This is a genomic window from Levilinea saccharolytica (assembly GCF_001306035.1).
Taxonomy (GTDB): domain Bacteria; phylum Chloroflexota; class Anaerolineae; order Anaerolineales; family Anaerolineaceae; genus Levilinea; species Levilinea saccharolytica.
Genome location: NZ_LGCM01000048.1, coordinates 1 through 45,079, shown reverse-complemented (window position 1 = coordinate 45,079; position 45,079 = coordinate 1). Strand labels below are relative to the sequence as shown.

At 55.2% G+C, this 45,079-nt stretch carries 32 protein-coding genes, 2 tRNA genes and 1 pseudogene; 25 read left to right on the top strand and 10 right to left on the bottom strand.

Annotation, left to right across the window (positions count from 1 at the left end; genetic code table 11):
- The first annotated feature begins 251 nt into the window (after positions 1-251).
- The 4 genes from ADN01_RS14600 (at position 252) to ADN01_RS14585 (ending at position 4,713) form a co-directional block, all read left to right on the top strand.
- Positions 252-327, top strand: a tRNA-Asp gene (locus ADN01_RS14600).
- A 370-nt stretch (positions 328-697) separates the two neighbouring features.
- Entirely contained in the window at positions 698-1,318 is a 621-nt protein-coding gene (locus ADN01_RS14595) for a PadR family transcriptional regulator (protein WP_062418404.1), read from the top strand.
- 89 nt (positions 1,319-1,407) lie between these two features.
- Positions 1,408-2,151, top strand: coding sequence for an ABC transporter ATP-binding protein (locus tag ADN01_RS14590; RefSeq protein WP_062418403.1), 744 nt, complete (start codon positions 1,408-1,410; stop codon positions 2,149-2,151).
- Positions 2,152-2,160: 9 nt separating this feature from the next.
- Positions 2,161-4,713, top strand: a complete 2,553-nt coding sequence (locus ADN01_RS14585) for an FtsX-like permease family protein (RefSeq protein WP_062418402.1) — start codon at positions 2,161-2,163, stop codon at positions 4,711-4,713.
- Positions 4,714-5,009: 296 nt separating this feature from the next.
- Here the strand turns inward: ADN01_RS14585 and ADN01_RS14580 are convergent, their stop codons facing one another.
- The 6 genes and pseudogenes from ADN01_RS14580 to ADN01_RS14555 form a co-directional block, all read right to left on the bottom strand.
- Positions 5,010-5,486: a DoxX family protein gene (locus tag ADN01_RS14580; protein ID WP_062418401.1), complete on the bottom strand. Its 477-nt coding sequence runs from the start codon at positions 5,484-5,486 to the stop codon at positions 5,010-5,012.
- 108 nt (positions 5,487-5,594) lie between these two features.
- On the bottom strand, positions 5,595-6,071 hold the full coding sequence (locus ADN01_RS14575) for a MarR family winged helix-turn-helix transcriptional regulator (protein ID WP_201778689.1): 477 nt from the start codon (positions 6,069-6,071) through the stop codon (positions 5,595-5,597).
- Positions 6,072-6,101: 30 nt separating this feature from the next.
- Positions 6,102-6,440: pseudogene (locus tag ADN01_RS14570) on the bottom strand (peroxiredoxin family protein); the annotation flags it as partial.
- A 12-nt stretch (positions 6,441-6,452) separates the two neighbouring features.
- Positions 6,453-6,584, bottom strand: a complete 132-nt coding sequence (locus ADN01_RS20265) for a redoxin domain-containing protein (protein ID WP_113918861.1) — start codon at positions 6,582-6,584, stop codon at positions 6,453-6,455.
- Between the two features lie 171 nt (positions 6,585-6,755).
- Positions 6,756-8,018 (bottom strand): diaminopropionate ammonia-lyase, encoded by a 1,263-nt coding sequence (locus tag ADN01_RS14560; protein WP_075071227.1) that lies wholly within the window; start codon positions 8,016-8,018, stop codon positions 6,756-6,758.
- Positions 8,019-8,127: 109 nt separating this feature from the next.
- A complete protein-coding gene (locus ADN01_RS14555) occupies positions 8,128-8,691 on the bottom strand; it encodes a DNA-3-methyladenine glycosylase I (RefSeq protein WP_062418400.1) in 564 nt (187 codons plus the stop codon).
- Positions 8,692-8,805: 114 nt separating this feature from the next.
- Here ADN01_RS14555 and abc-f point away from each other — a divergent pair, with 114 nt between their 5' ends.
- Positions 8,806-10,473, top strand: coding sequence for a ribosomal protection-like ABC-F family protein (gene abc-f, locus ADN01_RS14550; protein ID WP_062418399.1), 1,668 nt, complete (start codon positions 8,806-8,808; stop codon positions 10,471-10,473).
- Positions 10,474-10,546: 73 nt separating this feature from the next.
- Here abc-f and ADN01_RS14545 read toward each other — a convergent pair whose 3' ends face one another.
- Positions 10,547-21,289 (bottom strand): isopeptide-forming domain-containing fimbrial protein, encoded by a 10,743-nt coding sequence (locus ADN01_RS14545; protein ID WP_062418398.1) that lies wholly within the window; start codon positions 21,287-21,289, stop codon positions 10,547-10,549.
- A 404-nt stretch (positions 21,290-21,693) separates the two neighbouring features.
- Between ADN01_RS14545 and ADN01_RS19705 the strand changes: the two genes are divergently transcribed.
- From ADN01_RS19705 to ADN01_RS14460, 18 genes are all read left to right on the top strand, one after another.
- Complete coding sequence (locus tag ADN01_RS19705) at positions 21,694-21,855, top strand: hypothetical protein (RefSeq protein ID WP_160318437.1); 162 nt, start codon at positions 21,694-21,696, stop codon at positions 21,853-21,855.
- Positions 21,856-22,053: 198 nt separating this feature from the next.
- Positions 22,054-22,815 carry a sugar transferase gene (locus ADN01_RS14540; protein WP_062418397.1) on the top strand — a complete coding sequence of 254 codons (762 nt, stop codon included), beginning with the start codon at positions 22,054-22,056 and terminating at the stop codon, positions 22,813-22,815.
- Between the two features lie 14 nt (positions 22,816-22,829).
- Positions 22,830-23,846 carry a Gfo/Idh/MocA family protein gene (locus tag ADN01_RS14535; RefSeq protein WP_062418396.1) on the top strand — a complete coding sequence of 339 codons (1,017 nt, stop codon included), beginning with the start codon at positions 22,830-22,832 and terminating at the stop codon, positions 23,844-23,846.
- Positions 23,840-24,346, top strand: a complete 507-nt coding sequence (locus ADN01_RS20240; protein WP_062418395.1) for an acyltransferase — start codon at positions 23,840-23,842, stop codon at positions 24,344-24,346. Before ADN01_RS14535 ends, ADN01_RS20240 begins: the two co-directional genes overlap by 7 nt.
- A 17-nt stretch (positions 24,347-24,363) precedes the next feature.
- A complete protein-coding gene (locus tag ADN01_RS14525) occupies positions 24,364-26,238 on the top strand; it encodes a polysaccharide biosynthesis tyrosine autokinase (protein WP_062418394.1) in 1,875 nt (624 codons plus the stop codon).
- Positions 26,235-27,356 (top strand): DegT/DnrJ/EryC1/StrS family aminotransferase, encoded by a 1,122-nt coding sequence (locus ADN01_RS14520; RefSeq protein WP_062418393.1) that lies wholly within the window; start codon positions 26,235-26,237, stop codon positions 27,354-27,356. The genes ADN01_RS14525 and ADN01_RS14520 overlap by 4 nt, the downstream gene beginning before the upstream one ends.
- A gap of 13 nt (positions 27,357-27,369) precedes the next feature.
- A complete protein-coding gene (gene murJ, locus ADN01_RS14515; protein ID WP_062418392.1) occupies positions 27,370-28,968 on the top strand; it encodes a murein biosynthesis integral membrane protein MurJ in 1,599 nt (532 codons plus the stop codon).
- 141 nt (positions 28,969-29,109) lie between these two features.
- Positions 29,110-30,231 carry a glycosyltransferase family 4 protein gene (locus ADN01_RS14510; protein WP_160318436.1) on the top strand — a complete coding sequence of 374 codons (1,122 nt, stop codon included), beginning with the start codon at positions 29,110-29,112 and terminating at the stop codon, positions 30,229-30,231.
- 12 nt (positions 30,232-30,243) lie between these two features.
- On the top strand, positions 30,244-31,755 hold the full coding sequence (locus ADN01_RS14505; protein WP_062418390.1) for an O-antigen ligase family protein: 1,512 nt from the start codon (positions 30,244-30,246) through the stop codon (positions 31,753-31,755).
- An 11-nt stretch (positions 31,756-31,766) separates the two neighbouring features.
- Positions 31,767-32,768: a glycosyltransferase gene (locus ADN01_RS14500; RefSeq protein ID WP_161542521.1), complete on the top strand. Its 1,002-nt coding sequence runs from the start codon at positions 31,767-31,769 to the stop codon at positions 32,766-32,768.
- A 1-nt stretch (position 32,769) separates the two neighbouring features.
- Positions 32,770-33,942: a glycosyltransferase gene (locus ADN01_RS14495; RefSeq protein WP_062418388.1), complete on the top strand. Its 1,173-nt coding sequence runs from the start codon at positions 32,770-32,772 to the stop codon at positions 33,940-33,942.
- Positions 33,943-33,962: 20 nt separating this feature from the next.
- Positions 33,963-35,150 (top strand): glycosyltransferase family 4 protein, encoded by a 1,188-nt coding sequence (locus tag ADN01_RS14490; RefSeq protein WP_161542520.1) that lies wholly within the window; start codon positions 33,963-33,965, stop codon positions 35,148-35,150.
- A gap of 66 nt (positions 35,151-35,216) precedes the next feature.
- Positions 35,217-36,008, top strand: coding sequence for a class I SAM-dependent methyltransferase (locus ADN01_RS14485; RefSeq protein ID WP_062418386.1), 792 nt, complete (start codon positions 35,217-35,219; stop codon positions 36,006-36,008).
- Positions 36,009-36,029: 21 nt separating this feature from the next.
- A complete protein-coding gene (locus tag ADN01_RS14480) occupies positions 36,030-36,935 on the top strand; it encodes a methyltransferase domain-containing protein (protein WP_062418385.1) in 906 nt (301 codons plus the stop codon).
- An 11-nt stretch (positions 36,936-36,946) separates the two neighbouring features.
- Positions 36,947-38,050, top strand: coding sequence for a lipid II:glycine glycyltransferase FemX (locus ADN01_RS14475; RefSeq protein WP_062418384.1), 1,104 nt, complete (start codon positions 36,947-36,949; stop codon positions 38,048-38,050).
- Positions 38,047-39,285 carry a carboxylate--amine ligase gene (locus ADN01_RS14470; RefSeq protein WP_062418383.1) on the top strand — a complete coding sequence of 413 codons (1,239 nt, stop codon included), beginning with the start codon at positions 38,047-38,049 and terminating at the stop codon, positions 39,283-39,285. Before ADN01_RS14475 ends, ADN01_RS14470 begins: the two co-directional genes overlap by 4 nt.
- 16 nt (positions 39,286-39,301) lie before the next feature.
- Complete coding sequence (locus ADN01_RS14465) at positions 39,302-40,594, top strand: polysaccharide deacetylase family protein (protein ID WP_062418382.1); 1,293 nt, start codon at positions 39,302-39,304, stop codon at positions 40,592-40,594.
- A 239-nt stretch (positions 40,595-40,833) separates the two neighbouring features.
- On the top strand, positions 40,834-41,532 hold the full coding sequence (locus tag ADN01_RS14460; RefSeq protein ID WP_062418381.1) for a lysophospholipid acyltransferase family protein: 699 nt from the start codon (positions 40,834-40,836) through the stop codon (positions 41,530-41,532).
- 51 nt (positions 41,533-41,583) lie between these two features.
- On the opposite strand, the gene ADN01_RS14455 is transcribed toward ADN01_RS14460, so the two are convergent.
- The 3 genes from ADN01_RS14455 to ADN01_RS14445 form a co-directional block, all read right to left on the bottom strand.
- Positions 41,584-42,081: a hypothetical protein gene (locus tag ADN01_RS14455; protein ID WP_075071226.1), complete on the bottom strand. Its 498-nt coding sequence runs from the start codon at positions 42,079-42,081 to the stop codon at positions 41,584-41,586.
- A gap of 121 nt (positions 42,082-42,202) precedes the next feature.
- Positions 42,203-42,273 (bottom strand) — tRNA-Gln (locus tag ADN01_RS14450).
- Positions 42,274-42,394: 121 nt separating this feature from the next.
- Positions 42,395-42,583 carry a ferredoxin gene (locus ADN01_RS14445; RefSeq protein WP_062418379.1) on the bottom strand — a complete coding sequence of 63 codons (189 nt, stop codon included), beginning with the start codon at positions 42,581-42,583 and terminating at the stop codon, positions 42,395-42,397.
- A gap of 178 nt (positions 42,584-42,761) precedes the next feature.
- Here ADN01_RS14445 and yqeC point away from each other — a divergent pair, with 178 nt between their 5' ends.
- Positions 42,762-44,117: a selenium cofactor biosynthesis protein YqeC gene (yqeC, locus tag ADN01_RS18855; protein ID WP_062418378.1), complete on the top strand. Its 1,356-nt coding sequence runs from the start codon at positions 42,762-42,764 to the stop codon at positions 44,115-44,117.
- A gap of 171 nt (positions 44,118-44,288) precedes the next feature.
- Entirely contained in the window at positions 44,289-44,930 is a 642-nt protein-coding gene (locus tag ADN01_RS14430) for a 50S ribosomal protein L25 (RefSeq protein WP_160318434.1), read from the top strand.
- Positions 44,931-45,079: the final 149 nt, after the last annotated feature.

Below are 45,079 nucleotides of genomic sequence, written 5' to 3'. Positions count from 1 at the left end.
GGATCGTCGTGATCTGAGTATCTTTCAAATTGGATTGCGTTATATTGATCGTCAACTTCTCAACTCGCTTCCATTTCGGATTTTGCTATGTTCTTACTGTTGATTTTTCAAACTGTCAGGTGGCTAGCAAATAGATCAAGTTACAAAATACTTAAAAATTCCGGAGGTAATTAAACCTGATATAAATTCACCCGGAGGACTTTAAAATATCTTGACGAATGCAGGCTCTCATGATAAACTATCATTCGTTCGGGGGCGTGGTGTAGTGGCTAACATGCGGCCCTGTCAAGGCCGAGACCGCGGGTTCGAACCCCGTCGCTCCCGCCACTCAATCAAGAAGTCGTGCAAACGGCTTCTTTTTTGTTTAATCCCCTTCGAGACCGGGGTCCCCCCAGGAGGGGATGCATTCGCACCCCATCACTCCCGCCACTCAATCAAGAAGTCGTGAAAACGGCTTCTTTTTTGTTTAATCCCTTTCGAGACCGGGGTCCCCCCAGCAGGGGATGCATTCGGACCCCATCACTCCCGCCACTCAATCAAGAAGTCGTGAAAACGGCTTCTGGGTTGTTTAATCACAATCGAGACCTGGGTTCTCGAGGTAGGAAATGCACCAATTTTCGAGTTAACACTTGCTTAAAAATAGAAATTCGTTTAGTATTATTATTAAGTAACTCGTAGACTATTTTTAGGACGACAGATGACCGTTCGCTTTGCAATTCTTGGGTTGATCGCACAAAAACCGCGTCACGGGTATGAAGCCCGCGCCGCTTTCGAAGCTTTGGTTGGGGGCGATAAGAACTGGGAGGTCAAGCCCGCTCAAATTTACACCACCCTGGAGCGTCTTGAAGAGGCCGGCATGATTCAGCGCACCTCCGATTTGGGTGAAGGAGAAGAACCCTCCCGCCGCGTGTATCGAATCACACCGCACGGTGAAGAAACTTTGCAAGAATGGTTTTCAACCCCCACCCCATCGGACCATCAGCGGGATGATTTCTTTATCAAATTGATGATCGGCATTGCCTGCAAACAAGGCAATCCACAGCGTCTGATCCAAAAGCAGCGAGCGCTTCTTTTTCAAGAAATGCACAACATAACTGACCAGCGTGAGGCATGCGACGGTACGGCCGAGGTGGCACAAATTTTATTGCTGGATAAAGTGACCATGCACCTGGAGGCAGATTTACGGTGGTTGGACATGATCGAAAGCCGCCTCCCTTCAATTCTGGAACAGCCTTTGCCCACGCCAGTGCTCAATCGTCGAGGCCGCCCGCGAAAGGGCGAAAAAGGATCAACCTACCCACCTCCATCGCGAGATTAGCTGATCCCCTATAAGGCAATCGATATCATCCTTGCTGGCGATACATACGCTTGCACGCGTTAAGTGATTCATATTCACAGGAGTGTACCATGTCAATCATTTCAACTCAAAACCTAACAAAAATCTTCGGTTCTGGTCCAACAGCAGTTACTGCATTGGATCATGTAAACCTTACAGTTAATGCTGGTGAATTCGTTAGCATCATGGGACCAAGCGGCTGCGGCAAATCTACCCTGCTGCACTTGATCGGAGGACTAGACCGCCCAACCAGCGGTTCTATCACCTTAGATGGAATTTCCATAGCCAACATGAATGACGACCGCCTCACAGAACTACGCCGCCGCAAAATTGGGTTTGTTTTTCAATTCTTTAATCTAATCCCAGTTCTTACCGCTGTCGAAAATGCCGCCCTGCCTATCACCCTGGACGGTGTAAAGCCGCTTTCGGCACAAAAGCAAGCATCCCAATGGCTGGCCCGCTTTGGACTGGCAGACCGTTCATCCAGCCGCCCCGACCAGCTTTCCGGCGGGCAGCAGCAGCGCGTTGCCATTGCCCGTGCATTGGCAGCAGAGCCTACCTTGATATTGGCAGATGAACCCACTGGAAATTTGGACACACGCTCTGGTGAGGAAATTGCTCGCCTCATGCGTGAAGTGGCCAAAAAGTACGGCCGCACAGTCGTAATGGTCACCCATGACCCGCGGATCGCCGCCTACTCAGATCGAATTGTATTCCTCAAAGACGGCAAAATTGTCGATGAAACCACACTTTCTCGGCCAAACAGCGAAAATGCTGCGGCAGTTGCACAAAAAATTCACTCGATCGGGGACTAAGGAGTTCCCATGAACCTCCAATTTACTCTAGCTTCACGATACCTGTTAGGGCGAAAATTACGCTCATTATTGACAACCCTGGCAGTTATTTTTGGGGTCATGATCATTTTTGGGATGAATACCATCCTGCCAACCATGATCTCCGCCCTGCAGGCGAATGTCCAGGGCGCAGAAGGAGAAACCGATTTCACCATCGTCAGCAAAACGGGTTCCTCTTTCCCCAAGGATACAGCTAAGTCGCTTATAGAAATCAAAGGTGTCCGAGCTGTCGCTTCTTCCTTGGAACGTACGATCAATCTGCCGGCGGATTTTGTGGACCAGGATCCATCCAGGCCCGATCAAATCATCGCGGTCAACCTGGTTGGATTGAATCCCGAAGAAGCCCGCACAGTGCGCGCTTTCCCAACCGTAGAAGGCCGCTATCTCAAGGATACGGATACATCCTCTGCCGTCATCTCACAAACGCTTGCAGACGCATTTTCGGTAAGAGTCGGCAGTCTCATTCATTTGCCGTCGGTTTCCGGCCTAACCGAATTGACTGTGGTAGGTCTCTTGCCCGCAGCGATTGGCACAGAGAACGAGCAGATTTTCGTACCCCTGACTCAAGCTCAAAAAATGACTGGAGAAGTAGGCAAAGTCAACACAATCAAGGTGAATATCGAAGCCTTTGCCAGTAAGGAACGCCGTGCCGAAATTCAAACCAACATCACATCAGCGATTGGCGCAAATTATAAAGTCGGCGCAATGATCGCGGATGACGAGATGTTTGCCACCATGGAAATGGCCAAAATTGCTCTAAACGCGTTTGGTGCACTGGCTCTTTTTATGGGTGGATTCATCATATTCAATACCTTTCGCACAATCGTCGCAGAACGCCGCCGCGATATCGGCATGCTTCGCACATTGGGTGCCACCCGACGCATGATCATTGGAGCAATCCTTGTCGAAGGCTTTCTGTTGGGCCTGTTAGGTTCACTTATCGGCCTTGTGGTTGGGTATCTCATGGCCGTGGCGGTGCTTGCTGTTGCTCAGGGGCCTCTCAGTGCGTTCATCAATATAAAACTGGGGTGGCCGATTATTCAAATTCCTCTGGCCGTTGGCTCAGTGATGATCGGCGTTAGTGTCACCATGCTGGCCGGTTTGATTCCTGCCTGGAACGCCAGCCGTGTCACGCCGCTCGAAGCTCTGCGCCCAACCGCAGCCGAAGTTGAGTTCAAAAACCAAACCGGCCGCGGTTTCTGGGTAGGCGTGGCTACGATTACACTCTCGCTGCTTGCCCTTCTTTCAGGACAATCCGCATTCATCCTGCCAGGGGGGGTCATCTTTCTGGTTGGATTGATGCTGGTTGCTCCAGCCCTGGTACGCCCCTTTGCCGCCTTTTTTGGCCGGATCATAGCACGCCTTACCGTCCGACAAGGTATTGGCGGATTGGCAGAAAAGAACCTCACCCGACAGCCTTCACGTATAGCTGTGACATCCTCAACCAGTCTGTTGGCCCTGGCAACGATCGTAGCCGCAGGCGGCATTGTCTTTAGCATGAAAGGCACTTTGTTAACCATGGTGGATAACAGCCTCGGCAGCGATTTCATCTTTCTGCCGCCGTCCGTTGGCTTGTGGGGCAGCAACCTGGGTGCCTCCCCACTCCTCGCCGAAACGCTTCGAAAGGTGGATGGCGTGGACACAGTCAGCACTTTCCGTTTCGCCTCCAGCCAGGCCAAAGGGCAAGTTGTGTCCGTCCTGGGCATTCAGCCTCAGGATTTCCAAAAGGTGAGTGGGTTGAACTTCACCGAAGGAAGTTCGGCAGCGTACCAGGAACTAACCACAGAACGAACCTTGATCGCGAACAGCATTTTCATGGTCAGCACCGGTCTGGGTGTGAATGACTCAGTGGAACTCACCACCCCCAATGGACCAATACAGTACCGCATAGCCGCCGTTGCGTCCGACTTGCTCAACGCGAAAATCAGTACAATCTATATCTCCCAGGCCAACCTGCAGAAGGATTTCGCCAGCGATCAAGATGTATTTATTCAGCTGGATCTGCGGCCCGATGCAGACCAAGAAGTCATTGGTGCTCAGATAAAGGCCATCGGCAAGGACTACCCTCAATTCAAGGTTATCTCTGGGAAAGATTATTTCAACACCATCGAATCTCAGTTCGAAGCCGCATTCAGCGCTGTCTACATTTTGTTTGCTGTCTTAGCCTTTCCCTCTTTGATCGCCATGCTCAACACTATGACTATTAGTGTCATGGAGCGCACGCGAGAAATTGGAATGGTTCGAGCCGTAGGCGGAACTCGCTGGCAAATCCGCAGCATGGTTGTGACCGAAGCCCTCCTGTTGGCGGCCATCGGCGCGGTCTTTGGCATCCTGGGTGGCGTTTACCTCGGGTACATGCTGGTGACCGCCATTGAAGTCGTTTTTCCGATGGGATATTCCTTCCCATTCCTGGGGATCGTGGCCGCTGTCGTAATCGCCTTACTCTTTGGGGGGGCGGCAGCAATCATCCCTGCCCGCAAGGCTGCCCGCATGGATATCATCCAGGCCTTACGCTACGAGTGATCGAAGGGCAGTCCAGAAACTAAAGTGGCTGCCTCTTTGGATGGAGCAGCCACTTGTCTTTTATTGAATGGATTGTGGTGAATTATGCTAACCGATCTCAGCGCTGCATTTACAATTGTTGCTCTTCTTGATCAACAAGTACCGCTGTGTTTTCCGGAATTTCCCTCAAAATACACGCGGAATAAATCAACGCTGTCCGTTCGTCGTCTTGTTCCAACAGCTTGATGTGAAAAGTGAATTCCGCTGCACGATTGCTCAGCACGCAGAACCGCACCACCATCTAGATAGAGTATCCCCTAGAGTCTAAATGCGGCAGCCAAAAATGCCCGGACATCAAATTTCGCAGCACGCAGGGCGCGCCAAGCACCGGTAGCCCATAAAGCCCAAATCACCAACAGCGGCTGAAAAAACAACCGAATGAAACGGGCCTGGTCCGTATTTAACCCAAAAGCGTCAATGCGGTTGACATATTGTGAGATATTGCCAGGGAAGATGAGAATAAAAAACAGCGCCGCGGCCAAACCCATCAATGCGCGCTGCCGGCTCAGAAACATCAGCCCCAGTCCCAAGGCGATTTCGATAACACCAGAGATAACCACCACCAGGTCTCCGTCCAGCGGAACCCATGACGGCACCTGCGCCAGGAATTCCACCCGCGCCACGGTCAGGTGATTCACCCCAGCAAAGGTTAAGAATACCCCCAGCAAGATTCGGAAAGTGGTTTGGATGATGCTGGATTTTTGAAGCTGATAGTTGTCTGGGTCTGCTTTCATTAGCGTATCCTTGCAGGTATGGATTTACAGTTAAAAGAATGGTTTGCCTGAAGAAGGCCGCCACTGATCGGGCGGCCTCTGGATGGCCACACAACGCATTAATTTCGTTCAGGTTCTTTCGTCTCCAGGTTCCCCGCCGCCTTTCTCCGTGAGAAAGTGGATCATCGCATACAGCTGTTCTTTCAAGCGGTGCAGGTCTTCCAATTTCATATCATCCGTTAGCAACCCTTCCACCAGTCGCTCCGGAATTTTCACTGCCTCTTCCCGGAGATGATCCCCCTTTGCTGTCAACGAAATGATCACCCGCCGCTCATCCTCATTAGATCGCTTCCGCTCAATGAACCCCAGGGCTTCCATACGCTTTAAGATCGGCGTGACCGTATTGGTGTTCAGGATCAGCGCCTGCGCAATCTCGTTCACCGTTCTGCCGTCCGTCTCCCAGAGCAGCATCAGCACCAAATATTGCGGGTATGTGATTCCCAGCTTTTCCAAATGCGGCTGATATTCACGAATGATCAGCCGTGAGGCGGCGTATACAGGGAAGCACAACTGGTTTTCAAGTTTTAACTGCTCGTAGGTCATCATACACCTTCCGGCTCTTTTGCCCTGAAAAGATCAGGCAGGGCTTACTTCAGTATTCAAGAGTTCCGCCAGAGTCAGGATCTCGTCGTTGCTGGGAATATCGCTCATGCTGTGACCGTAATGCACAAAGCGCGCCACGCCAGCCCGGTCAATCAACACCTGCGCCGGCATCCGTCCCAGTTTGAACAGGTTCACTTCCTGGCCGTACAGTTTTAAGACACTGGCTTTAGGGTCAGGCAAGCCAATAAAAGGCAGATTTTCCTTCTCCCAGTATTTAGCAAATCCGGCAGCATCTTCCGGCCCCACCACCACCACCTCCACCTGTCGATCCACAAATTTACTGTAGTCTTGGCGCAACTGCGCCATATGCTTTTGGCAAAACGGTCAGGTAAAGGTGCGGTTGAAAACCAAAAGTACGTTCTTCTCGCCGCGCAGCGCGGACAAAGTAAAGGTTTTGCCTTTGAAATCCGCCAATTGGAAATCAGGGGCGGTTTGTTGGATGGAAACGCGTGCCATATCGGCTCCTTTTCTTAATATCATTTTTATTCACTCACGATTATATCGCCTGCGATATATTATAGCACAGATCGGAACAATTTCAAGTAATCATTTCTGATCAGGTCAGGAACAGAAAAACTGCCCGGCGTATGACTGCTGCCGGGCAGTTCTCAGAATTGAGTATTCGGTTTAACCGCGCTGGAATGGGTTGCCGTATTTCCGGTATTCCCCAGGAACCGCGTGTCCCCCCTCCCAAACCACCTGCCTGAATTCATCCGGATCTGTGTTGCGTTCCGAGTTCACCAACAGGATATACGAGTTTTCGTTGATCCCCAATCGCTCCCGCAAAGGCGCATATTCATTCTGTTCCATCAAGAAGGTTAAAGCGCCCAGCGTCACAGCTCCCGACTCACCTGAAACCACCATGGGGTCGCCGCTTAACGGTACGCCGTACACCCGCATGCCCTTGGCCGCCACGTAATCTGGGCAGGAGAAGAAGGCATCGGCGCAATCTGCCAACACTTCCCAGGCGATCGGGTTCGGGTCACCGCACGCCAGCCCAGCCATAATCGTATCCAAATTTCCAGGGAAACCGTGCGGCTTGCCGTCCCCAATTTCCATCGAACGGAACAAACACGCAGCCCGGTCCGGCTCCACCACCACCATCTTCGGGCGGTCAGCTCCAAAAAGCCCCGCATAAAAACCAAACGCAGAAGCCGCCAAAGAGCCTACCCCTGCCTGCATAAAGATGTGGGTGGGTTTAATCGCCCCCTGCGCCGCTAATTGCTGCTGCGTTTCTGCGTACAGGGTAGTATAGCCCTGCATCACCCACGTCGGGATTTCAGTGTACCCTTCCCAGGCCGTATCGGAGATAACCTGCCAGCCGTTCTTCTGTGCATCCTCATTGATCAGCCGCACCGCATCATCATACGTGCCGTCTACCACCACTACCTTGGCGCCGTTGCGCTGAATCGCCGCAATCCGGGCTTCGGAAGTTAACTTATGAACATAAATGACCGATTCAAATCCCAAAGTCTTCGCTGCCCAGGCCACACCCCGGCCGTGATTGCCGTCGGTCGCTGCCGCAAAGACGATGTTCCCCAGTTTTGTTCGGATCTCCGGATTCATCAAATCATCAAAGCGCAGCGGCTCATGGGTTCCCAAGCGGGATTGAATGTACCTGTAAATGGCAAAAGAGCCGCCCAACACCTTAAAAGACCCCAGGTTCAAACGCTCCGCCTCATCTTTCACCCAAATGCCGCCCACCCCCAAGAATTTGGCCAGACGGCTCAAATTCTTCAAAGGGGTCATGCGAAAAGCTGGAATTTGCCGGTGAAACTCCATCGCCTCCCGTGCGGTTCCCTGCGGGAAGTAGCGCTCTACCGCTTTACTATGCGCAATTCCAGCAGCTTTTGGGTTTTCAATCCAGGATATCGGTTTTCCGTGTTTCATGTTGCCTCCAATTTTATGATAAAGAATGCCATGATGATCATCGTTTAATTGTCTGACAAATACAAGTGCCCTTCCTAACACCTTCAGGATGATGAACGTCGCACCCTATCTAGATCTTCGTCCCCTCCATGCCGCTGCCCTCAACCAAAGTCCAGGGTGGGTTCAATGCCATAATCTGGGCGTACACCGGGCAGATCTCCTCGTGCGCCCCCGGCAGATACCCTGTGCTCATCAAAAACTCCCCCACAATTTCTCCCCCCACGAACACGAACTGTGCCTTAAACAACTGCACCCACGCCGCTTTGCTGCGCGGGTGATGCACATCCAGCCAGGCCTTGAAGCTTCCAAATTCCTGACGCAATTGTAAAATTTTCTGCGCGTTGGTGATAGCTGCGTTCACTTTTAACCGGTTCCGGATAATACCAGCATCGCTCAATAGTCGGGCTCGATCTGCTTCGTCAAAATGGGCCACCTTGTGGATATCAAACCCAGCATAAGCCTCGCGAAAAGCCTCTTGCTTGCGCAAAATCGTAGACCATGAAAGCCCCGCCTGATTGATTTCCAGCACAAAGCGTTCAAACAGCCGATTGTCATCCGTTATTGGAAAACCGTATTCTTCGTCATGGTAACGCCGGTGCCAGGGATCCTTTTGTGATTCAATGCAATACCCCATACTTCTCCTCCTGATTCTTGGTGGTCGCTTCGTTCCCTCTTGCTCATCTCAGCATGAGAGATTAATCCAGTATAATACGCTCTCATTCATTTCACATCCACAGGGCCGCTGCTCATGGTTTTCCTCAGCCTCAATAACATCACCCTCATGCTGGGCGCCAAACAAATTCTAAACGCCATCTCGCTGGAAATCCAGGATGGTCAGCGCATCGGCCTCATTGGCCCTAACGGTGCGGGCAAATCTTCTTTATTCCGCCTCATCATGGGTGAATACCAACCCGAAAGCGGCGGAACCATCACCCGCCTCAAAAACACCTCTATCGGTTATTTGCCCCAACACCCTGAGCTTGACCCTCACCTCACTTCCCTGCAAGCGGCCCTGGGCGGCAACCAACGCATCCTTGAGATATCCTCGCAACTGGCGCGTATCGAAGATAGTCTCGGGGATCCCAAGGTGTACACCAATGAAAACCGCCTGGCATCTGCACTGGAAAAGCAGGCGGCCTTACTTGAGGAATTTCAACAACTGGGCGGGGATCAATTCCCTGAAAGGGTGAAAGCCACTTTGTTGGGTTTAGGCTTATCCCCTCACGAGTTGGAGCTCCAAATCAAATATCTATCCGGCGGCAAGAAAAAGCTAGTCGCTCTCACTCGCACCCTTCTGGCCAACCCCAATGTCCTGCTGCTGGATGAACCTGATAACCACCTGGATCTGGCCGGTAAGGCTTATCTGGAACAGCTCATCCGCGTCTACCCGGGTGCGGTCGTCCTCATCTCCCATGACCGCTACCTGCTGGACGCCGTGGTCACTCACATCGCCGATCTGGAAGACGGACGCATCTCCTTGTTCAACACAGATTACTCCACCTATTACATGGAGAAACAAGAGCGCCTCGCCCGCCAAGATGAGCTGTACAACATTCAACAGCGCGAGATCTCCCGTATCGAAAAAGCTATCCAACGTTATGCCATTTGGGCCAAGACCTACGACAGCGAAAAATTCGCCAAGCGCGCCCATGCCATTCAAAACCGTCTGGATAAAATGGATCGCATCGAGCGCCCCATCCTGGAGCGCCGCCGCATGGACCTCCGCCTGAACGGTTGGCGCGGCTCATCCAAAGTGCTTGAGCTTCAACACGTCTCCATGGCTTTCGATTCGCAGCCGGTGTTCAACGACCTGAACTTGCTCCTCTACCATGGTCAGCGCCTGGGAATCGTCGGCGAAAACGGCGCAGGGAAGTCTGTTTTGCTCCAACTTATCCTTGGCAACCTCCAGCCTTCGCGCGGTGAGGTTCTCATCGGTCCCAGCGTTAAAATCGGTTACTACGCCCAGGAACACGAAACCCTCGACTTCAATCAAACCGTTCTGGATTCCATCCGTCTCACTGGAAATATGAGCGAATCCTCTGCGGTCGCTTTTCTCAACCATCACCTGTTTCCCTACCGTCAGGTACATCAAAAAATCAGCCAGCTTTCTGGCGGCGAACGCAGCCGTCTTCAGCTCGCGCAGATTGTGTTAACTGGCTGTAATTTCCTTATCCTAGATGAGCCTACCAATAATTTAGATATCCCCTCAGCGGAGGTACTCGAAACCGCCCTCAACGATTTTGAAGGCACGGTGCTCATCGTCTCACACGACCGCTATTTCCTGGATCAAACCGTCGATCAGCTCCTGGTGCTATCCAAACAAGGGCGGCTGGAATTCCCAGGGGCATTCTCCGATTTCCTCGCCTCTCCTCTTAGCCAGCCGTACACCTTTTTGAATTCCTCTTCATCTCGGTAGCAAAAAGACGGCCGAAAAAAAAGCCTTGCTCCGCAGCATCACAGAGCAAGGCTTCTGGTTCAAATTTCAATGGCTATTCTGGCTCAACCCTCACCAGCACTGCCCGCACCGCCACGCGCCAGATATACTCGTTGATCGTCTCATCGTACCCCTGGCAGGTGATCAGCGTTACCCAATCCATCGATTCTGTCCGCAGCGGCGAAAGATCGCCTTCCCAGGTCTTCACGTTCTCCCGCACCTCATACACATACCGCTGACCGTAACCGTGTAAGATCACCACATCGCCCCAGCGCAGTTCATGCAGCCGCTGGAAAGGTCCAGGCGAGCCGTCAGCGTTGTATACGTGCGCCGTCAGGCCTGTGTTGCCCTCCCAGGTCGGGAAAGCCGTCCCGTTCAGGTAGCCGACCGATTCGCCCAGCCAGGTCAAATCCCAGCCGTCCTTCGAGCCTGGCACGCCCAAAATGGGTTCCTTCACATTCAAAGCGGGAATCTCCAACCAGAGATCGCCCAAGTCTTGATAATACCCAACAGGCTGAGCCCCCAATGGGGTCACCTTCCCAGGTGCAAAACCGGTCTTGGGCAGCGTTGGGATCCGGATGGCTGCCGAGCTGCGCGCGCCGTAGATGTTTACTGTGGACGCCGGGTCATAAAAACGTTCGGTCGAAAGCGGGTTGCGCGTCTGCGGGTCAAAAACGTTCCCAGGCAGGCTGGTCCAGGCCACATTGGCGTTGTTGACCACCTCCGTCCCCGGCCCCAGATTACCCACCCGCGCTTTGAACTCTACAACGGAGGGTTCGCTCCCTAACGGGAAGCTGTCCCAGGTCACCGTCAGGGTCGGCGCGCCGGCCTCATCCAACACAGTGGGCACCGGCCCCTTTACCGGTTTCAAAGAACCGGTCACATACGACAATCCAGACGGCACCTTATCGGTCAAAACGACATTGAACGCATCGGTACGGCTATCTTTGGTATGCCAAACTTTCAGGGTAAATTTTACAATCGTTCCCGGCAGCACAGTTTCGGCATCCACGCTCTTCAAAACTGCCAGGTCAGGCTCCACGATGGTCTGATCCTGGGCCGAGGTTGTCAAAGAACCGCCGTCCCAGGTCCATGTCGCCGCGTTGTCCACCTGCACGCCGTCTTGATTGGCCGCACTGTTCAGCACCACCGCTTCGTACGTGAAGGTCAGCGGCACATTATCAGCACTGCCGTTGGTCAGCGTCCCCAACGCAAAGGTCACCTTACGGTCCATATCTTCCGGCGCCGTACTCGTGGCTGGAATCGGTTCCAAAACCGGCGCAGCGCACACAGCGTCAAAGCCGCCAACAACGTTGGTCGCCAGCGCTGGGTCGCCTGGGGTAATGCTCACGCAGCGCACGAAGGACAGCCCCGCGCTCAATTCATCCACCAGCCGCACATTTTGCAGTGCGGTGGGGGGGATCATCATACGCACTTCATACGTGACGATTTCACCAATCGCCACATTCCCATCCGGCGTAAATTCCTGATTCGACGAGACCACCCGCTTGGAGAATGCCGTATCCAACACAGTGATCGTGGGATCATCCTCAGGTGTACTGGCCGGGTCATCCGTGGGGGTATCCTCAAAATTGTCACCAGCGAACAACCCCTGGTTCGCCACAGCCACCACATCCTCTGGCAACGGATCGGCGAAGAGCACGTCAAACACAATCGTCACGCTCCCGCCCTTGCCCGCCAGATCGCCCACCTGCACTTCCACCGTCGTATCTCCAGCAGTGTTCCCAACCACCACCGTGCCCTGGGTGGTCGTTACACTGCCGACCACTAAAGCGGTGTTTGCGTCCGGCGTATCCGTGAAAACCACATTCCCGGCGTCTTGGTTGCCGCTGTTCACCAGGGTCACCGTGTAGCGCAGCGTGTCTCCCGCGGATACGGTGTCATTGTCATTCGCATCCACTGCCAGAATGACGGCTTTGGTTGCCGTCAGGTCAGGAAGCGCTCCACCAATCGCGTCTTCATCGCTGGTGGTGTTGTCATCCAAATTCGGGTCAGCCCCGTGTGTACCGTCATCTGCTACCGTCGCTGTGTTAAGAATGGATGTGATCGTCGCCCCTAAAGGATCATTCACAGTCACAGCAAACTGAATGGTAACCGACGCACTCGCCGCCAGAGCGCCAATGGTGTACTCGCAGGTTGTAACCCCGGCGGTCGTCGTGCAAGACCAGCCCGCCGAAGAGCTTGCGCTGTTAAAGGTGGTCCCTTGCGGCACGGTTTCCGTCACTACCACGCCTGTCGCATCGCGCTCGCCGATGTTGGAAATGGTTAGGTCATAGATGAGGGTGTCGCCAGGAGCGGCCGTGTCCACATAGTCTGTTTTCGTGATGTTCAGTTCCGGGCTAATCCCCGTTAAGGTGTCTTCACCTTGGGCGATCGGTTCATCCCGCTCATTGGGGTCATCTCCCGGCAGTGTGCTGTACTCGTTCACATAGGCTGTGTTGAGATAGGTTTCACCCGACGCAAAATCGTTCGCCAGCGTGACAACAAAGTCGAAATCGCGTGTGCCTCCCGCCGGAATCGGCCCGCCGGTGTAGGTGACAGTCCAGTTCGGGTCAGCATCCACCAGCGCATACGTAAAATCGCTGGGAGTTATCCCTTCCCCAATCACCGGGAACCGCAACTTGGGGAACGAATCCTCAACCAGCACGTCATAGGCTGGCGTGGTCCCCACGTTTTGCACGGTCAGAGTCACCGTCACATTATCGTTGGCTGCCGCCTGATCCGGGGTAAACACCTTCGAGATCACCAGCCGCGGCTCGCCTACCGTCACATCCACCGGGTTGCTGTCAACTGCGGTCCCGCCGTTCAAAACGACATTGGCCTGATTGGTGAGCACCGTCGCCGCAGGCGGCAGCCCCACATTCCCGGCAACATCCAAAACCACCGCTTCAAATTCAATCGCGAAGCTGTCATTGTTGGGATCATTGTCGCCGTTCACCACTGTCGAACCGAAGGTGAAGATCACGTCTTCCCCATCTGTTGTCCCCCCGGTAACCGTGGGATCGGGAACTGTGCCAGCAAAGCCCGTGCGATCGACAACTGCCGAACCGCTGACATAACGCAGTCCAAGCGGCAGCACGTCGCTCACCACCACGCTGGAGGCCAAGCCTTCTGGTAAGGTGACCACCAACCGGTAGCGAACAATCTCGCCAATCGTCACCACTGGCAAGGTCGTGTCGCTCAGGCTGGTGCCAGCAATGGACTTGGCAATTTCCGGCGTATCCAGCAGGGTAAATGCGTCAGAATCAGCAGCTGCATAATCATCCAGGGTTCCGCCCGGGCCGTCGTCTCCATTTCGCTCTTCCGCCGGGGTCCCAGGCATGCTGGACCATTCCACAGTTGCAGCATTGGTAATGGTTGACCCCGCCGGAGCGCCGTCATTGATCGCTGCCGAGAAAACGACCTGAATACTGTCGCCCACCGGCACAGCGTCCGCCGTCACCGTGATCACATTCCCGCTGATGCTGACTGCCGCGTTTACCACCCCCGCGCTGGGCGTTACTACGACCGTCGCAGGCTGCAGGCTCAACGCCGCCGGCAGGGTATCTTCCAGGGTCACGTTGTAAGCGGTAGCGGTGTTGATCCCGGCTGGATTGCTGACCAGCAGGCTGTAACTCACCACCCCACCCGCATCCAGCGGGTCGGGCAATGTCGTGATCTGCTTGTCGATCGTCAAAGTCGGTTCCACCACGGTTACTGTGGTAGCGTCCGTCTGTTCCGTCGCGGGTGTGCCGTCCGCCAGATCATAGTTCAAGCTGACGGCGTTGCTCAAAGTCGTCCCGGCTTGATTGGCAGCCACATTGGCAGCCGTCGCTGTGTAGGTGATGGTCGCCGGAGATTTGCTGATGGCTGCATCTCCAAAATCCCACGTCAAAGTCACCGGAACCGTCCCGCCCGCCGGGTCTGTGCTGCTGAACACCAGCGCACCGGTATCAATGCCGTCAATCGTCACGGGTGCTGCGTTAAACAACATCCCCGCGGGCAGCACATCCTCAATCACCAGGTTACGCGCTGTACCTAAAGGCGAAGTGATCGTCAGTGTGTAGGTGACCGTTTCTCCAATGGTCACAACCGTCTTGTCCACGCCCTTTTCAATCAACGGCCCATCTCCGCTGACCGGCGCGCTGTCCTGATCTTGATCCTGATCTACCGGGTACAACGGTCCAGGTGCATCTTCGTAATTCCGTTCCTGCGGGTTGCTGCTGCCGTCTTGCGTCCCCCAATCCGCATCCGCCAGGTTGATATGCGTTCCAGATAAGAACAGATCCGGCAGTACGGTGACGGTGTAGGTGCACAAAATATACGTATCAGGATCGGTAGCCGCCAGATCCCAAGAGCCAGTCGGATTCCCTTCCAATCGCAGCAGGCTGCCCGTCAGGCTGCTTTGCGCGCCAATCGGGCCGGTCAAAACGCCTGCATCATACAGTTCGCAAATCTGCGAGTTGGTGTTAAACTCCAGACCGGCAGGAATTTGATCTTCAACGAACACATCATAAGCCGTGCTGGCTCCGCTGCTGCTGATTTGCAGGGTGTACGTCAATATATCGCCCGCTTCAACCCCAGAGCTTAATGACACACTTTTCACGAGTGTGATTTGCGGCTCCACGATGGTCACCGTGGTATCGTCCAATTGCTCAGGCGCAGGCGTTCCATCCGCCAGGTCATAATTCAGAGTCGCCTGGTTGGTTAAGGTCGTCCCCGATTGGTTGGTCGTCACGTTGGCAACGGTCGCCGTGTAGGTGATCGTTGCAGGCGATTTGGTGATTTCGGCGTTCCCGAAATTCCAGGTCAGCGTCACCGGCACAGTGCCGCCGGCAGGGTCGCTGCTGGTAAAAGCCAGTCCTGCGTCGTCAATTCCATCAATCGTCACAGGCGCCGCGTTAAACAGCATCCCCGCAGGTAGCACATCTTCAATCACCAGGTTGCGCGCCGTACCCAAGGGGGAGGTCACCGTCAATGTATAGGTGACGGTGTCTCCAATCGTGACAACAGTCCTGTCCACGCTTTTTTCAATGATGGGCCCATCCCCGCTCACCGATGCGCTGTCTTGATCTTGATTTTGATCTACAGGGTACGGAACAGCATCCACATAATTGCGCTCATCTGGGTTAGCGCTGCCGTCCTGAGTCCCCCAATCTGCATCCGCCACGTTTATATGCGTGCCCGACAGGAACAGCTCTGGCAGCACCGTGGCAGTATAGGTGCACTCAATGTAGGTGTCCGGATCGGTGGACGCCAGGTCCCACGAGTCAGTCGGGCTGCCTTCCAGCCGCAGCACAGAACCTATCAGGCTGGTCTGAGCGCCGATGGGCCCGGCCAAAACGCCCGCGTTGTAGAGGTTGCAGATTTGTGAACCCGTGTCAAACCCCAGGCCAGCCGGGATCTGGTCTTCCACAAACACATCATACGCCGTGCTCGCCCCCGTATTGCTGATTTGCAGCGTGTAGGTCAGGGTATCCCCTGCCTCAATTCCGCTGGTCGGCACCACACTCTTAAGCAGGGTAATCTGCGGTTCCACCAATGACAAATTCCGCGGCCCCGTGTTCAGTTGAGTGGTACTGCCGTCGTTAGGATTGGTGTATTCCATCCGGGCCGTGTTCGCCAGAACGGTTCCTTGCACATTGCCAATCTCGTTTAATACCCGCACCGCCACTTGAATCAGGAAGCGGTTATTACCGGGGTTGTTATCTCCAGTCGTCACCACATCTCCAAACTCAAAGCGCACATCATCCCCACTGGCGCCGCTGTTCACCACCGTCGGGGTCAAAGTCACCGTCCCGCCGTAAGTCTCAGTCAGCACGCCTCCCCCATCTCCGGCGTTCACTAAAACAGCGTAATTTTCATATCGAAGGCCTGCGGGCAGCAGATCCGTGACCACCAGGTCCTGCACCGTGCCCTCTGGAACGCTCACCTCAATGAGATAATTGACCAGATCTCCGATCGTTGCAACGGCCGGAATGGGGTCAAATTTTTGAACGGCTGGCGAAACCAGGGTCAGGTTTTCCGGGTCAGACGCCGTGTAATCGTTCAGCGTACCCGTGCCGCCGCTCCCGTCGCGTTCGCCCGTTGCCGATCCCGGAGTCCCCGGGGCGGTCGAGCCGGTGGGGTTGCCCACGGTGCCGTTGTCTCCCGGCAGGCTGGTCCACCGGATGTTCGCTGAATTGGCAATCGTCAACCCAACCAGGGTGCCCTCTTTAACCTCCACCTGCAGCGTGATCACCCATTCCTCACCCGGCTGCAGTTGGTTCAGCATCAAGTCCACCTGCGTGGCTGTGCTCGTGTCCGCGGTAATCGCCGATGTGGCTGGGCGCGTATCCGAATAGCCCAGAAGGTTCAGCTGCAGGGGGATCGCGTCCACCATCCGAATGTCAAACGCTGTGATCGGCCCAGGGTTGCGCACCGTCACGCTGTAGCTAAACGGATCCTTGGCATCCAAGGGCGTGCTCACCAGCGCTTTGGCAACCGTCAGCACGGGTTCCGTAACCGAGATGGATACACTGTTCGAAGTCCCGCGCAGTACGCTGTTCACATAGAGCCTAAATTGATTGGCCCGTGTTGTGGCAGGAGAAGTGAGCTGATTAGCGGTGGTGTTCATCAGCAGCATATTAAACTCAACCACCAAGAATTCACCGTCATCATCCCGATCCAGATTGACTAAATTGCCAAAGGCGAATGTCGGATCTGTGCCGCTGACGAACGGCCCGCCGGTGATCATGCCGGCGTCAAACGTGCAGTCCACCAAATTGGAGGCCAAATTTGCAAGCGTCGCGCTCGCACCGGCATCATTGGTGCAGGCCTTCAAAGAAGAAGTGATCCCCGCGCCATTGGAAACAAACGTAAAGCGCGCCGTGCCGTCCATGTAAAGGCCGTTTACCGGCAGCAAATCCTGAAGGGTAACCAGGGTCGCCTCACCTTCGGGAATTTGCACCGCCAATCGGTAACGCACCACCTCACCGACCGTCACCGCGCTGCCTGTCGTGTGCGCCTCAGAAGTGCTCACCAGGGATTTCACCGGTGTAGGCACATTCACCGTCACGTTCGCTGCTGACTGCCGGGTGTAATCATTTTCGCTGCCGCCCGGATCTGCCGGAAAACCAGTTCGTTCCACAGCCAACGCCGAATACGGCGACTGCGTGGCCGTCACATTCCCCGGTAAACTGCTCCAGTTCGTATACGCCGTGTTGGTAATCACCTGTCCCGGCGACACATTCGAATCCAGGGTGGCGCTGAACTTAATCGTTGCCACGCTTCCCAACGGGAAGCTGTCCCATGTGGCAGAAAACGGCGGCGTATTCACAGAAGACGTGGGTGCATATCCCGTGATCGAAAAAGTACCTGGGGAGAAGGTCAGCCCTGTAGGAACAGCATCCGTGAAGTTGACGTTAAAGGCATCCGCCCCGCTTCCAGCCGCATGCTGTAAAACAATGGTGAACTCGACGGAGTTGCCTGCGTCACCGGTGGTCGGAAGGACAGTTTTGCCGATTTGCAGCTGCGGCTCAACGATCCGGATCGGATCGGCCGCATCCGTCACAGACCCGCCGTCCCATTCAAACCGGGCCTGGTTCACCCGCGTCGCACCTTGCGCATTGGCCGCGACATTCGTTACAGCCACCCGATACTTAATCGTGATCACCTCAGCCACGGAGTTATCCGTGTCGGTGTTCACAATCGTTCCCAAATCCCAGGTCGCCGAAACCCCGCCTGCCGCCACAGTGGGGTTCGTTGGATCATTACACAGCGCTGCCAGCTGAGCCGGCGCGAAAACACTCGCGGGAGCCGTAACCTCCAGGCAGTCCACAAATGCCAGCCCACTCGGCAGGGTGTCGGTCACGCGTGCGTTCGGCAGCGTCCCTTCCGGGACGGTCACCGCGATAGAGTAATCCACCAACTCGCCAATGGTCACATTTGGGTCAGCCGTATGCGCCTGATTGGTGCCAGTCATTGTCTTAAGCACCGTGGGGGGCAGCAAGTCCACAATCGCATCGTCATCTAAATCGGATGCCGTATGATCCTCACCGCCTTCAGTTCCTGCATAATTGGTCAGGATCGCTGTGTTGGTGATGGCGTTGGGCGGTTCAATTGAAATTTCCAACTGTAAATCGAATGTGACCACGGCAATATTCGTCCCCGTGTCCACCAGATCGCCAGAAGAGTCCTTTCCCCGCGTCAGCGCACCCGTGGTTCCATCATTCAGGCGAATGCCGCTGCCAAACAACCCGCCGCCTAAATCGGAGTAGGCCAATGCCGTGCCGTTTCCGTCCGTTACACACAGGTTGAGTCCCCCTGACGGAATCGCTAGACCCGCAGGCAAACTGTCCTCCACAGTCACATCAAATGCGCTGCTGCGGCCGGTATTTTCCAGCACAATTGCAAAAGTGACCAGATCCCCCGCGTCCAGACCGGATACATCGCTGTCAATGGGCGTGCCCGCCAGGCTGAGCGAATCGATACTGCCGCTGAACCGCGGGCAGGCACCTGGCGCATTAAACGTCACCGGCGCAGCCGGATCGGGTGAAAATACTGCGGATGATCGGTCTGTCCACACCACACCCTTAGCCACCGAAACGACCGGCTCTGCCAGTTGAATTTGGACCAAATCCGTCGATTGCTGCGGATCCGCGTTGGTAGCCCCTTCTGTAGCCTGCACCTGGTTCGTCAGATACAAGCCATCCGCGAAGGGGCGGTCTGAGACCGTCACCGTGAAGAGGATATCCACCAACGAAGCGCGCGAGGGGTCAATATCAAAATCGCCGTAATAGAAGCTCACGCTGTTGTTGGCTGCGTCGACGCTCAGCGCCGGTGTGGTTCCGTACCACTGTCGGAAAGTGTCTGCCGGGCCAAAGTTGGCCGTTCCGGCCGCGGGAACCGCCCCAATTAAATCGTTGAAGGTGGTTACCTCACCCGCTGAAAAAACAGGTAGCGGCAGGTAGTCCACCAGGCGCAGTTTTTCAACATCCGACGTGAACAATGCATATTGCAGCCGATAGGTAACCGTATCTCCTGGCGACACCAAGACGGGGCTGGTATAACCTGTGTTGCCATTGATGGCATAGATGCTTTTCGTCAGACTGCCGCGCTGGATGGATACGCTCGATTGGCTGTCTTCTACCGGGGTTCCGCCGGTCGGAAGCAGACTCAGCGTATCCAAAACGTTGCCGACCATGACCACTGAATTACTCAGGACGTCGCCTTGATCCACACTGGGGTCACCGGACGGATAAGTGTCAGAAAATTCTTTTTGAACCTGCGCGCGGTAGCGGATTACACCCGTAGTAGGCCCGTCATTATCCGGCGAAGTACAGTCCGGGTCAGTCACCCCCACAGCCGGCACACACCCGCCCCGCAGCATATCCGAGCCGAGCTGATCGTTCAATTCATCCGATACACGGAAAATAATTTGTGTACTGCCGTCGTTCGGGGCCGGTGAAGCTGGGGTGTAATTCGGAATTACGCTGTAATTCGACGAGTCGAACGTGGTGGTCGCCAGCGTAAAGGTATGCCCATTGATAGATAAGGTCGGCGTAAACCCAGAGTCAAACCGCAGGCCATCCGAAATCACATCCGTCAGTACAATTCCGTTTTCCGCGAAGAAGTCCGATACCTGAAAATCCAACGTGTATTCCAGGGTATCGTACGGGCTTAACCCCGCGGGGGTAATGTCTGTCACGATTCCATTGCTTTTCTGCACCGTGTGCGAACATGCCTCCAGCGTATGCGCGGGATCGGTCAGAATGTCCGTCAAAGCCTCGCTGTCGCGGTCATCGATCGGATCCCAGGTTCCTTGGGCAGAAATGGCGTTGTCCAGGTCCACGCATCCGCCCGAATTGGGGTCAATCACGCGGTTCCCGCCAGCATCCAGCAGCGGCACATAAAAGGAGAAAGTCAGCGATCCATCCGCTGCCCCGGCCCCGCCGGTCACCGAACTGAACGAGCAGCTCAAAGTTCCCCCCGGAATCGCGGTATCGGGGTACGAGCAGCTCACGGCCCCAGGGTTCACCGCGGTCAGGGCAACATACTGCATTTCAGCGGGTAAAAGATCGCTGAGGGTCACGTTGTTCAGCACCTGACCTTCGGCGATATCCAGGTTGACCGTGTAGCTGCGCGTGAAATTCGGCCCGGTCGAAGTCTCATCCTCGCGCCAGTTGTATTGCTTGATCAGCCGCAACAAGACCGGTTCGGTATACTGCGTAAAGTCACCGCTGACCACAACCGGGTCGCTCACGGGGTTATCCAGGGGGTCTTGCCCAAAACGAAAACCGGCGCGCGCCACCACCGGCAGCGGCACAGACAGATCTGCATAGTCGCTTAAAGTTGCACTGAAGGTGATTGGCGCCGGAGGCTGGTCAATCGAAAAGCTGCCGAAAGGCAGTTCCACCACCACCATCTGCCAATGGAATGGGGCATACATCCCGCCGGGTGCAGCCGGGCAGTTGATCAATTGATTGGTCAACGGGTGAGTCACCTGGGTGCCCGAAAAACAGTCAATCACCGGAAAGACTTGCACCGGGAAGCCCTGATATTGGGCGCTGTTAAAAGAGATGCCGTCCTCCGGCCCACCAGCAGACATCCCGTCCACACCGCCCGTTGGAAGGAACACATCCAGGTATGGGCCGAAACCAACCCCCGTTACCAAATCGGATGAGGTGTTATCAAACACCACATCAAAGGTGAACGTGGTTCCTAAAAAGGTCTCTGCCTGAAGATTGATGATCGCTTCTGGGATGGGGTCTTGAAAATCTTTTGCCGCTGCCGGCTTCCCCCCCAAGCTCAATGTCATTAGTACGAAAAGCCCGATGATGATTAACCGCAAATGAGTTGATAAGAATCGGTAATACTGATCACGGCGATTGACACGGCGCATCCCACCCTCCCGAACTACAATTTCTTAGATTAAGACCAATTAATGTGCTTGATATATTATAAATCCCCCATCGTGGGGGTGTCAAGTCTGGGGGGGTTTCAATTTGGTAATATTGTTTTTACCTTATTTTGATCTTAATTATCACCTATTCTGCCTTAAAACAAGGAAAATTAGGATTCCCCTTATTGACTAGTCAGATTCTTTATGCTATAAAGAGAACAGAATATAGTTGACTTTAATACTAAAAAATTACATAGTCTGTTAACCTGTGGATGTGTTGACTCGAAGGAATAAATTGGTCGCAGAATGCGCCTGAGCGCATGAACCCCTTCGACGAGCAAAATGCGAAACCGGCCACGTTTGTGGCCGATTTTTGTTTAATCGCTTTGGGCGGCGAAGAGAACTCATCGCCGCCGGTTGATTTTTCTTTCATATTTTTGCCGCACCCAAAGAAAGGGGAAATCATCATGCCGTTTCATTGACCCGCTTCACTCCCCATCACCTTGCAGTGGACGTGCTTTCACGCATCGCGCAACCAATTAGCCGAGAAAGGAGGCTCACCTCAGTATCGCCTGTTTATTTCTGCACATCAGCGCCCATTTCAATGCGGCCTGCAGAAAGTCAATTAATTAATGAATCTATGAGAGATTGGCTAACCATAGCAATCCTGGGAGGGGTTCATGGGCACGACATATCTCGATAAACAATGCGCAGAGGCTGAAATCATCACCGCGCTTCCACACGAAACCGCTTCCGCGCAATTGCCACTTACGTATTGGGCTCTCAAACGGGTGATCGACGTCGTAGGGGCTGCATTGGCGTTGATCTTTAGCTCTCCACTTCTGGCCATTATCGCCCTTTGGGTTGTAATTGACTCAAAAGGTCCAGTGTTTTTTGTTCAACCACGCGTAGGTGCAAAAAGAATCCGATGCCAGGGCCGTTGGCTTTGGGCGCCCACTCGCTTCAACTGCTACAAATTCCGCACCATGATTCACAAAGCGGATCCCGCCCTTCATCAGGCCTATGTGGCTGCTCTCATCCAAAATGACCAACAGCAAATAGACCAAATCCAGGGTGAAAAAACAACCGCAAAAAAACTGGTCCATGACCCGCGCGTTACTCGTGTCGGAAAATATCTGCGCATGTGGAGCATGGACGAACTCCCTCAGTTCTTCAACGTCTTGCTGGGGGATATGAGCCTGGTGGGGCCTCGCCCCGCCATTCCTTACGAAGTGGAACTTTACCAGCCATGGCACATGCAGAGACTCTTGACCAAGCCTGGGCTGACAGGGCTATGGCAGGTCACCGCCAGAAGCTCAGCTGACTTTGACGACATGGTTCGCCTGGATATCGCTTACATCCAGAACCAGAATCTATCCATGGATTTAAAAATTCTATTCAAAACGCCTTTAGAAGTGCTCAAACGATCCGGCGCATATTAGCTAAGGAGGGAAAAATGGACGTAACACAGATCGGTGTGATTGGCTGTGGCTATTGGGGTCCCAATTTGCTCAGGAACTTTATGGAAATCCCGTCCTCAAATGTCAAGATGGTCGCCGACATTAAACAGGACCGCCTTGATTTTGTCCATAAAAGTTATCCGGGCGTGCAAACCACTGCGGATTATCACGACTTGTTCTCTCAAGGTCTCGACGCTGTGGTCATCGCTACACCCCCTGAAACCCATTTTGCTATCGCCAAGGAGTGCTTTGAAAACGGCCTGCATGTTCTGGTCGAAAAGCCCATGACTCGCACCAGCCGCGAAGCCGAAGAACTGATGCAGATTGCCAAAAAGCATCAAAAAATCCTCATGGTGGGCCACACTTTTGAATACAACAGCGCCGTCCACGCCCTGAAGACCATGATCAAAAGCGGGGATATCGGCGATGTGTATTACATCGATACTGCTCGCCTCAATTTGGGTCTCTTCCGCCCCGAGCTGAATGTCATGTGGGACCTGGCTCCCCACGACGTCTCCATCCTCATGTACATTCTGGATATGGTGCCCATCTCGGTTTCTGCTTACGGCATCAAGTGCATTTTCCAGAACCTGTACGACGTGGTCTACATGAATCTGCTCTTCCCCAACGGCCTGGTCGCCCACATTCACACCAGCTGGATTGACCCCTGCAAGGTTCGCCGCGTCACCGTGGTCGGCAGCAAGAAAATGGTGGTTTACAACGACATCGAAGCCAACGAAAAAATCCGCATCTACGATAAAGGTGTTGATGTCCATCCTTACCCCAATACCTACGCGGATTTTCAATGCTCCTACCGTTATGGTGACCTCATCATTCCGAACATCCGCCTTACCGAACCGCTTCGACAGGAATGTACCCACTTCCTGGAATGCGTCCGCGAAGGGAACGACCCCTGGACCAGCGGCGAAGACGGCCTTCGCGTGATCAAGATATTGGAAGCCGCGGAGCGATCTCTGATGAACGGCGCCCACCAGGAGACGATTGTATGGTAGCCCCCGAATTTTCACGCATCAGCGCCGACGTTCAGTTGGGGCAGAACGTGCGAATTTACGCCTTCGTCAACCTCTACGGCTGCAGAATCGGCGATGAAAGCCGCATTGGCACCTTTGTGGAGATTCAAAAAGGGGTCGTCATTGGAAAACGCGTGAAAGTTTCCAGCCACACCTTCATCTGTGAAGGCGTCACCGTCGAAGATAACGTCTTCATCGGCCACGGGGTCATGTTTATTAATGACAAATACCCCCGCGCCACCACCGAGGACGGCTCACCCCAAACGGAACAAGATTGGGTCTGCATTCCCACCACCATTCGTCAAGGCGCCTCCATCGGCAGCAACGCCACCATCCTGTGCGGCGTCACCGTCGGTGAAGGCGCCGTCATTGGCGCAGGCAGCGTGGTCACCAAAGACGTCCCCCCCTGGACGGTTGCCGCTGGTGTTCCCGCTCGCGTTTTGCGAAAAATTCCTCGGCCGGTTGTCGATTCACAGCCGTAATCTAGGAAGGATACCTCATGGAACTGCGCGGCTACCTCAACATTCTCACCCGACGCTTGTGGGTTGTGCTGGTCGTGTTTGTCATCACTACTGTCACGGCTTACTTTGTCAGCACCCTCATCCCGCCCACCTATCAGGCCAATGTCAGCTTGCGGGTCAAAACGCCTCTCAGCGGTAACCTCAGCTATGTACAGTATGAAACCTACTATGCCAACCGCCTGATGAACACCTACGCGCGCATTTCCACCAGTGAAAAAGTCCTGGATGAGCTCAAAGCCCAGCTAGGCGTCAGCAAGCTTCTCGATGTTGAAGTGCTGATCGTCCCGGATTCTGAGCTCATCCAAATCACGGTCAAAGATCAGGATCCGGCGTTGGCCGCGAAAGCCGCCAATTTGCTGGCCGAGATCATCGTTTCCACCAACACCCGCACTCAGGTCAACGAATCTGCCGCCGCAAACAACCTCACCATCCTGACCGACCGCCTGGCAGATTACAAAAGCGAGATCGCTCAGGCCAATACCGATTACGAAACCCTGTTGGAAGAATCCACCAAAATTTCTGCCCAAATCGCAGTCCTCGATCGTTCTATTAAGATGAAAGAGGATGCCTACCAAACTCTGAAGCAGCAATTTGACCAAGCGTCTATCAACGAAATCACGGGACTGCTCGCCTATCAAAAAGATCAGGCTCGGCAAACCAAAGAATTGCTTTCTGCGGAAATTTCGACCCTTGAAACTGAGCTTGCCGACCTCAGCGCGCAGTATCAGGAATGGATGCCGAAATCGGTAGAAACCGCTGAACGGCTTTCCATCACCCGACAAACCATCCAAACCAAAGAGCAGGCATACAACAACCTCCTGGCAGAATACGATGCAGCCCGAACCTCCAGCGCCCTGCTGCAGAATTCGCAGGATTTGTTGGTCGTGAACCCTGCCGTTACCCCCACCGAACCCACAGGCCCCGGTAAATTGCTGGTCTTGGCCCTCGGCGCTGCTATCGGCCTGCTGGTCGGCATCATCCTGGCATTTCTGGTGGAATCTCTAGACACCCGCATTCAAACCGTAGAGCAGGTCCAGAATCTCTGCGGCTGTCGAATGATTGGCCAAATCCCTGCCCTTCGGACTGCGGACAAATCAGACCCCTTGGCCAGCAGCGACACCGCTGTGCAGAAAGCCTTCTGGACTCTCCGCGGGCACCTGGTCACCGACGCCCGTTCAAGAAATATCAAAACCATCCTGTTCACCAGCGCCAGCACCGGCGAAGGCAAGTCCACCACCGTTTTTGCCACCGCTACCAGCCTGGCCAAACTCAAACAGAAAATACTTGTAATCGATTCCGATGTGCGCTTGCCCAAACAGCATGATTTGTTCAAAAGCCCCCTCTACCCGGGTTTGGTCAACCTCCTCTCGGAAGAAGCCAATCTGGATCACGTCATACAGAAAGATGCGCGCCCAGGAATGGATTTTATTCCCGCCGGCCTGCTCCAGTCCGATCCATTGGATGTTTTTCAAGACCCAAATCTTGAGCGCATCTTAATTCAGCTCAAAAAACGTTACGACTTCATCCTAATCGACACGCCTTCGCTGGCGGTAGCCGAAACCAGCATCCTGGCCCAGTTGGCCGACGGCGTGGTCATCCTCGCTAAACTCGGTGAAACCACTTCCCCCGCCTTACGCACGTCTTTTACTCAGCTGGAGAACGTGGACGCCAAAATCATCGGCAGCATCGCCACTTACGTCCCCGTAGATCGCGCTCATGGTTATTACCACAAGAAACCATCCCGTCGCCTTCTGGTGCATTGGCCCACCCTTCCGGCGTGGCTGAATGTTGGCAAGCTTAAAAAACTCATAATCAAAAAGCCCAATCACGTAGAAAGGAGTTCCGAACCATGAAAGTCCCATTCGTTGATCTTTCAGCCAACTATCATTCCATTCAGGAAGACGTAGATGCAGCCGTGCACCGTGTGCTGAATAAATGCGACTACATTTTGGGACAGGCGGTCAAGGATTTGGAAGATAACTTCGCCGCATACTGTGAAGCCCCTTATGCCGTCGGCTTGGATTCGGGATATTCAGCTCTGGAATTGATCCTCCGCGCAACGGATATCGGCCCCGGCGATGAAGTTATCACCGCTGCCAACACCTTCATGGCTACCGCCTTGGCCATTTGGAGCTGTGGCGCGCGCCCCGTGTTGGTAGATGCCGACCCGGCCACCTACACTCTTAACCCGGCCTTGCTGGAAGCCGCCATCACCCCCGCCACGCGCGCGGTCATCCCTGTTCACCTCTTTGGCCAGCCTGCAGATATGGATCCCATTCTGGAAATTGCTCGCCGCCACAACCTTTTGGTCGTCGAAGATGCCTGCCAGGCTCACGGCGCGCGTTACAAAGGCAAGCGCACCGGTAGCCTGGGGGATGCCGCCGCATTCAGCTTCTATCCGGCTAAAAATCTCGGCGCATACGGGGATGGTGGCATGGCCGTCACCCGCCGCGCCGACCTGGCAGAAAAAATTATCTGGCTGCGGAACGTGGGCCAATCGGCCAAGAACCTTCACACCCTGAAAGGCTTTAACCACCGTCTGGATACCCTGCAAGCCTCGATCCTGCTGGTGAAGCTCCCCCACCTGGATCAATGGAACGCTGCCCGCCGCCAGAGCGCCGCCCTGTACAATCAGTTATTAGCTGGCGCAGCCGTGGTCACACCCCAAACTGCCCCTCAGGTGGAACACGTCTTCCACTTGTACGTCGTGCGCGTTCACCACCGCGAGGCCCTCATTCAGGTGCTGAACGAAGCTGGAATTGGAACTGGGATTCACTATCCCACCCCCATCCACATGCAGCCCGCTTTCCAGGATTTAGGATACCCCGTCGGCAGCTTCCCGGTCTCTGAAAGCTATGCCAGTCAGATATTGTCGCTTCCTATGTACCCCGAAATCAGCCCTGAAGCGGTTGCCTATGTGTGCGACACGATCAAGGCCTTCGTGAAGAACGGCCCCGCTTCCAGCACATAGCAGCCGGTATCTGATGATGAAAAACCAGGGCAGCGCAGTATCCAAATCCGTGCTAAAAGTGATGCTAGGCGGCTCCGTCTCGCTGGCAGCCAATCTGCTCAGCCAGGTGGTTATTGCCGCCTACTTTGGCGCGGGCGCAGAAATGGATGCATTCCTGACTGCCCTGGTTATCCCAGCTTACCTGCTGTTCGTTTTGGTGAACGGCCTCTCTTTTGTGGTAGTCCCCGCTTTCATTCATGAAGATGCCGCCGGCCGCAGTGAAGATGCCTGGGGGCTGGTGGGCACCTTTTTCTGGGTCACCACCCTGGGGCTGGGCGGGCTGGCCTTTTTGGTGGCGGTCTTTGCTGACCCCATCCTCTCCATTACTGCTCCTAGCCTGCCTCCCGAAAAAATGCACACAGCGGCACAGATCCTTTCCATCACCATCTTCACCCTCCCTTTGGGTGGTCTTCGCCTCCTGGCTGAGGGCGTCCAAAATGCCCGCAACCGCTTCTTCTGGCCAGCCGCCGCCACAGCCGCTGGCTCGCTGGGGAACGTCGCTGTTCTGCTCCTCTTCTACCCATCCTTAGGAAGCCTGGCTTTGGCCTGGGGCAACCTCCTCTCCGCAGCGCTGACGGCAGCCGTCCCCCTTCTGCCTGTCCTCAAGCACCGCTGGAAGAAAATCATCCCCCTTAGCGATGCCCGCGTTCGCGAGCTGTTTCAGCTCATGCTTCCTCTGGTGCTTTTTGGCCTGGTCATCCAAAGCTGGCAGGTCATCGAACGCTTTTTCGCCTCCTGGCTTCCCGACGGCGACCTATCCTACATCGGGTACGCCTCCAAATTATCTTCCCTGCTGGTTGCCATCCTGGCCTCCGGCATCGCCTCGGCCATCCTACCAGCCATGTCGCGCGCCCTCGCCTCTCAGGGTGAAACTGGGCTAACCCGTCAAATTGAGTTTGGCTTCCACCTCACCCTGGCCACCGCCCTGCCCGCCGTGGCTTATCTCAGCGCCGCCGCCACGCCGCTCCTTTCTCTCTTATTTGAGCGAGGCGAATTTACCCGCGCTGTCACCCTTTCCGTCTCGCGGGTGGTCTGGTTGGTTCTCTTAGGGGACGTGCTTTTTCGCATGTTGAACAATATCAACAGCCGCGCATTCTATTCCGTCAAAGACACGCGCACATTTTCCATCGTCAACTCGTTCATGATCCTGCCCTACGCTTTCTTGGCCTGGTTCCTTTCCCGGAACCTGGGCTACATCGGCTTGGCGATGGCCTTTCCCCTTCAGGCTGCTGGCACCTTCATCATCACCTTTCTCCTGGTAACACGCCGGTTCCCCGAGCTCCAGGTAAAAGCGGTTGCCCGTCAATTTGGTATTTACGCCGGCCTGGCGGTCGTGGTTTACCTGGCGGTGTACCTGTTCACTAACGCCTTCTCCGCCGTGCTGCATCCGATTTTCGTGCTCTTGATCACCGCCGCGTTTTCGGGTCTGCTTTACCTCGGAACGGTTTTGCTGTTGGATCCCATCATCACCCAGGCCTTTCTGGACTTGCTGCTTCCGCGAATTCGCGAAAAAAGGCGAAAAAATGCACCGCCGGCTCCCCAACCCGTCAATGCGCCTTCACCTAAACCTTAACCGTACCCAAATGACTTTGAACAGAGGCTATGTTTAATGATGACACCAGAGTCTGCAGTAAACGTCAATTCACCCTTGCGTTTCGCTTTGATCAAGCCCGGGAACTGCATCCGCGAAGCCCGGCTAAGCCTCCACTTGCCTGTGGAAGGATATCTTTATGACAGCGGCGAATCGGTGACCGGCGCAGCCATCAAAGCCAGCCAGGCCGCGGGCGCTCGGCTGCATGTCATCAGCCGTGCCTTGCAGAACGCCGAAGAAACCATCGCCGGCATGCGTTTTATCGAAATTTTGGCCTTTGCCCCCTCCATAAGTCTGCTGGCCCAGCGCTTTTTGAAGTTTTGGGCTGAACTGCGCATCCTGCCGCGTCTGTCCGCCTTCCAACCGCACCTCATGGTTTGTATCGGCCCGGGTTACCTGTTGTTGATTCCGTGGCTATACGCAATTATTTCAGGATCCACTTTCGTTCCCCTCATGGTCGACTCGTTTTCTATCACCTATAAGAAAGGCTTTGCCGCCCGCCTACACCATGCCATCACCCGCCTGGTTTTGCGCAGCGCCAAAACCCAACGCATTCTCTCTTACTCTCACTACATCAAGTCCGAAATTGAGCAAGAAGGCATTTCAAAGGAGAAAACCCTGGTCTTCTCGCAGGTCTATGAGGATCGCTTCTTCTGCCCACCTTCGGAATCCGAACCCAGCCGCACTGTCTCCTCACCGAAAATTTTGTTTGTGGGCCGGCTCGACCTTCAGCAAAAGGGTCTTGATTTTCTCATCGAGATTGCCCGCTCGGTGGTTTCCGCACATCCCGAAGTTGTCTTTGAAATTATCGGTGAAGGCTCCGACCGCCAGGCCCTGGAAGATCTGATTTCCCAAAACCACCTGCAAGCCAATTTCCAAATTCTGGGCTACCGCCCCCAGGATCAGCTTCTCACCCACATGCAGGCCGCCCACCTGATGGTTATCCCCTCTCGCCATGAGGGTCTGGCCAAAGTGGGCCTCGAAGCCGTATTCGCCAGCCTGCCCCTGGTAGCCTTTGACTGCGGCGGGGTGCGTGATTATTTGCGCGACCAGCACAACGGCTTTCTCATCCCTCGTTTTGATACGGTCCTCTTCGCTCGGCGCGTGAATGATTTACTCGAGGATGCATCCCTTCGCCAAACCATGCAGCAGAACGCCTGGCAGGTGGCCAATGAATTCCGCCAACCGCAGTACCCCCTGGCCGATGCCTTTCTCGATCTACTCACCCAACAAACCGGTTCATAAGGATAGATTCTTGTGCGCGCCCCGGTGAAAGTCCCCGCCATCCCTCCCGCTCCAACCCCAGTTAAACCCACCTGGGGTCTGCGGCGCGCGCTCACCTGGAATTTTAAGACCATCTTCCTGCTCAGTCTGGCAGCGGGGTTAGCCGCAGGCACCGCATCTGCCCTCCTGGGATATATCTCCATGGATTATGCCGTTTATTCGGTTGGCATGGTAGGTCTCGCCGCGCTGATCGCCATCACCGGTCAGGCCGAACGCGTTCTCCTGGCTATCATCCTGTTAGACGTACCTTTTGCCCTGGATTTCAACCCCCTCTACGATCCATTTTTCGCCAGTGTGGGTGCCATCACCGGCTACAACATTTCCCTCACCACCCTCTGTCTGCCGGTGCTGTACCTCATTTGGCTGATGAAGTCCGCTTCCAAAGCCAACTCAGCACCTGCCTTGCCCCTTTTTCCCAAATCTGCCTTATGGCTTCCCATTCTGTGGATCGTGTTCAACCTCCTCTCCATCCTGGCCGCCGAATCGCCTATGATGAGCGTCTACTCGCTCTTCCTGCTCATCCAATCTCTGCTCCTTTACATCTACCTCGTCGCGAATATCAAAACATCCGCTGATCTCAACTACATCCTCTTCTTCCTCTTTCTGGGCATCACCCTGGAAAGTCTGCTCATGATTGGCTTGCGAATCTACGGCCAAAGCTTCTCATTTGCGGGCTTTAACGCCCGTGTGGATCCTGACCTGCGGGTCGGCGGCACCTTAGGTGGGCCAAACACCGCCTCCACCTACCTCAGTATGCTCCTGCCGCTTTGCTCCAGTTATTTCCTTCTCGTCCGCCAGCATAAGCCCATCCTGATCACGCTCTCCCTGACCGGCTTCGTCTTTGGCGTGGTTGCTCTTTTCCTCACCCTTTCCCGCGGGGGTTGGGTGTCTTTCGCCATCGCCATGTTCCTATTCTTGTTCATCATTTTGTATTTCCGGCGGGTTTCTGCAAAAATTTTGCTCTTGGGCATGTTTATCCTGGCTTTGCTCCTGCTGTTTCAAGACCTCATCACCAGCCGCATCACCGGTTTCGATGCTGGCTCTGCTGAAACGCGCCTGTACCTGATGGATATTGCCTTTCGCATGATCCGTGATCACCCTATCTTAGGAGTCGGTCTCAACAATTACGCCCTGGTCATGCTCTCGTACTATGCCAATTACAACCGCTCGGTGTATCTCACCGTGGTACACAATGACTTCGTACGCGTCTGGGCGGAGATCGGACCAGGCGGTCTGCTCACCTTCATCGCCTTTCACATCTACCTCATCCAGCGAGGGTGGGCTGCCTGGCGCCACAAAGACGTCTTGTTCGGCGCGGTTGCTCTTGGCCTCATGGTTGCCCTCATCGGCCACACCGCCCATATGCTGGTTGAAAGTTTCCACGGACGCGTTTTGATGGAATTGTATTGGCTCATCGCTGGAATCATCACTGCAGTCAGTTACCAAAACCGCACCCACCTGGATTCATCGGAGGCAGCCCCATGATTTCCGTCATCATGATATGTCGCAACCAAAGTTGGAATATTGCTCGTCTGATCGAATCAGTTCTCCAAGAGACGGCCGGCTTTCCCAACACGCAAATCACCCTGCTGGATTCCCTCTCCACCGATTCCACCGTGGAAATTGCCAGACGGTACCCCATTAACATCCTGCGTTTTCTCCCTGGTGCTCGACTCACACCCAATATTGGCCGCTACATCGGTCACTCCGTCAGCCAGGGGGATTATTTATTGTTCCTGGATGGTGATATGCAGCTCTCTCGTGGTTGGGTGGAGCAAGCCCTGGCCGTCTTCGCTGCCCAACCGCAGGTCGCCGTCATCACTGGCGCCACGGTGGACGTCCCCAAAAATTCGGATACCGTCGTGGAAGATGAATCTTTGCTGCCCACCGACCCCGCCCAAATCCCTCTTCCCTTCATCGGTGGCGCCGGCATGTACCGCCGAGCTGTTTTAGACAAAATCGGCACCTTTAACCCCTGGCTGAAAAGCGAAGGCGAGCCCGAGCTTTGCATCCGTATTCGTCAAAAAGGTTACCAGGTCATCATGCTGGATCGTCCAATGGTGTACCACTTCAGCGATCCCACCGACAAAATTTCCACCATGATCGGGCGCTGGCGCCGCCGTCTATACATGGGTTTCGGACAAAATTTACGGAACAAGCTTGGTACAGAATACTTTTGGCCGTATTTTTGGGAACGCGGCTACGGCTGCGCCCCCTTGCTGGTGCTTGCCCTCGGCGCAGCCACCTTCGCCACATCACTCATCACCCGCCAGGCAGGCTGGTTTCTAGCCTGGCTGGGGCTTGTAATCCTTGTGCTCATCGCCGACGCTCTCCGCAAGAAAAGCCTCTACCGCATGGTCTACAGCCTGGTGCAGCGCACCCTTGTCACGGCGGGGACCGTACGCGGTTTCTTTATCACTCCTCAGAGGCCAGAGGACTTTCCCATGCAGTACGAAGTCATCCAACAAGCCTCGCCCACGGCGGACAAAGACAGTTAGCATGCAGCCCATCACCGTACTTCACCTCATCAACGGTTTCGCCGATGCCAGCATCGAGCGCATTATCTTAAACTTTGTCACCCACCTGGGCACACAGGAATACCATTGGCACGTTTTGGGCCTCACCGGCGGCACGCTGCTGCCAGAGTTTAAAAAAGCCGGGGCGGTCGCCGTGGACCTTTCCTTGCCCGAAAATGCCGTCTTGTCTCCCACTGCCTTCATTCGCCGCTACCTCCAGCAGCACCCCGCAGATATCCTCCATACCCACACCATCAAATCCATCCTACTGGGGGCGCGCGCCTGTGCCGGCCAAAAAGAACCTCCCTTCCACATCGCCACCAAACATATTTTGACCCGCCCCTCTGAAAGACGTCACGGCCTCTTCTATGCCGCCGCAGATCGGCTGGCGCTCTACCTGCCCAACCATCTGGTTGCGGTCAGCGACTTTATGCGTGCGCAGATTCTGGCCCTCCCCGGTATTCAAGAGACCAAAGTCACTACCATCCGCAACGCCATCCGCACTCAGGATTACTTCTGCCCCCATGTGCGTGCCGACTGCCGCGCCGCCTGGGGTATCGCTCCCACAACCCTGGCCGTCGGTTTCATGGGCCGCATCGTGCAGGCCAAACGCTTGGATATCCTGCTCACCAGCTTTGCCGCCTTCCATCAAGCCCACCCCGATTCTGTTCTGATTCTGGCGGGCGATGGCGATCAGCGTCCCACGCTGCAAGCCCTGGCCCAATCCCTGCAAATCGCCAATTCCGTCCTCTGGTTGGGCTTTATCCAGGATATCCCCCGCATGCTCGCCGGTCTGGATATATTCGTTCAGCCTTCTGTAAACGAAGGCCTCTCCCTCAGCCTGCTCGAAGCCCTGGCTGCCGGAAAAACCGTCATCGCCACCGATGTTGGCGGCACAGCCGAAGTCCTCGATCAGAATCGCAACGGACTTCTCATCCCTGCCGGGTCGCCCCAGGCCCTTACCGCCGCCCTGATCCAAATGGCCGACCAGCCTGATCAAGCCGCTGGTTTTGCTCACAGTGGGCGCGCTTATGTCGAACAACACTTCAACTTGCAGCAGATGCTCAGCAGCTACGACCGGCTCTATCGCGCCGCAGCCTCTCCAAGCGGCTCATCCCAACCTGCCGCCCAATTTCCGCCCAGGACAACCCGATGATCTCACCCTTCAAAGTCCTCATGATCTCCCACCTCCGCCGGTCGCGCACCTACGCCCGCTCGTTGATTATGGCCAAGAACCTGGTGAAGCGCGGCCACAAAGTCACCCTTCTGTCCACCGCCGAAGAGCGCAAAACGGGCATGTCCGTGGATAGTGAAGACGGCGTGCGCATGATCGAATCGCCGGATTTGTTCACCGGAAAAATGCGCACGGGCTGGGATCTCTGGAACCTGTTCAATCGCCTGCGCTTTATGGACCGCGACTCCGGCCAGTACGACATTGTCCACACCTTTGAAACCCGCCCCGTGTCCATCTACCCCGCCTTGCGGCAGCTTCGCCGCCGCCCAGCCCTCTTTCTCACCGATTGGAATGACTGGTGGGGCCGCGGCGGCATCATCTCAGAGAACCGCCCGCGTTGGTACCGCTGGCTCTTTGAGGGCCTGGAAACCCATTACGAAGAAGCCTTTCGCTGCCGCGCGGACGGGCTCACCGTCATCTCCACCGCCCTAAAACAGCGCGCCGTGCAGCTCGGCATGCCCCCCGACCGCATACGGGTTATCTCCGGCGGAGCCACCCCCCAGGATTATCCCTGCTGGCCGGTTCAAGAGTGCCGTCAACGCGTTGGGGTGACCTCCTCATCACTCATCGTAGGCTTTTCCAGCATCGTTGCCCATTACGAATTGGAGATGATCATCAAAGTGATCGCCGAGATCAAGAAAACCCTCCCCGATGCCAAACTCATGATCACGGGTAAGCCCGGCACCCTGGTTCAAGGCTTGGCCCAGGAGTACGGCGTTTCCGAAAACGTCTTCCTCACTGGTTATGTTTCTTTTGAAGACCTGCCCGTTTATCTGGGCTGTGCCGATCTATTTATCCTGCCCTTCCCCGACAAAGTCTATAACGTAGGTCGCTGGCCCAACAAAATCGGTGATTACCTCTGTGCTGGCCGCCCCATCGTGGCGAACCCCGTGGGAGATGTCAAAACCTTGCTGGAAGAACACTCCATCGGCAGCCTGGCCGCCTGGGATCCAGCGGATTTTGCGGCCAAAATTCTGCAAATCTATCAAAACCCAGACCTTGCCGCCCAAATGGGTCAGGCAGCGCGCAAGCTGGCGGAAGAAAAACTGGATTGGCAGCTGCTCACGGAGCAGTTGGAGGATTTTTACCTCCAGCTCTGGCTGTCCAAACAAACCCAAACCCTGCCTTAACCTCGGCACGAAGATCGTGCGGTCTTAAGATAGGAATGACACCTTTTTAATGACAGGAGATGACCTATGAAAACAGCGGTTGCAATTGAAGAAAAACGTCTCGAAGGCATGACCGGTATCGAGGATTATCCCTGGTTCAAAGAGCGCCACCGTGTGTTCCCAGCCGTGTTCGAAGACCGCCAACACAAGCGTGTCATGGACATCTCAGCCGGAATGGGCTGCGCGGCTCAGCGCATCCGCGATCTTTATCCCGCGAACATTATCTGCAACGACATCACCCCCACCTGCGTGAATGCGCTGCGCAAAATCGGCCTGGAGACGGTCTCATTTGACCTGGATGACGACACCCAACCCTATCCTTTCCCCGACGCATCCTTTGACGCTATCGTCTCCCTGGTCACGATCGAGCATCTCATACATGTAGATTACTTCATCCAACAAATATACCGCTTGCTGGAGCCTAACGGTTACCTGTACATCTCCACCCCCAACTACGCCGCCCCAGAGTACGTCGGCAGGGTGCTGTTCACCGGTCAAAGTTACCACGATCCCCTGGGTGATCCCGACACGCGTTATGAGTTTTATGCTCACGTGCGCTATTTCACCTATAAAACCCTGCTGTCCTTCGTGGCCTCCTTTGGCTTTACCCCCATTGCCGCGTACATCGCCAAACCAGCCGGCAGCGCCCGTTTCCGCGAACTGTCGCAGAAGAACCGCCTCGCCGCGCTGGGCATCCAATCCGTGATGAGCCTCTATTACAACATTTTCCCACCCACCTATGCCTCTGAACCCATCATTTGCTTCCGCAAAGGGCCAGCGCCCGCTGGGCGAGAAAAATTCCGAAAAGTTGTCCTCTAACGCTTCCCCTAAGGAGATCTTATGGGCCTGCCGCTTGAAGTGGATCCTAACAAAAAAGAGTATGCGATCTACGAAAACATTGAATATCAGGACTACTGGAAAGGCCAGCAGAAAATCAAGCTGGACGAACTGGAACATGCCCTGGTCACCCGCCTCTTGCCCGCCCGCGGGCAGCGCATCTTAGACATCGGCTGCGGGTATGCGCGCCTGGCCCCCTGCTACATAGACCGCTTTGAACAGGTCGTCCTTCTAGACGGCTCAGTTTCGCTGCTGAAACAGGCGCAGGAGCACACCCAAAACCGCGCCGTCTATGTGGCTGCGGATGCTATGAAGCTCCCATTTATGCCCGCAGCGTTCGATGCCGTCCTTCTCATCCGCGTGCTCCACCATCTCAGCGATGTGGACGCCAGCTTCGCCGAATTCAACCGCGTGCAGCAGGACAACAGTCTGTTCTTGTTCACTTATAACAACAAGCTCAGCCCCATGATCATTTGGAAATGGCTCACCGGCCGTGTGAAATTCTGCCCCTTCGATACCGCCCCCTCGGTTGCCAATATCCATTTGCTCGCCCATCATCCCCAATTCATCCGCCGCTCGCTGCGCAAGGCCAACTTCAAATACCACACCGAATTAGGCGCAGGCGTGATGGATAAGCTCGCCAATTACACTGGCCGGTTTTGGCGCCTGGTACCTATGGGCCTCTTTTGGGCACCCTTCTTTGGCTGGACCCACCTGGCCCCCTGGATGTTCTGCAGCGCACACAAAAACCCCACCGCCGGTTCTTCACCCTCCCCGGCGGTCTCATCCGCGATCTTTGCCTGCCCGCAGTGTCACTCCTCCCTCGATGAGGCTGATCAGAGCCTCGTTTGTCCGAGCTGTCAACGTGCGTACCCAATCGTGGACGGGATCTATGATTTCCGCTTGTGAGGTCTAGGCTTATGCCCGCAGCGTCTCTCCAAATCCGGCAGTCGCTCCCCCAGGGCCTGTGGCAGGATTTTGTCTTGCAGCATCCGCAGGGCAATATCTTTCACACCCCGCAGATGTTTCAGGTGTACGCTGCTGCCAAAAACCACACCCCGCGTCTGTGGGCCGCGCAGCAGGACGCCCAGATTCTGGCCTTATTCCTCCCCGTGGAGCTGAGTCTGTATCCAGGTCCCGCGCGCCACTTCACCACCCGCGCCGTCGTTTACGGCAGCGCCCTGTGCCAGCCCGATCCCCAGGGGTACGCCGCCCTGGATGAACTTCTGCGCCATTATCGTAGAAACGCGTCCCCGGCCGTCCTCTACACCGAATTGCGCAACTTACGCCAGCAAACCGGCCAACGCTCCGTTCTGGAGTCCAACGGTTTTATGTATGAAGATCATCTCGACTATCTCGTAGATCTAAACCGTCCGCCGGAGGAGATCTTCAGCCAGATTGGCAAACGTACCCAAAAAAACCTGCGCCAGGAAATGAAGAAGAACCGCGTCAGCATAGAGGAATTACACAGGCGCGATCAAATTCCCGAATGGTATCGGGTGTTAAAACTGACCTACCAGGCTCGCAGTGTTCCCCTGGCCGATATCTCCCTGTTCTACGCCGCCTTCGACATTCTCGCCCCCCTGAAGATGGTTCGGTTTACTCAGGCCCTTGTGAATCACACCGTTGCGGCCGTGTCCGTTGAATTACTGTACAAAGACAGGGTCTTTGGCTGGTACGGCGGTACCCAGCGCGAATTCAGCGCCTACATTCCCAATGAAATTCTCACCTGGAACATCCTGAAATGGGGGGCAGAAAACGGCTACGCTCTCTACGACTTCGGCGGTGCAGGCAAACCCGGTGAACCCTACGGCGTGCGCGATTTCAAAGCCAAGTTTGGCGGCCAACTGGTGGATTTTGGGCGCTACGTGTACAAGAACCATCCTGTGCGCCTGGCCCTCAGTCAGACCGCCTACGAATTTCTTCGCCGCTGGCTCTATTCAGCCCGCCCTGGCTCGAGCGCGCCGCACCCCCCGCAGTCATCCTCACCGCAAAGTTCCGCCCATGAAAAGGAGGCCGCATGAATCCGCAGCAGCCGGTTCTCATTACCCCTGTCGACGAACACATGGGGTTAGATATCGCCCGCTCCTTAGGCCGCAAAGGCGTCACTGTGTATGGGATGGACGCCAACGCCAAATCTCCGGGCTGTTATTCCAAATATATCCATTTTGTCCCCGGAGCCGATCCAGAAGTCGAAGATGAGCACCTCTTTGTCCAATCCCTGATTCAATTTGGTCAGCAGCAATCTGCTCGTACCGTTCTTTATCCGCTCAGCGACCGTCATGCCCTGGTCGCTTCCCAATACCGCAGCGATCTGCAGCCTTATTTCGATTTCGTCATGCCCGATCATCAAACCATGGAGGACTTTGCCACCAAAGATGGTCTGCTGCGCTTGGCGCGCCAGTTTAATGTCCCCGCCCCGGCCTCTTATTTTATTGAAAATCTGGAGCATCTGCACAGCCTATGCCGTCAGCTTCAGTTCCCAGCCATCCTCAAGCCCACAGAAAGCACCTACTGGCACACCGAAGCCATCACACGCCTGCTCCGCCGCGGCTTTTTTGCTGGGCGCGCCAAAGTGATCTACTGCCCGGATGAAAAATCCCTGATTGAAGCCTACCAGACCATCGCCGCTCACGATGACCGCATGATCGTCCAGGAGGTCATCCCCGGAGAGGACGAGGCTTTGGTCTATCTCGCCGTGTACTTCAACCGTCAATCACAGCCCCTCGGCTACATCGCTGGACGCAAGCACCGCATCATCCCCACCGGATTTGGTTCCGCCAGTTATGTCCGCACCATTCACGATCCCGAACTGATTGACCTGGGAATTTCTTTTCTGCAGAAGGCGCGTTATCAAGGTCACGGCGGCATAGAATTTAAGAAAGACCCGCGCGATGGCCTCTATAAGCTCATCGAGGTGAATACCCGCTTTGGCATGTGGGACGGCCTGAGCGTGCTCTGCGGTGTGGATCTCCCCTATCTGTCCTACTGCGACGCCACCGGGCAGCCCGTTCCTCCCCGTTTCGAATACCAGGACGGCCTCATCTGGATTGACTGGCAGCGTGATCTGCGCGCCGCCTGGGATTACCGCAAGCAGCACAAGCTGACCGCTGCGGCCTGGCTGCGTTCCATCCGCGGCAAGAAAATGTCCGCCATCTACGACCGCGATGATTGGCGCCCGGGCTTTCGCTTCACGCTGGGTTTGGCGCAAAAAGCCTTTGATCGTCTCAATACAAATTCCCGCTCAACGCGGCATTAACCCCTGTGAGGCTCTCATGGATTGGAAAAAGTGGTATGCCAAACGCGGCGGCGGTTTCGTCCTCAAACGCGGCCTGCATTTGCTTCAAAGGTACGGCCTGACCCCTGGGCTTGCCCAAAGAAGGATCGAGGAAAGTGTCCGCCTCATGCAGCGCTACGGCTGTGCGCCCTCCTATCCCACTCCCGGCCAGGTGGTGGACCGCTACCCGCGGTTTATCCAAAAACTCCAATCCCTGGGGGCCGAAATCTGCGTGCACAGCTACCACCACATTGATCTGCGCACCTGCCCCCTGGAAACAGCTTTGGATGAGTTGGACGCCGCCCTGAAAGCTTTCGAACGCCACGGCATCCAATCCAGCGGCTTTCGCTGCCCCTATCTCAGCTGGCGGCCGGAATTGCTCGCTGCTCTGCCGCCGCAGTGGTTTGAATATTCCAGCAACCAGGCTGTCTCTCTCGCGCCGTTCTTACCGACCATATCCGAGCAGGACAGCGGCGTCTTCAATACCATAAACCAGTTTTACGCACCGGCTTCTGCCGATACCATGATGTCTATTCCCTATCGGCTCGAGAATCTAATCGAAATCCCCCTCTTTGTCCCTGACGATCTCCAATTGCAGGACGGCCTAAAATTCAGTCAAGAGCAGATCGCCCAATTTTGGGTGGAAACCCTCCAGCGCACCCACCGCAGCGGCGAGCTTTTCACCCTGCTCACACACCCTGAACTGGCGGATCAATTTGCGCCCGCATTGGAGAATCTATTGCAGTCCGTCTCCAATCTCACCCCCAAAGTCTGGCTGGCCCGCCTGTGTGACATCAGCGCTTGGTGGCGAGAAAAAGACGGATTCTCCGCGCAAATTACCGCCGCCCCCCAGGGCAACATCACTATTTCGTTTCAGGCTTCCCCCCGCGCTGCCGTCCTCATCCGCGGCATCCCCACAATCCATGCCCGCCCCTGGTACGGGCCCGATCACCTGCTGGAATCTCGCAGCCTTACCCTGCCCGCCTCAATCGAAAAACGTCCCTGGCTTGGGGTTCACCCCGATTTTTCCCCAGAGGCGCTTCGCTGGCTGCACGAGCGCGGTTTCATCACCGAGAACTCCCTCGACCCCAACGCCTATGTCTACTACCTCGCGCCGCAGGCTTCCGTTACCGCCCCTGAGTTGGAATCCATTGCCGCTGAGATTGAGGCTTCTGGTTCACCCCTGATTCGCTTTAGCCTTTGGCCCGACCAGGCCAGAAGCGCTTTTGCCGTCACCGGTGATCTGGATGCGCTGTCTTTGATGGATTACGCCGCGCGCCTTGTTTCCTGAACCAGCTTTCCCTCCAAGATTACAGAAATGCAAATGTCCCCAGCAGCGTAACTTCTGTTGGGGATTCGGGGTTTTATCAGTCATACTGGCACTGTGACTTGTCCCCCCTGGGCACAAAAATCTATGCCCCATTTCACCCCACAGTATGCCTGAGCGCAGGTACGTGCAAAAGATAAAACCGATATAGTTGCTGTGTGGTAGATCAAAAAACCGAATCAACCCATAGAGTTAGGATGACGATGATAACTTCCAAATTACTGTATTTAGCCTCTCGCCCCGTGGTGGGAACCTATGCAGGCACCATGCTGAAGATGGATGTTCGCCGGCACGAAGTTTTCCCCACAGGCGCGAAGATAATCGCTGCCAATCATCCCACCACCACCGACCCCTTTTTTGTGGCTGCCATGGTTCGTCAGCAGGCCTATATCTTAATCAATGAGCTATTATTTCAGGTTCCTATCTTAGGGGAATATCTTCGCCGGTCAGGCCACATTCCCGTTCAGGCTGGCAACGGCCCAGCCGCTCTGGATGCTGCCCTGGAGCATCTCAAGCTGGGCCACACCATCATCATTTTTCCTGAAGGCGACCTCAGCCCAGAGCAAGGCGGGTTCCAAAAAGCCCGCACCGGTGTCGCCCGTCTGGCGGTGATGAGTGGAGCTCCCGTTGTGCCCGTCGGTATCCATCTGCAGCGCGAACGGATTCATACCATCAAGTCCACCGTACGCGGCCGTGTGGAGTATGGACGCTGGTATTTGCGCGGCGCTTACAATGTCACTTGCGGCAAGCCGCTTTTCTTCGGCGGCGATGTGGAAAACCGCCCCTATGTGCGCAGTGTGGCAGACAACGTCATGCACCACATCATTGAATTGGCCCATGAGAGCGAGACCCGCTTCACCCGCTTCCCCACCCCACTCACCAGCCTGCCACAGACTCCCTGATCTTCTCAACAAATGCCATTCGGGCGTTGGTGCAGTCAGCCAACGCCCGTTTTAATAATCTACCCACTCGGGGTGAAGTGACGTGCGCCTCGATGGCGTTCGAACCAAAAAAAGAAAAAAGCTCCCTGGAGAGGAGCTTTTTAGGCTGGGGGTGAAGTGACGTGCGCCTCGATGGCGTTCGAACCGACAATTCGAGCCAATAAAAAAAAGCTCCCTAGAGAGGAGCTTTTTAGGCTGGGGGTGAAGGACGTGCGCCTCGATGGCGTTCGAACCGACAATTCGAGCCAATAAAAAAAGCTCCCTAGAGAGGAGCTTTTTAGGCTGGGGGTGAAGGACGTGCGCCTCGATGGCGTTCGAACCGACAATTCGAGCCAATAAAAAAAGCTCCCTAGAGAGGAGCTTTTTAGGCTGGGGGTGAAGGACGTGCGCCTCGATGGCGTTCGAACCGACAATTCGAGCCAATAAAAAAAGCTCCCTAGAGAGGAGCTTTTTAGGCTGGGGGTGAAGGACGTGCGCCTCGATGGCGTTCGAACCGACAATTCGAGCCAATAAAAAAAGCTCCCTAGAGAGGAGCTTTTTAGGCTGGGGGTGAAGTGACGTGCGCCTCGATGGCGTTCGAACCGACAATTCGAGCCAATAAAAAAAGCTCCCTAGAGAGGAGCTTTTTAGGCTGGGGGTGAAGGATTCGAACCTCCACAAACAGATCCAGAGTCTGCTGTCCTGCCGTTAGACGAACCCCCAACAACGACAAAATTTTACCACCCAGCGCCCGATCTGTCCAGACCTGGCAGCCATTCAACTTGCAGAAAGCAAAATCGCCCCAGATCACCCAGGGCGATTCAACCTTAAAAACTTCAAGCAGTTACTTAATCGAAATGGCCTCTTCGGGGCATTCTTCAACCGCCTGGCGAACGTCCGCTTCCAATTCAACCGGGACGATGTCCACCAGCACTTTTGCAATCCCATCCTCACCCAATTCAAAAACCAGAGGCGCGATGGTCTCACACACGCCGCAACCCATGCAGATATCGGGGTCTACAAAGACTTTCATTTTATTCTCCTTCTATGGCATGTCGTTTACTGGCACTTACGCGCTAGAGACGCCCAATCCCAGTGTGAATACAACTGCTCGCATTATCATTATAGCTGTGATTGATTGAATCCGACAAATGAAAAACGCATGGAATCAATGGTATATTAGTCATATCTTTTAGACCCAGGTCATCCAATTGCCCAATCTCCTCACCGCCTTGAATTTCACTCGCGAAACCTGCGCCGCAATCGTCGGCGCAGGGGGCAAAACAACCCTGCTGTTTTCCCTCGCTCGCTCCTTTTCGCCTCCCGTTTGGCTAGCCACCACAGCTCATCTCTCCCAAGAACAGTGCAGTTGGTCCGACAGGCACGTCATCGTCACCGACCCTGCCCAGAACCTTGACGCTGGTGAATTTTCAAGCCGTCTCACCCTGTTTTCCGGCCCTCTCACCCAGAGCGAGCGCGTCGCGAGCGTCCCCGAAAGCTTCCTGTTGCGCTTGGCTGAATCTGCCGCACAAAATCACATTCCCCTGCTCATCGAAGCTGACGGAGCGCGCACACGCCTGCTTAAAGCTCCTAAAGAGCACGAGCCCCCCATTCCAAATTTCGTCAACGCCGTCATCGTCGTTGCCAACCTGAAGGCTCTTGGGAAACCCTTATCCGAAGAATCTGTCTACAACCCCACGGGCTTCTCCCAGATCACCCACCTACCGGAAAATGCCCCCATCGCCTCTGAGCACATCGCCGATGCCTTCCTCCACCCTTTTGGCGGCCTGAAGAATATCCCCGCCCACATCACCCCTCAGGCCGTCCTGACGCATGCCGTAATACCCTCCCAACAGAACGCCGGCCGCAGCATCGCCCGCCAACTGCTCCCCACCTATCAGGCCGTCCACCTCTCCCACCTTCAGCCGTCGCCCATCCTCCCTTGCGGCCGCACGGAAGTCATCGAATCCTGGAAGCCCACCGCTGGCATCATCCTGGCCGCGGGTGCAGCCTCCCGCTTCGGTGCGCCCAAGCTGCTGCAAACGTGGCAAGGCAAACCCATCCTGCATCATGTCATCGAGACCGCCCTCCAAGCCGGGCTCAGTCCCCTTCTCCTTGTGGTGGGCGCTAATGCCCATCAAATTCAACAGGCTGCGTGCGCTTACCCGGTGCAAATTGTCTCCAATCCCGATTGGGCTTCCGGGCAGGCAACCTCCATCCGCGCCGCAGTTCAGGCCCTGCCCGCCCATGTCTCTGCCGCTGTCTTTCTGCTGGGCGACCAGCCGCGCACTCCTGTCGAATTGATTGATCTGCTTCTCCTGGAACAGGCCGCCTCACCCCATCCCATCCTGCTTCCCGAAGCTCAAGGCCGCCCAGGTAATCCCACCCTCTTTGACCGCTCTACATTTGCCGCCCTGATGGCCCTCACAGGTGATTCTGGCGGCCGCCAATTATTTACCCACTTCCCACCCCGCAAAATTCCCTGGCCTGACCCTCAGGTATTTCAAGATATCGACACACCGGATGACTATGCGCAGTTAATCGCCGGTTCTTCCAGTGAAATTTGACCGCCGGCCGTTGACGTTCTCCCCCTTTCAGGATAAAATCAACCCTTGTGCTGACCTCCTGCCGGTTCAGGCTCAGCCGCTCAACCCAAACCACCCGGCTTTGCCGGAATTTTCTCACGAGAGCGAAGGTAACCTCAATGCGAGGTGAGAGGCGCTCGAAGGATGGATGAAATGGAAAAAGCAGTTATCAAAGCCACCCGCCGCACCGTGACGGGCAAAAAAGTGGGCGCTATGCGCCGCGAAGGTAAGCTCCCTGGCGTGATCTACGGCCATCATCTGGAACCCATCGCCATCACCATGGATCAACGCGAAGCCAGCCGCACCCTCGCCACGCTGACCTCGTCCTCCCTGGTCAACATTGAGCTGGACGGTCAGATGCACGCCGCCCTGGTTCGCGAAAAGCAGAAAAACTATATCCGCGGCACTCTTCTGCATGTGGATTTCCTGGCTGTGTCCCTCACCGAAAAAATCCGCGCCTCCGTCGCCATTGAAATTCACGGCGTCGCCCCCGCGGTTAAAGACTACAACGGTGTGGTCATCAACGGCCTCGAGTCGATCGAGGTGGAAAGCTTGCCCCAGGATCTGCCCGAACGTGTCGTTGTGGATATCTCCGAGCTCAAGAATATCGGCGACGGGATTTATGTCCGCGATCTCAAATTGGCCTCCAATGTGATCGTGCACACCGACAAGGACGAAATGATCGTCGTTGTGACTGGCGGTACTACCGAAGAAACGATCGTTGAAGGCGAAGCCACCATGGCCGAACCCGAAGTGATCGAAAAAGGCAAGAAAGAAGAAGAAGTCGAAGACTAATCTCTTGGTTTTCAAGCAGACAGGGGCTGTCCAAAAAGTAACAATGGGCAGCCCCTTCCCAAAATAAAGCAAGCGTGATTCAATAGGGGGATGAAAAGAAGACCAACAGCGCCCGTATTCAAACCCTACGTGATGCACCAAGCCTCATT

Excerpts from the sequence above, each read along its gene's own strand:
- ADN01_RS14475 (WP_062418384.1), top strand. The coding sequence starts at position 36,947 with ATGCCCGCAGCGTCTCTCCAAATCCGGCAGTCGCTCCCCCAGGGCCTG.
- ADN01_RS14500 (WP_161542521.1), top strand. The coding sequence starts at position 31,767 with ATGATATGTCGCAACCAAAGTTGGAATATTGCTCGTCTGATCGAATCA.
- ADN01_RS20240 (WP_062418395.1), top strand. The coding sequence starts at position 23,840 with ATGGTAGCCCCCGAATTTTCACGCATCAGCGCCGACGTTCAGTTGGGG.
- ADN01_RS14490 (WP_161542520.1), top strand. The coding sequence starts at position 33,963 with ATGATCTCCCACCTCCGCCGGTCGCGCACCTACGCCCGCTCGTTGATT.
- ADN01_RS14595 (WP_062418404.1), top strand. The coding sequence starts at position 698 with ATGACCGTTCGCTTTGCAATTCTTGGGTTGATCGCACAAAAACCGCGT.
- ADN01_RS14540 (WP_062418397.1), top strand. The coding sequence starts at position 22,054 with ATGGGCACGACATATCTCGATAAACAATGCGCAGAGGCTGAAATCATC.
- ADN01_RS20265 (WP_113918861.1), bottom strand. The coding sequence starts at position 6,584 with ATGGCACGCGTTTCCATCCAACAAACCGCCCCTGATTTCCAATTGGCG.
- ADN01_RS19705 (WP_160318437.1), top strand. The coding sequence starts at position 21,694 with ATGAACCCCTTCGACGAGCAAAATGCGAAACCGGCCACGTTTGTGGCC.
- ADN01_RS14495 (WP_062418388.1), top strand. The coding sequence starts at position 32,770 with ATGCAGCCCATCACCGTACTTCACCTCATCAACGGTTTCGCCGATGCC.
- ADN01_RS14585 (WP_062418402.1), top strand. The coding sequence starts at position 2,161 with ATGAACCTCCAATTTACTCTAGCTTCACGATACCTGTTAGGGCGAAAA.
- ADN01_RS14555 (WP_062418400.1), bottom strand. The coding sequence starts at position 8,691 with ATGGGGTATTGCATTGAATCACAAAAGGATCCCTGGCACCGGCGTTAC.
- ADN01_RS14480 (WP_062418385.1), top strand. The coding sequence starts at position 36,030 with ATGGGCCTGCCGCTTGAAGTGGATCCTAACAAAAAAGAGTATGCGATC.
- ADN01_RS14580 (WP_062418401.1), bottom strand. The coding sequence starts at position 5,486 with ATGAAAGCAGACCCAGACAACTATCAGCTTCAAAAATCCAGCATCATC.
- ADN01_RS14545 (WP_062418398.1), bottom strand. The coding sequence starts at position 21,289 with ATGACATTGAGCTTGGGGGGGAAGCCGGCAGCGGCAAAAGATTTTCAA.
- ADN01_RS14470 (WP_062418383.1), top strand. The coding sequence starts at position 38,047 with ATGAATCCGCAGCAGCCGGTTCTCATTACCCCTGTCGACGAACACATG.
- ADN01_RS14535 (WP_062418396.1), top strand. The coding sequence starts at position 22,830 with ATGGACGTAACACAGATCGGTGTGATTGGCTGTGGCTATTGGGGTCCC.
- abc-f (WP_062418399.1), top strand. The coding sequence starts at position 8,806 with ATGGTTTTCCTCAGCCTCAATAACATCACCCTCATGCTGGGCGCCAAA.
- ADN01_RS14560 (WP_075071227.1), bottom strand. The coding sequence starts at position 8,018 with ATGAAACACGGAAAACCGATATCCTGGATTGAAAACCCAAAAGCTGCT.
- ADN01_RS14460 (WP_062418381.1), top strand. The coding sequence starts at position 40,834 with ATGATAACTTCCAAATTACTGTATTTAGCCTCTCGCCCCGTGGTGGGA.
- ADN01_RS14575 (WP_201778689.1), bottom strand. The coding sequence starts at position 6,071 with ATGATGACCTACGAGCAGTTAAAACTTGAAAACCAGTTGTGCTTCCCT.
- ADN01_RS14520 (WP_062418393.1), top strand. The coding sequence starts at position 26,235 with ATGAAAGTCCCATTCGTTGATCTTTCAGCCAACTATCATTCCATTCAG.
- murJ (WP_062418392.1), top strand. The coding sequence starts at position 27,370 with ATGATGAAAAACCAGGGCAGCGCAGTATCCAAATCCGTGCTAAAAGTG.
- ADN01_RS14445 (WP_062418379.1), bottom strand. The coding sequence starts at position 42,583 with ATGAAAGTCTTTGTAGACCCCGATATCTGCATGGGTTGCGGCGTGTGT.
- ADN01_RS14430 (WP_160318434.1), top strand. The coding sequence starts at position 44,289 with ATGGAAAAAGCAGTTATCAAAGCCACCCGCCGCACCGTGACGGGCAAA.
- ADN01_RS14590 (WP_062418403.1), top strand. The coding sequence starts at position 1,408 with ATGTCAATCATTTCAACTCAAAACCTAACAAAAATCTTCGGTTCTGGT.
- ADN01_RS14485 (WP_062418386.1), top strand. The coding sequence starts at position 35,217 with ATGAAAACAGCGGTTGCAATTGAAGAAAAACGTCTCGAAGGCATGACC.
- ADN01_RS14465 (WP_062418382.1), top strand. The coding sequence starts at position 39,302 with ATGGATTGGAAAAAGTGGTATGCCAAACGCGGCGGCGGTTTCGTCCTC.
- ADN01_RS14525 (WP_062418394.1), top strand. The coding sequence starts at position 24,364 with ATGGAACTGCGCGGCTACCTCAACATTCTCACCCGACGCTTGTGGGTT.